The sequence below is a fragment of the Pseudarthrobacter sp. rb genome (assembly GCF_056389225.1).
In genome coordinates, this window is sequence record NZ_JBWJAR010000019.1 from 31713 (window position 1) to 88849 (window position 57137).

Annotated in this window: 54 protein-coding genes (1 of these 54 only partly in view); 27 read left to right on the forward strand and 27 right to left on the reverse strand. The window is 61.8% G+C overall.

Features of this window, described 5'->3' with window-relative positions; translation table 11 throughout:
• Positions 1-37 precede the first annotated feature (37 nt).
• The 5 genes from eat to exaC all read right to left on the reverse strand — a co-directional run bounded on the left by eat (position 38) and on the right by exaC (position 6032).
• Positions 38-1522, reverse strand: a complete 1485-nt coding sequence (gene eat, locus ACWRN3_RS19350) for an ethanolamine permease (protein WP_420831530.1) — start codon at positions 1520-1522, stop codon at positions 38-40.
• Between the two features lie 41 nt (positions 1523-1563).
• A complete protein-coding gene (locus ACWRN3_RS19355; protein ID WP_207597759.1) occupies positions 1564-1719 on the reverse strand; it encodes a hypothetical protein in 156 nt (51 codons plus the stop codon).
• Between the two features lie 97 nt (positions 1720-1816).
• Positions 1817-3751 (reverse strand): primary-amine oxidase, encoded by a 1935-nt coding sequence (locus ACWRN3_RS19360; RefSeq protein WP_207597760.1) that lies wholly within the window; start codon positions 3749-3751, stop codon positions 1817-1819.
• A gap of 85 nt (positions 3752-3836) precedes the next feature.
• Positions 3837-4262, reverse strand: coding sequence for a DUF779 domain-containing protein (locus tag ACWRN3_RS19365; RefSeq protein ID WP_207597761.1), 426 nt, complete (start codon positions 4260-4262; stop codon positions 3837-3839).
• A 246-nt stretch (positions 4263-4508) separates the two neighbouring features.
• The gene (gene exaC, locus ACWRN3_RS19370) at positions 4509-6032 is read right to left on the reverse strand and encodes an acetaldehyde dehydrogenase ExaC (RefSeq protein WP_207605975.1); all 1524 of its coding nucleotides are present in this window, start codon (positions 6030-6032) and stop codon (positions 4509-4511) included.
• A 576-nt stretch (positions 6033-6608) separates the two neighbouring features.
• On the opposite strand from exaC, the gene ACWRN3_RS19375 reads away from it, so the two are divergent.
• From ACWRN3_RS19375 to ACWRN3_RS19405, 7 genes are all read left to right on the forward strand, one after another.
• Positions 6609-7937 (forward strand): APC family permease, encoded by a 1329-nt coding sequence (locus tag ACWRN3_RS19375; RefSeq protein WP_476741647.1) that lies wholly within the window; start codon positions 6609-6611, stop codon positions 7935-7937.
• Entirely contained in the window at positions 7934-8680 is a 747-nt protein-coding gene (locus ACWRN3_RS19380) for an IclR family transcriptional regulator (RefSeq protein ID WP_207605977.1), read from the forward strand. The genes ACWRN3_RS19375 and ACWRN3_RS19380 overlap by 4 nt, the downstream gene beginning before the upstream one ends.
• Before the next feature lie 629 nt (positions 8681-9309).
• A complete protein-coding gene (locus tag ACWRN3_RS19385) occupies positions 9310-10329 on the forward strand; it encodes an asparaginase (protein WP_207605978.1) in 1020 nt (339 codons plus the stop codon).
• Positions 10326-11774, forward strand: a complete 1449-nt coding sequence (locus ACWRN3_RS19390) for an aspartate ammonia-lyase (protein ID WP_207605979.1) — start codon at positions 10326-10328, stop codon at positions 11772-11774. The genes ACWRN3_RS19385 and ACWRN3_RS19390 overlap by 4 nt, the downstream gene beginning before the upstream one ends.
• Positions 11771-13282 carry an amino acid permease gene (locus ACWRN3_RS19395; RefSeq protein WP_207605980.1) on the forward strand — a complete coding sequence of 504 codons (1512 nt, stop codon included), beginning with the start codon at positions 11771-11773 and terminating at the stop codon, positions 13280-13282. The genes ACWRN3_RS19390 and ACWRN3_RS19395 overlap by 4 nt, the downstream gene beginning before the upstream one ends.
• A 191-nt stretch (positions 13283-13473) precedes the next feature.
• On the forward strand, positions 13474-13731 hold the full coding sequence (locus tag ACWRN3_RS19400; protein ID WP_476741648.1) for a hypothetical protein: 258 nt from the start codon (positions 13474-13476) through the stop codon (positions 13729-13731).
• 215 nt (positions 13732-13946) lie between these two features.
• On the forward strand, positions 13947-14678 hold the full coding sequence (locus ACWRN3_RS19405; protein ID WP_207605981.1) for a FadR/GntR family transcriptional regulator: 732 nt from the start codon (positions 13947-13949) through the stop codon (positions 14676-14678).
• A 355-nt stretch (positions 14679-15033) separates the two neighbouring features.
• Here ACWRN3_RS19405 and ACWRN3_RS19410 read toward each other — a convergent pair whose 3' ends face one another.
• The 10 genes from ACWRN3_RS19410 to ACWRN3_RS19455 all read right to left on the reverse strand — a co-directional run bounded on the left by ACWRN3_RS19410 (position 15034) and on the right by ACWRN3_RS19455 (position 25919).
• On the reverse strand, positions 15034-16014 hold the full coding sequence (locus tag ACWRN3_RS19410; RefSeq protein WP_207605982.1) for a hypothetical protein: 981 nt from the start codon (positions 16012-16014) through the stop codon (positions 15034-15036).
• A 599-nt stretch (positions 16015-16613) separates the two neighbouring features.
• The gene (locus tag ACWRN3_RS19415; RefSeq protein WP_207605984.1) at positions 16614-17405 is read right to left on the reverse strand and encodes a TIGR04255 family protein; all 792 of its coding nucleotides are present in this window, start codon (positions 17403-17405) and stop codon (positions 16614-16616) included.
• 256 nt (positions 17406-17661) lie between these two features.
• A complete protein-coding gene (locus ACWRN3_RS19420; RefSeq protein ID WP_207605985.1) occupies positions 17662-18087 on the reverse strand; it encodes a DUF4913 domain-containing protein in 426 nt (141 codons plus the stop codon).
• Positions 18080-19849 carry a type IV secretory system conjugative DNA transfer family protein gene (locus ACWRN3_RS19425; RefSeq protein ID WP_207605986.1) on the reverse strand — a complete coding sequence of 590 codons (1770 nt, stop codon included), beginning with the start codon at positions 19847-19849 and terminating at the stop codon, positions 18080-18082. The genes ACWRN3_RS19420 and ACWRN3_RS19425 overlap by 8 nt, the downstream gene beginning before the upstream one ends.
• Complete coding sequence (locus ACWRN3_RS19430) at positions 19849-21468, reverse strand: ATP/GTP-binding protein (protein WP_207605987.1); 1620 nt, start codon at positions 21466-21468, stop codon at positions 19849-19851. Before ACWRN3_RS19430 ends, ACWRN3_RS19425 begins: the two co-directional genes overlap by 1 nt.
• Positions 21468-22979, reverse strand: a complete 1512-nt coding sequence (locus ACWRN3_RS19435) for an SCO6880 family protein (RefSeq protein WP_207606037.1) — start codon at positions 22977-22979, stop codon at positions 21468-21470. The genes ACWRN3_RS19430 and ACWRN3_RS19435 overlap by 1 nt, the downstream gene beginning before the upstream one ends.
• A 1-nt stretch (position 22980) precedes the next feature.
• Positions 22981-24288, reverse strand: coding sequence for a TrbL/VirB6 family protein (locus ACWRN3_RS19440; protein WP_207605988.1), 1308 nt, complete (start codon positions 24286-24288; stop codon positions 22981-22983).
• Entirely contained in the window at positions 24288-25013 is a 726-nt protein-coding gene (locus ACWRN3_RS19445) for a DUF8175 domain-containg protein (protein WP_207605989.1), read from the reverse strand. The genes ACWRN3_RS19440 and ACWRN3_RS19445 overlap by 1 nt, the downstream gene beginning before the upstream one ends.
• Positions 25014-25024: 11 nt before the next feature.
• Entirely contained in the window at positions 25025-25312 is a 288-nt protein-coding gene (locus ACWRN3_RS19450; protein ID WP_009358107.1) for a hypothetical protein, read from the reverse strand.
• A gap of 13 nt (positions 25313-25325) precedes the next feature.
• Positions 25326-25919 (reverse strand): DUF6668 family protein, encoded by a 594-nt coding sequence (locus ACWRN3_RS19455; RefSeq protein ID WP_242703286.1) that lies wholly within the window; start codon positions 25917-25919, stop codon positions 25326-25328.
• Positions 25920-26107: 188 nt separating this feature from the next.
• Between ACWRN3_RS19455 and ACWRN3_RS19460 the strand changes: the two genes are divergently transcribed.
• The 9 genes from ACWRN3_RS19460 (at position 26108) to ACWRN3_RS19500 (ending at position 34147) form a co-directional block, all read left to right on the forward strand.
• Positions 26108-26359: a helix-turn-helix domain-containing protein gene (locus ACWRN3_RS19460; RefSeq protein WP_476741649.1), complete on the forward strand. Its 252-nt coding sequence runs from the start codon at positions 26108-26110 to the stop codon at positions 26357-26359.
• Positions 26360-26395: 36 nt separating this feature from the next.
• Positions 26396-27478, forward strand: coding sequence for a CHAP domain-containing protein (locus tag ACWRN3_RS19465; RefSeq protein ID WP_207605992.1), 1083 nt, complete (start codon positions 26396-26398; stop codon positions 27476-27478).
• On the forward strand, positions 27475-27990 hold the full coding sequence (locus ACWRN3_RS19470; protein WP_207605993.1) for a hypothetical protein: 516 nt from the start codon (positions 27475-27477) through the stop codon (positions 27988-27990). Before ACWRN3_RS19465 ends, ACWRN3_RS19470 begins: the two co-directional genes overlap by 4 nt.
• A gap of 6 nt (positions 27991-27996) precedes the next feature.
• The gene (locus ACWRN3_RS19475; RefSeq protein WP_207605994.1) at positions 27997-29460 is read left to right on the forward strand and encodes a MinD/ParA family ATP-binding protein; all 1464 of its coding nucleotides are present in this window, start codon (positions 27997-27999) and stop codon (positions 29458-29460) included.
• Positions 29461-29528: 68 nt separating this feature from the next.
• Complete coding sequence (locus tag ACWRN3_RS19480) at positions 29529-29759, forward strand: hypothetical protein (RefSeq protein WP_015062388.1); 231 nt, start codon at positions 29529-29531, stop codon at positions 29757-29759.
• Between the two features lie 139 nt (positions 29760-29898).
• Positions 29899-31743: a helix-turn-helix domain-containing protein gene (locus ACWRN3_RS19485; RefSeq protein ID WP_207605995.1), complete on the forward strand. Its 1845-nt coding sequence runs from the start codon at positions 29899-29901 to the stop codon at positions 31741-31743.
• An 873-nt stretch (positions 31744-32616) separates the two neighbouring features.
• Entirely contained in the window at positions 32617-33387 is a 771-nt protein-coding gene (locus ACWRN3_RS19490; RefSeq protein WP_056332006.1) for a ParA family protein, read from the forward strand.
• 197 nt (positions 33388-33584) lie between these two features.
• The gene (locus tag ACWRN3_RS19495; RefSeq protein ID WP_009358100.1) at positions 33585-33710 is read left to right on the forward strand and encodes a hypothetical protein; all 126 of its coding nucleotides are present in this window, start codon (positions 33585-33587) and stop codon (positions 33708-33710) included.
• 23 nt (positions 33711-33733) lie between these two features.
• Positions 33734-34147, forward strand: coding sequence for a recombinase family protein (locus ACWRN3_RS19500; RefSeq protein WP_242703287.1), 414 nt, complete (start codon positions 33734-33736; stop codon positions 34145-34147).
• A gap of 108 nt (positions 34148-34255) precedes the next feature.
• Here the strand turns inward: ACWRN3_RS19500 and ACWRN3_RS19505 are convergent, their stop codons facing one another.
• The 5 genes from ACWRN3_RS19505 to ACWRN3_RS19525 all read right to left on the reverse strand — a co-directional run bounded on the left by ACWRN3_RS19505 (position 34256) and on the right by ACWRN3_RS19525 (position 43045).
• Complete coding sequence (locus ACWRN3_RS19505) at positions 34256-34774, reverse strand: hypothetical protein (RefSeq protein ID WP_207605997.1); 519 nt, start codon at positions 34772-34774, stop codon at positions 34256-34258.
• Positions 34771-37995, reverse strand: coding sequence for a type I restriction endonuclease subunit R (locus ACWRN3_RS19510; RefSeq protein WP_207605998.1), 3225 nt, complete (start codon positions 37993-37995; stop codon positions 34771-34773). Before ACWRN3_RS19510 ends, ACWRN3_RS19505 begins: the two co-directional genes overlap by 4 nt.
• A 187-nt stretch (positions 37996-38182) precedes the next feature.
• On the reverse strand, positions 38183-39358 hold the full coding sequence (locus ACWRN3_RS19515; protein ID WP_207605999.1) for a restriction endonuclease subunit S: 1176 nt from the start codon (positions 39356-39358) through the stop codon (positions 38183-38185).
• Complete coding sequence (locus ACWRN3_RS19520) at positions 39355-40983, reverse strand: class I SAM-dependent DNA methyltransferase (RefSeq protein ID WP_207606000.1); 1629 nt, start codon at positions 40981-40983, stop codon at positions 39355-39357. The genes ACWRN3_RS19515 and ACWRN3_RS19520 overlap by 4 nt, the downstream gene beginning before the upstream one ends.
• A gap of 4 nt (positions 40984-40987) precedes the next feature.
• Complete coding sequence (locus tag ACWRN3_RS19525) at positions 40988-43045, reverse strand: hypothetical protein (protein ID WP_207606001.1); 2058 nt, start codon at positions 43043-43045, stop codon at positions 40988-40990.
• Between the two features lie 244 nt (positions 43046-43289).
• Between ACWRN3_RS19525 and ACWRN3_RS19530 the strand changes: the two genes are divergently transcribed.
• From ACWRN3_RS19530 to ACWRN3_RS19540, 3 genes are all read left to right on the forward strand, one after another.
• Complete coding sequence (locus ACWRN3_RS19530) at positions 43290-43967, forward strand: hypothetical protein (protein ID WP_207606002.1); 678 nt, start codon at positions 43290-43292, stop codon at positions 43965-43967.
• 52 nt (positions 43968-44019) lie between these two features.
• The gene (locus ACWRN3_RS19535) at positions 44020-44679 is read left to right on the forward strand and encodes a DUF4352 domain-containing protein (protein WP_207606003.1); all 660 of its coding nucleotides are present in this window, start codon (positions 44020-44022) and stop codon (positions 44677-44679) included.
• Between the two features lie 299 nt (positions 44680-44978).
• On the forward strand, positions 44979-45707 hold the full coding sequence (locus tag ACWRN3_RS19540; protein WP_207606004.1) for a hypothetical protein: 729 nt from the start codon (positions 44979-44981) through the stop codon (positions 45705-45707).
• A 142-nt stretch (positions 45708-45849) separates the two neighbouring features.
• Here the strand turns inward: ACWRN3_RS19540 and ACWRN3_RS19545 are convergent, their stop codons facing one another.
• Positions 45850-46188 carry a hypothetical protein gene (locus ACWRN3_RS19545; RefSeq protein WP_207606005.1) on the reverse strand — a complete coding sequence of 113 codons (339 nt, stop codon included), beginning with the start codon at positions 46186-46188 and terminating at the stop codon, positions 45850-45852.
• Positions 46189-46391: 203 nt separating this feature from the next.
• Here ACWRN3_RS19545 and ACWRN3_RS19550 point away from each other — a divergent pair, with 203 nt between their 5' ends.
• Positions 46392-47102: a restriction endonuclease gene (locus tag ACWRN3_RS19550; RefSeq protein WP_207606006.1), complete on the forward strand. Its 711-nt coding sequence runs from the start codon at positions 46392-46394 to the stop codon at positions 47100-47102.
• A gap of 131 nt (positions 47103-47233) precedes the next feature.
• Here the strand turns inward: ACWRN3_RS19550 and ACWRN3_RS19555 are convergent, their stop codons facing one another.
• A complete protein-coding gene (locus tag ACWRN3_RS19555) occupies positions 47234-47920 on the reverse strand; it encodes a DUF6308 family protein (protein WP_207606007.1) in 687 nt (228 codons plus the stop codon).
• A gap of 182 nt (positions 47921-48102) precedes the next feature.
• On the opposite strand from ACWRN3_RS19555, the gene ACWRN3_RS19560 reads away from it, so the two are divergent.
• Both ACWRN3_RS19560 and ACWRN3_RS19565 read left to right on the forward strand, forming a co-directional pair.
• Positions 48103-49590, forward strand: a complete 1488-nt coding sequence (locus tag ACWRN3_RS19560; RefSeq protein ID WP_207606008.1) for a PIN domain-containing protein — start codon at positions 48103-48105, stop codon at positions 49588-49590.
• Complete coding sequence (locus ACWRN3_RS19565; protein WP_242703288.1) at positions 49563-49994, forward strand: ASCH domain-containing protein; 432 nt, start codon at positions 49563-49565, stop codon at positions 49992-49994. Before ACWRN3_RS19560 ends, ACWRN3_RS19565 begins: the two co-directional genes overlap by 28 nt.
• Before the next feature lie 129 nt (positions 49995-50123).
• Here the strand turns inward: ACWRN3_RS19565 and ACWRN3_RS19570 are convergent, their stop codons facing one another.
• From ACWRN3_RS19570 to ACWRN3_RS19590, 5 genes are all read right to left on the reverse strand, one after another.
• Positions 50124-50522 carry a hypothetical protein gene (locus ACWRN3_RS19570; protein ID WP_207606009.1) on the reverse strand — a complete coding sequence of 133 codons (399 nt, stop codon included), beginning with the start codon at positions 50520-50522 and terminating at the stop codon, positions 50124-50126.
• Positions 50512-50826 carry a hypothetical protein gene (locus tag ACWRN3_RS19575; RefSeq protein ID WP_242703289.1) on the reverse strand — a complete coding sequence of 105 codons (315 nt, stop codon included), beginning with the start codon at positions 50824-50826 and terminating at the stop codon, positions 50512-50514. The genes ACWRN3_RS19570 and ACWRN3_RS19575 overlap by 11 nt, the downstream gene beginning before the upstream one ends.
• Positions 50807-51139, reverse strand: coding sequence for a hypothetical protein (locus ACWRN3_RS19580; RefSeq protein ID WP_207606043.1), 333 nt, complete (start codon positions 51137-51139; stop codon positions 50807-50809). Before ACWRN3_RS19580 ends, ACWRN3_RS19575 begins: the two co-directional genes overlap by 20 nt.
• Before the next feature lie 210 nt (positions 51140-51349).
• Positions 51350-52366 carry an ATP-dependent DNA ligase gene (locus ACWRN3_RS19585; RefSeq protein WP_207606010.1) on the reverse strand — a complete coding sequence of 339 codons (1017 nt, stop codon included), beginning with the start codon at positions 52364-52366 and terminating at the stop codon, positions 51350-51352.
• Positions 52367-52412: 46 nt separating this feature from the next.
• Positions 52413-52718 (reverse strand): hypothetical protein, encoded by a 306-nt coding sequence (locus ACWRN3_RS19590; protein ID WP_207606011.1) that lies wholly within the window; start codon positions 52716-52718, stop codon positions 52413-52415.
• 532 nt (positions 52719-53250) lie between these two features.
• Here ACWRN3_RS19590 and ACWRN3_RS19595 point away from each other — a divergent pair.
• The 5 genes from ACWRN3_RS19595 to ACWRN3_RS19615 all read left to right on the forward strand — a co-directional run.
• Positions 53251-53682, forward strand: coding sequence for a hypothetical protein (locus tag ACWRN3_RS19595; protein WP_207606012.1), 432 nt, complete (start codon positions 53251-53253; stop codon positions 53680-53682).
• Positions 53683-53761: 79 nt separating this feature from the next.
• Positions 53762-54112, forward strand: coding sequence for a hypothetical protein (locus ACWRN3_RS19600; RefSeq protein WP_207606013.1), 351 nt, complete (start codon positions 53762-53764; stop codon positions 54110-54112).
• A 595-nt stretch (positions 54113-54707) separates the two neighbouring features.
• Positions 54708-55721, forward strand: coding sequence for a DUF4192 domain-containing protein (locus tag ACWRN3_RS19605; protein WP_207606014.1), 1014 nt, complete (start codon positions 54708-54710; stop codon positions 55719-55721).
• A 203-nt stretch (positions 55722-55924) separates the two neighbouring features.
• Complete coding sequence (locus tag ACWRN3_RS19610; RefSeq protein WP_015061970.1) at positions 55925-56077, forward strand: hypothetical protein; 153 nt, start codon at positions 55925-55927, stop codon at positions 56075-56077.
• A gap of 516 nt (positions 56078-56593) precedes the next feature.
• Positions 56594-57137, forward strand: partial view of a DNA-processing protein DprA gene (locus tag ACWRN3_RS19615; RefSeq protein ID WP_207606015.1) — the 5' portion only. The gene runs 305 nt beyond the window's last position; 544 of the gene's 849 nt are visible here — the first part of the coding sequence; its start codon is at positions 56594-56596; the stop codon falls past the right edge of the window.

Genomic DNA, 57137 nt, shown 5'->3' on the forward strand with positions numbered 1-57137 from the left:
CCGGCCGCCGGTGAAACCGGCGGCCGGCCACGTGCCCTCAGGCTCTGGAGTCGAGTTCCGCCTCGGCCTGCTCGATTGCGGCGAATTCTTCCTCCGGCGCCTGTGCAACCAGCCGGTGGCGGCTGTAGAAGGCGAAGTAGGCGATCATGACCGCGTAGGCGGCCACAGCGTAGAGAACCACTGACGGGTCGACGACGAATCCTGCGGTCAGGGCAGCAATGGCGAGGACGAGCGCGGTGCCGGACGTGAAGATTCCTCCAGGGGTACGGTACGGCCGGTCCAGCTTGGGTTCCCGGACCCGAAGGATGATGTGCGAGAGCATCATCAGGATGTAGGAAATCGTGGCTCCGAAGACGGAGATCAGGATCAGCAGGTCGCCGGATCCGGTCATGGAGAGCACGAAGCCGATGATTCCGGGGACGATCAGTGCCAGAAAGGGAACCTTCCGGCCATTCGTCAGCGACAGTACCCGCGGGAGGTAGCCTGCCCGGGATAGGGCGAACGTCTGCCGGGAGTAGGCGAAGGTGATGGCAAAGAAGCTCGATACCAGCCCGACAAGCCCGATGACGTTGACGAACCAGCTCAGGGCCGTGGCTCCAGTACCAATCAGGGGCGATTCCAGAGCGTCGATGAGCGGGTTTCCGGATTCCTGGAGGGCAGCTGAGCCGGCGCCGCCGGGTCCCAGCATCAGGAGTGCTGCAGCCAGGACGGTCAGGATTACCACTCCCCCGATGAGCCCCTTCGGAACATCGCGTACCGGGTTCCGGGCCTCCTCTGCTGCCAAAGGTACTCCCTCCACTGCAAGGAAAAACCACATCGCATAAGGCAGGGCTGCCCAGATCCCTACGATGCCGAACGGCAGGAAGGCGCTGGCACCAAAAGCATCTGTCGGCTCAATGTTGAGGAGGTTGCTTGCGTCGAAATACGGGAGCATTCCGACAGTCCATGCGACCAGGCCGATTACCGCGACTACCGCGATGCCAAACATGAGCTTCAGGACTTGCTTGACGCCGTACAGGTGGAGTCCGATAAAGGCGGCGTAGAAGACAAAGTAGACGAGCGGACCGCTGATGCCGAGCAGCGACTCCAGGTAGGCGCCGATGAACGTGACGACTGCAGCGGGGGCAAGAACAAATTCCAGCAGGATGGCCGTACCGGTGAGGAATCCTCCCCATGGACCCATGGCGCGGCGGGCAAAGCCGTAGCCGCCGCCGGCTGTCGGGATGATGGAGGACATTTCTGCCAGAGCGAAACACATGGTGGTATACATGATTGCCATCAGTGCAGTGGCGATCACGAGGCCACCCCAGCCTGCCTGGGCCAAGCCGAAGTTCCATCCTGCGTACTGGCCGGCAATGACATAACCGACACCGAGTCCGACCAGCAGCACGGGGCCGGCGGTGCCCCGGCGCAACTGCCGGTGTTTCATATAGTCTTCGCTGACGTTCTGGTACTCAACTCCGCGCGTTGCATGTCGGGTCGCGGGCTGCATTGGGGGTGCTGCCTGGTTTTCTTTTGACATCGTTGTTCTCCTGGGTCATCGGCCCAGCATGGCTCGATGGTTCAGATCACGTCATCGTGAAGTGAGGGGGCGGAGCTTGTTGCCTGGGCCTGGGTGTGGTGCGAAAGGGTGCCAGCGGGCCGGACGTCATCGGGGGCCTGGGAGAGTGGGGACGCCCTCCCCAGTCCGGTCAGGACGGCGAGCATGGGGGTAGACACCTGGAAAGTGTGAACTGGAGGATTTGCTCTTTGGAATGAGGCCGGAAGCGCCGTCGCAGGTAGGCGTTCGGCGCTCCCGGGCCTCAATTAACGACTGTCAGTCTGTGGAGCAGCAGTGCGAGGAATTGTGTGCTGGTGCGGCGGGACGTGGCAGGTCCAGGGTCGGGTTCTGATCGAAGAAGCCGTGTGGCTGAAGGATGAACCCGACGTGCTGGCGCGGCATGACTGGCCAGTCCTCCAGTCGGACCACGTGGTGCATGCCGAACGTGTACCAGACCACCAGATCCTGGTCAGCGATATTGCGGTTGGCCGCTGTCCAGGCCGGCAGGCCATCCCCGCCCATGCTTTGGTTGGGGTATTCGCCTGCGGGGAAACGCTCTGTCCGATCGTACGCGGTGACCCAGAGGTTGTTGCGGGCGAACTGTGCACGCTGGCTCACGAAGGAGTCCTCATGGGCGGCCAGGGTGATAGCGTCCGTGGGCATGAGCCGGTACGCCACCGGTTCATCGACGAGGTTCCGGCTGTCGTGGTTGACGACCTTCCAGAAACGGTGCTTGGAACTATCGGCCTTGCGGATGGCTTCCTGTTCTGTCCCCAGAAGCCGGTCCACGGTGTAGAAGCCGCTGAGGGTGGGGTTGTCGGCGGGGATCTCGGTGTCCACTTCGTAGACGGCGTTCTGCGGGCCGTCGAGTTCAAAGTCCATGCGGACGTTGAAAATGTGCTGGTGGATCGGGGCGTAGAGGCCGTCATTGTTCAGTGTCTGGCCGTACTTGTTCTTTTGCCCTGCCTTTTGGCCGGCCGTTGAGAGAATGCCGGTGGCCTTGACCAAAAACTCGATGGTGCCATCGAGGTACAGGTGCCAGTAGAAGCCGTACTCGTAGTTGGCCACCGTGGCGATAAATGAGATGACCAGCTTGCGGGAGCGGCGGACCTCGGCGGAGTTATTCCGGAAGTCGAAGTGCTTCCACATGATGCTGTCGTCTTCTTCGTGCATGCAGACAGCGTTCTTGATGGTCATGGGGTTTCCGTGGCTGTCGGAAACAATGCCGTCGAAGTACTGGATTTCTCCCAGGCAGTCGCAGCCAAGTTTCAGCGAGTTCGCCATAACGCCGATGTTGTACTCGCCGGCGTCGAAGGCGTTCTTCTTGGACTGCACCGGCGAGGGGTCACCGTAGGGAACCACCATTTCAACGAGGGATGCCCTGTTGATGACAGAGCGGTCCCCGCCCTTGTCCCGGAACTTCATCTGGTGAAGAACGAGGCCTTCCCTTGGGGTGAAGCCCACCCGGAACGACCAGTTGGCCCACTGGACGTGGTTTCCGGTGACTTTGAATGAAGGGCCCTCCGGCTGGGAGATCTCTATGGGCTTGATGTCGGTGCGGGCTGGCCCGACGTGCTGGGGAAGATAGTTGCCGGTGGCTTTGGGGACTTCGACGAAGCCGTTGTCCTCGATCTCCACAACATCTCCTGAGTTGAGGTCGTAGATGATCACGAGGTTCTCTGCGGGGTGGGCATAGGGGTTGTCATCACGGTCGAGCCTGGTGAAGACGAGGCAGCGCATCAGCCGCCGGCCCTCGGCATCAGTGCCGAAGTACCCTGCAGACCACGGCTCAATACAGACCAGGTCAAGGTCGGTCATGCCGCGGGCGGCGAGGACCTCAACGACGCGGGGGTCCTTCTTGCAGTTGACTTCGCACTCTTCGAACTCGTCCAGCATGATCGGCGGCTGCATGCCGCGGTCGAGTTCGGTCCACTGGGCAACGATGTTTGACTCAAGGTCGACCACGGCTTCATAGGCCAGTCCGGTTGCCCGGTTGATGAGCACTGAATCTGCTTCCCGGCCGGGGATAACACCGCTTCGCAGTGTTTCTTTGGCCGGTTCGCGAAGTTCAACGCTGACGAAGCGGAATGTGTCGGCAGCAGCGGGGCCTTCCTTCAGAGTGGACACCGCTTGGGAGATTTCATCCCGGGAAAGCGGATCCAACGGATGGGCTGCCCCGACGACGGTCTGGGTTTCACTGTTCAGGGTCATGTCATTCTCCTTGCTAAATTCCGGACCGATGGTCCGCGGGGTTGGGGGCCGCACGTGTCGTGTCATCCGCTTTCTGTCAGCGGTGTCAAACGGGCCAGTCCATGAGGGTTGAGCGGATGAGGAAACGTACTCCGTCGGGTGATTCCAGGGAAAACCCGCTCCCTCTGCCCTGCACTACGTCAACTGTCAGATGCGTGTGGCTCCAGTAGGCGAACTGCTCGCGGGACATCCAAAAGTCCACTGGCTGGGATACTCTGTCACGGTCGCTTTCATCGTCGGCGCCAATGTCGAACTGTCCGAGCAGAACGTCGGCAGCTCCGGTCCGAAAGTCCCCTGCGGGGTAGCACATGGGTGCCGATCCATCGCAGCAGCCGCCGGATTGGTGGAACATCAGCGGACCATGCCTGGACCAAAGATCCCTGAGTAGGACGACGGCAGCGGGAGTCAAAGCCACTCTTGAAAAATTCTCGCCGGGCAGCGTAACTGCGGCGTCGAGTCTTGAAATGATCATGGGAGTCCTTTCGGGCTGCCATAGCGGGTCCTTCGGGGTTTGAGTTCGCCAGGAAGGGCCTGGATACTCACTTCGCCGCCCTCGGGGAAGTGAACTCCTTGGGCAGCGGATGTGTGCGTTCCCACTGCATCCGGCGATCGTGGATGAGCTTGACGTTCTTCACTTGAACTCACCTCCCTTGGGGAGGGGCTCGAGTGGGATCCGATGATTTTGTTGTCAGACCCCACTCATGTCCCTGGATGCGGCTTAGAAGAAGCCGAGTTTGTTTTCGTTGTAGCTGACCAGGAGGTTTTTGGTCTGCTGGTAGTGGTCCAGCATCATGGCGTGGTTTTCGCGTCCGATGCCGGAGGACTTGTAGCCGCCGAACGCAGCCCCGGCGGGGTAGGCGTGGTAGTTGTTGACCCAGACGCGGCCGGCCTGGATTTCGCGTCCTGCGCGGTAGGCGATGTTGCCGTTGCGGGACCAGACGCCAGCGCCCAGGCCGTAGAGGGTGTCGTTGGCGATGCCCATGGCGTCGTTGTAGTCGCTGAAGCGGGCAACGGAGACTACGGGGCCGAAGATTTCTTCCTGGAAGATCCGCATTTTGTTGTGGCCTTCGAAGACGGTGGGCTGGACGTAGTAGCCGCCAGCGAGATCACCGGGCAGTTCGGCCCGGCCGCCGCCGGTTAGGACCTTGGCGCCTTCCTGCTTTCCGATGTCGATGTAGGAGAGGATCTTTTCCAGCTGGTCGTTGGAGGCCTGGGCGCCGACCTGGGTTGCGGTGTCCAGCGGGTTGCCTTGGATGATCGCATTGGTGCGGGCCAGGGCATCGGCGATGAAGGATTCGTAGATGTCCTCCTGGACCAAGGCGCGGGACGGGCAGGTGCAGACCTCACCCTGGTTGAAGGCGAAGAGTGTGAAGCCTTCCAGTGCTTTGTCATAGAACGCGTCGTTGCTTTCGGCCACGTCGTTGAAGAAGATGTTGGGGCTCTTGCCACCGAGTTCCAGGGTTACCGGGATGAGGTTCTCGCTGGCGTACTGGCTGATCAGCCGACCCGTGGTGGTCTCGCCGGTGAAGGCAATCTTCCGGACGCGGGGGCTCGATGCCAGCGGCTTGCCGGCCTCGACGCCGAACCCGTTGACCACGTTCAGTACGCCGGCGGGCAGCAGGTCGCCGATGAGTTCCATCAGGACCAGGATGGACGTCGGCGTCTGCTCGGCAGGCTTGAGGACGACGGCGTTGCCGGCGGCGAGGGCCGGTGCGAGCTTCCAGACGGCCATCAGGATGGGGAAGTTCCAGGGGATGATCTGGCCGACGACGCCGAGGGGTTCGTGGTAGTGGTAGGCGGTGGTGTCGTCGTCGAGCTGGGAGAGCCGGCCTTCCTGGGCGCGGATGGCGGAGGCGAAGTAGCGGAAGTGGTCCGCGGCGAGCGGGAGGTCTGCGTTGAGGGTTTCGCGGACGGGCTTGCCGTTGTCCCACGTCTCGGCGACGGCGAGCATTTCCAGGTTCTCGTCGATGCGGTCCGCGATTTTGTTCAGGATGGCGGCGCGTTCAGCAACCGACGTCTTGCCCCAGGACGGTGCAACCTTGTGCGCAGCGTCAAGGGCCAGCTCGATGTCCTCGGCCGTGCCGCGGGCCACCTCGCAGAAGGCCTTGCCCGTGACCGGAGTGATGTTCTCGAAGTACTGGCCCTTCACGGGGGCCACCCACTCGCCGCCGATCCAGTTCTCGTAACGGTCCTTGAACGTGACCTTCGAGCCGTCGGTACCGGGCTGTGCATAAACAGTCATTCTTATTCTCCTGAATTTCTGGAATTCCTCATCCTCGAGGAACGTGGGCGGCTATTCGGGCAGACAAATATATTCCAAGACAATTAGGAATAGGGACAGGTACTTCCCTGACGGTCTTCCGAATAACACGTATTCGGGCGGTTCTAGCTGCACATCGTAGGAATGTGATCTGCGTCTCCGGATGGCGGCTACAAACAAAGGTACCCGCCTGCAAGTCGCAAGACGAGCGGTTTTACGAAAATTCATATGGGAAATTCGCCTGCAAATTCTCCCACTGCAGTTAACATGCCTGAAACATGCCGGAAACATACTCGAAATCTTGGTGAGCGCTCTGGATGGTGTGCTGCCAGGTGCTATGGTCGATCAACCTCGGGCTTATGCCTTACCGCCGCAGTGACGGGATGGATAGCCCCTCGTATTGAGAGTCAGAATGCCGTGTCTGTTCGCCGAAACCGCCTGATATCCGCTCAGTCACCCGTTGCCGGACTCAGCCGCAGGAACCTGCCGTTTATACCCGTCTTCGCCCAGGCAATAGCGGCGGTTGCTCCAGCCGGCGCGGTATCAGTCATACCTGCCTTGGTATTCGGCGCCTCAGGCGCCAGCCTGGTCATGTCATTCCTGATCGCTATGGCGGTGATGCTGCTGGTCTCATCCTGCCTGCGCCCGATGGCGCAGAGAATGGCCGCAGTCAGTGGCCTGTACAGCTATACAGCGAAGGGGCTTGGCCCCCGGGCGGCTATTACTGCAGGATGGTCCGCGATCTTCGGTTATGGACTCGTGGCCATGGCCAGTCTGCTGTCCGTCGGGACATACGGGGCGAACATATTGCGGAGCCTTTGGGGTTCGTCTGGTGACGCGACGCTGCTCATCACTCTGATCATCTTCGCGGCTGCTGCCTGTGCGGGCTTCTTCATGGTCCGCGGCATCCAGCTATCAGCGAAGGTGACCCTTCTGGTGGAGTGTGTGTCCATCCTGTTGCTGATCTCGTTGCTCACCGCATATTTTGTGCTGGCCCGGCCGCATGTGGACCTTGGTTCGCTCCTTACAGTGAATGGAACTCCCCTTTCGCTCTCCCTCGGGGTAGTCGTGGCGGTCAGCGCTTTTGTCGGTTTCGAAAGCTCCACCACCTTGGGGGGAGAAGCGCAGCGGCCCTTTATTAACATCCCGAGAACTATCCGGTGGACTCCGATAGTCACCGGCGCCTTGTACCTTCTTGCGGTAACGGGACAAGATATCGCCCTGAAGGATGCGCCAGATTTTATTGCCTCAAGCCCGACACCGCTTTCTGACATGTTCTACTTCAAAACTTCTGCCCTAATGGCGGTCATGCTCGATGTCGGAATAGCCGGATCCTTTTTTGCATGTACGGTTGCCTCCGTCAACGCGTTGGCGCGAACTCTTTTCTGCATGGGGCGGGAACGAGTTGCGCCTGCAATAGTCGGTCATACTCATCCGACGTTCAGAACGCCGTGGGGTGCGATTTTGGCGGCAATGCCCGTCATCACCGGTGTTCCCATCCTCATGGTTCTGTACGGCGTATCCCCCGAAAAAGGGCTCACGGACCTCTTCACCCTGGGCGCCTACGGTTATCTGGGCGCCTACGTTCTGGCCAGCGCCTCCCTGCCCCTTTTCCTTAGGCGGATTGGGGAAGGGACCTGGACATCCTGGGCTCTCGGAGGGGTAACGGTTGGCGCCGTAGCTTTCGTGGTCTGGAATGCAGTCGCAATGTCAGCTCAGGAGGGCAACGTCCAGGCTGTCGTTTACGGCTCCCTTGTCGCGCTCAGCGCCCTCTATGCCCAGTTTCTCCGATGGCGGTCCCCTGAAAGACTGGATGGGGTTGGAATCTACGATGAAACAAGGGAATCCGATCTTCACCATCTGGCTAACCCGCGACGGAAACCGTGAATCTCGGCCGATCCGAGCGCTTGCAATCAAGCGCAACAGTAAACTCGCTCCGGATACTGGAGACCATAGCCCGGCTAGGCCCCGGCACCACTGCAAAAACAATTACAGATGCATTATCAATGCCGCCCGCAACCGCTTATCGTCTGCTTAATGCACTCGTCGGCGACGAATATTTGGTGAGAACTGCCGACTTGCGCGGTTTTGCTTTGGGGCATGCAATTACCGGCTTCATTTCGGCAAGTGCGGTGCCAACAGTTCCGACATCTGCCCGGCTCCTCCTGGAGGAGTTCCGGAGCCAAACACGATTTGCCGTCCACCTTGTCCTGTTTCAAATGGCTTCCATAAAAATTGCAGATTCGGATCCTGACCATCCACTGCGTTCTGAAGCTGAGATGATGCGGTATCTTCACGCATCCGCGGCAGGCAAGCTGTTTCTTTCCCAGCTTGAAGATCTCTCCCATGTTCTTCCTGAAGGCCTGATCAAGAAACTGACGCCCAAAACGATCACGGACATCGACTTGTTGCAACGAGACCTCATACAGATTAGCGAGAGGGGATATGCGATTCAGATTGAAGAACTCGAAGAGGGACGCTGTTGTCTCGCAGTACCCATCGCCATAGTAGGTTCACCAGCAGGAGGCGCATTATGTCTTGGCGGTACCTCGGAACGACTGGATGCAATCCGGGACCACGTACCATCCGCCCAACAGGCCGCGACGCGGCTTGCTCCTCTCCTATTCTGACTCTGCCAGCGCTCCACCGGCCGTAACGGTTCACTCTCTACTGGAGTCTTCTGGACCCCTTGCTTCAGCGGCGGCGACAGGCTGCCCTGGTGAATCTCATGTCCCACAAACTACGGCCCGGCCGGATTGAATTAGCCGAGTTCATTGCCCTCGCGGGCAACACTGAGGGATTGCCCTGGAAGAGCTTCATGGGGCTCGGTGCGAGGAAGGTAGACGCTGGCAACGGGGGCCTGGCGGCAGCTGGGGAGAATACGCTCCTGAAATCCCCCGGACACACCGCTCGGGAGAATATCCAGCTTGAAGTGAGAGAAAGCGGTAGCAGGGGCGGCACTTTCCCGCCCTGCTGGGGACAGCCGGTAATGCCCTGTTCCTCTGCTTCGCGCTGCCCCTCTTCCCGCCGGCTGGAAGTCCTCCGGGAAACTAACAGCCGCGGTCCTGGATTCACACGGAAAGCCCGTCGCAACAACTATTTCTATTGACGCCAAGGTGAGACATGTGCCACTATCGAACCTGTAAGGCAGCTTTACAGCATTACATCCCGATTTCGCTCCCGGACGCATCCCTCTCTTGCGCACAACTAGGGCAGCTGCCTTGTTATCCCCCAAGCAACAGAAGAAAGTTACCCAACCATGAACACTAGCCCCGCCGCAGAATCCGACTCTGACAGTCCCGTCGCACTGGTCGAGAGTACCCGCGGAAACCTGGTTGAAAGCGTCCACTTCGGGTCCTACTCCGTCGTCGACAGTACGGGCAAGCCGCTGCTGGCAGGCGGGACGCCCGCCAAGCCGATGTACGCACGGTCCTCTCTTAAGCCTTTGCAGTCGGTGGCAATGGTAAGGGCCGGGCTAGACCTACCGGACGATCTGCTGGCACTAAGTGCTGCCAGCCATTCCGGTGCAGGAAAGCATCAGGAAGGTGCGCAGCGCATTTTGGCGTTGCATGGCTTGGACCAGGCGGCATTGCGCAATGTTGTGGATCTTCCTTACGGTGTCGCTGAACGCGAAGCATGGCTTCGCGGAGGTGGTGTCGCCACACAGCTCGCACAAAACTGCTCCGGAAAACACGCGGCAATGCTCGCAACCTGCGTCATCAACGGATGGACTCTCGATGACTACCTGGCTCCCGAGCATCCGCTGCAAAAACATGTCGAAGCGACTCTCAACGAACTCACAGGGGAAAGTGCGGCCGCATCAACTGTTGACGGCTGTGGTACTCCATTGTTTGCCTACTCACTCAACGGCCTGGCCCGCTCATACGCGATGCTGGCTGCTGCTGCCACCGGCACGCCGGAATGGCGGGTGGTCACAGCGATGCGGAGCCATCCCGACATGGTCGCAGGCGAAGGCCGTGATGTAACACTCCTAACGCGTCTGGTCCCGGACTTGTTCGCCAAGGACGGGGCAGAAGCAGTCCAGCTGGTGGGACTGCGCCCGGGGGTCGGCATCGCAGTGAAGATCTCCGATGGCTACGACCGCGCGCGCCTCCCCATCACCCTTCGGCTTCTTGAAGCCATGGGCATCCCTTCAGAGCTCCTGCAGGAACTGCCGAACCCCGCAATCCTCGGCGGCGGCCGTGCCGTCGGTGAACTCCGGGCAACGGAATCCGTCATCAAGCAACTCCGCCCGATGGCAGCTGGATCCGCAAAATGATAACGACCCAAACTTCAGCGGCGCCCGTCCGGTCGGAACACGATCTGCTCGGGGACCGAGACGTCCCCGCCGCCGCCTACTGGGGCGTCCACACCCTCCGGGCCGTCGAAAACTTCCCCATCACCGGCCAGAAGCTCTCCTCCAACATGCACCTGGTCCGTGGCCTCGCAGCAGTGAAACTCGCCGCTGCCCGGACCAACCGCGAGCTAGGCCTGCTGGACGCGGAACGATCCGACGCCATCGAGCAGGCCTGCCAGGACATCCTGGACGGCCGGCTTGCCGACCAGTTCGTGGTCGACGTCATCCAGGGCGGTGCCGGGACGTCGTCGAACATGAACGCCAACGAGGTCATCGCCAACCGTGCCCTCGAAATTTTGGGCCACCCCAAAGGCGACTACGCCCGCCTGCACCCCAATGACCACGTCAACCTCAGCCAGTCCACCAACGACGTCTACCCCACAGCAGTAAAGCTGGGCACCATCTTTGCTGCACGGGAACTGCTTGACGCCCTGGCTGAACTTGAAGAAGCGTGCGCATCCAAGGCGCTCGAGTTCCGCACGGTGGTGAAAATGGGCCGCACCCAGCTCCAGGACGCCGTACCGATGACGCTCGGCCAGGAGTTCGGCAGCTACGCCATCACCATCGGCGAAGACCGGCTCCGCCTCGCCGAAGCCAATCTCCTCATCCACGAGATCAACCTCGGCGCCACAGCCATCGGCACGGGCCTGAATGCACCCGCGGGCTACGCAGAAGCGGCCTGCCGGCACCTCGCCGAAGTGACCGGCCTGCCGCTGGTGACCGCCCCGGACCTGATCGAAGCCACGCAGGACGTAGGCGCCTTCGTGCACCTGTCCGGGGTGCTGAAACGGGTTGCCGTGAAGCTCTCGAAGATCTGCAACGACCTCCGCCTGCTCTCGTCCGGCCCGCGCGCCGGTTTCGGCGAGATCAACCTGCCGGCCGTCCAGTCCGGCTCGTCCATCATGCCCGGCAAGATCAACCCGGTGATCCCGGAAGTGGTCAGCCAGGTGGCCTACGAAGTGATCGGCAATGACGTCACCATCACCATGGCGGCTGAAGCTGGACAGCTCCAGCTCAACGCCTTTGAACCGGTGATTGTCCACAGCCTTCACAAGAGCATCTCTCACCTGGAAGCAGCCTGCCGCACCCTCACCGCACGCTGCATCCGTGGCATCACCGCGAACACCGAGCACCTCCGCCTCACCGTGGAGCAGTCCATCGGCCTGGTCACCGCCCTGAATCCTCAGCTGGGCTACGCCACCGCAACCGCCATCGCCCAGGAAGCACTTGCCACCGGCAAGGGCGTGGCCGAGCTCGTCCTCGAACACGGGCTCCTCACCAGCACCCAACTGCAGGAACTCCTCAGCCCCGAACGCCTCGCCAACCTCAACAAACAGTCCCCAACTTCCATTTTGGAGCAACCATGACGCAAATCCCTTCTTCCCCCCGCAATGAGGCGGGAACGGAACCAGCAACGGAGAGTAGTCTCCACAAGGAGGACAAGGGTTACCACAAGAACCTAAAACCGCGGCAGATCCAGATGATCGCGATCGGCGGTGCGATCGGCACCGGCCTGTTCCTCGGCGCCGGCGGCCGGCTGAACGCCGCGGGCCCGTCCCTGGTCATCGCGTACGCGGTGTGCGGGTTCTTCGCGTTCCTGATCCTCCGCGCGCTGGGCGAACTCATCCTTCACCGCCCGTCCACGGGCTCATTCGTCTCCTACGCCCGCGAATTTTTTGGCGAAAAAGCCGCGTTCGTCACGGGCTGGTTTTACTGGATCAGCTGGGTCACCACCACCATCGTGGACATCACCGCCGCAGCCCTGTACATGAACTTCTTCGGCAACTACATCCCCTGGATGGCAGCAGTTCCGCAATGGGCCTGGGCACTGATCGCCCTCGTCGTGGTCCTGGCCCTGAACCTGATCTCGGTCAAGGTCTTCGGCGAACTCGAGTTCTGGTTCGCCCTGATCAAAGTCGCAGCCCTGGTCATCTTCCTGCTCGTGGGCACCTACTTCGTCATCTTCGGCACCCCCGTCGACGGCCAACAAGTCGGCCTCAGCCTCATCTCGGATAACGGCGGGATCTTCCCCAACGGCCTGCTGCCCATGATCATCCTCATGCAAGGCGTCATCTTCGCCTACGCCTCCATCGAACTCGTCGGCACCGCCGCCGGCGAAACCGAAAACCCCGAAAAAATCATGCCCAAAGCCATCAACGCCGTGGTCTTCCGCATCGCCGTGTTCTACGTCGGCTCAGTCATCCTGCTGGCCCTGCTGCTGCCCTACACCGCCTACGAGTCGGGTGTGAGCCCCTTCGTAACGTTCTTCGGCTCCATCGGCATCCAGGGCGTGGACGTCATCATGAACCTCGTCGTCCTCACCGCCGCCCTGTCCTCCCTAAACGCCGGCCTCTACTCCACCGGCCGGATCCTGCGCTCGATGTCCGTCAACGGCTCCGCCCCCAAGTTCGCGTCCCGCATGAACAAAGCAGGCGTCCCCTACGGCGGAATCCTCATAACGGCATCCATCGCGCTACTCGGCGTCCCGCTGAACTACCTCGTTCCCGCCCAGGCCTTTGAAATGGTGCTCAGCATTGCGGCTATCGGTACCATCGTGACCTGGTCCACTATCGTGATTTGCCAACTGAAGCTAAAACGGATGGCGGACCGGGGTCTGCTTACCCGGCCAGCCTTCCGAATGATCGGGGCACCCTACACGGGGTACCTGACGTTGCTTTTCCTAGCAGCAGTTCTGGTCATGGTCTTCACTGATTCCCCGGCAACTCTGGTGATCACAGTTCTTGCCAGCACCCTGATCACGGCCGGATGGTTCGCCTGCCGGTCCCGCATTCATGCGATTGCCCATGAAAGCCATCACAACCAGCTCGTGGAAACAGCGGCCGCAACCCCAGCAGGAAAAGACTCAAAGCAGTAGCAAGGTACTAATTCTGATCCAGCTTATTTGTTCATGGCAGCTGCCCGCAGGCCGAATAGCAGCGGGCAGCTGCCGAAAGCCGCCGTGCTCAAAAAACCAGTCGACATACAAAAAGCACGCAGCGCACGCATCCCGTCCCCAGAAGAAAAGCCTCCTCTCGAGGAGACCATCTACCTAGGAGCAAAACGCCGTTGATCACAACACTCGATAGCGGTCGCTACTTTCACGTCTCCGGAGAGACCAGCGATGAAATTCAACAGGATCTGGACAAGGCCGTCCAACGGGCCGAAGGCTACGCCCAGCGGGAAGGATGGCAAGGAGTCCTCGTCAGCCGCCACCAACCGAACCTCTACACCGTTGCCGTAAGCGCGGAGGTGCCTTACGGCCTGACAAGAGAACGAAACGCTGAAATATCCCCTGGCACCTCAGGATCCCGTTCGGCGGTGTAGTTGTCAGGGGGTCCGGCATCCGGCTGGCAGCGTTTGTGGCGGCGGACCAAAGTCAAGTACCTGTGTGCGCTTCGATGGTGACCAGGATGCATGGCAGTCAGGCTCTTTGTCTGGCTCCGAGCGTGCCCCTGGTAGAGGTTCGCGTGAGTGAGGTCCTGTAAGGCTGCCCGACAGCTAAGCTGGTACGACAAAAGCCAAAGGGAAAGGCAGGAACCATGGGCGGGGAACCCGACCGTCAGGCTGCAGATTATCGTCCCGTGGTACGGGTATCAGCGGCTGAAGCTGTCTTGCGTGTCATTCGGAAGGACATTGAGTCAGGCCTTTACGAGGTTGGCGGGCGCTTGCCCTCTGAAGCGAGGTTGGCTGAGCGTTACGGTGTGAGCCGACCGGTCGTGCGCGAGGCCCTGCTCGCATGCGCAACATTGGGACTGACCGAAACTAAAACCGGTCGCGGCACTTTTGTCATTGCCGCTCAGCCGGACACGGCCCTTCGTCTCGGGCAGTACTCGACCCAAGAACTGTTTGAAGCACGACCTCACATCGAAGTCCCTGCTGCCGCCCTGGCAGCCGAACGCCGCACCGATGACGATCTTCTAATCCTTCGAAACACTCTAGCGGCTATGACAGCCCTAACCCGGACCCCGGGCGGAGGTGACAGCAAAGAGTGGGTGGCCTTGGATGCTGCTTTCCACACCGCAATCGCGAGAGCCGGACGGAACAAGGTATTTGAGAAGATGCTAGGAGAGATCAGGGACGCCATGGCACAACAGTCGGAGATCCTTTTCATCCTTAGCCCCCGCCAGCACGTGTCCGATCAGGAACATGCTCTGATCTTCGACGCAATCGCGAACCGCGACCCCGCGGCAGCACGGGAATACATGACCAAACATCTCGATGCCGTAGCCGAAGCTGTCACTACTGTCACCGACCAAGTAACCAAGACATAAAACCTGGTTCTCCTGCCCATGCCGAAACTCTCGGCAACAGTTTTGCAGGACATTCGGACCAGGTCCGCCTGCTCGTCCCCCGCCGGCGCGAGAATTTTCCCTATCGTCGACAGACTCGTCATGTCAGCGGAAACTACACCCCAACCTGACGTCAGGCTGCTGCGGCAAAAGCCGTCAGAATAGGGCCCAATTTTTCCTTTGCTGACAAGGACTCGGGGAAGTCATGGACCCCAACGTGACATCGTTGAACCCGGCAAGCACCCCCAGCAGTACTGTTGTCTGCTCTGGCAATAGCGGCCTGCCTGTTCGTAAGGAGTCAGCGCCCCTGTTTCCGGATACGCCAGGTCCCTGCCCCTTACTCATCGAGGGAAAGGTGGCCAAGATCAAGTTCGTCCGAATCCGAATAGGCTTGTGGCAAAAGGTGGGTCGCGACCGTCAGAGAGACGCGTCCTACCCGCAAGTCTGGTTGAAGTCGATCATTGATACGCGACTCAATCCGGGTGAGCATTTCGTTCCACAGGCGTCGCAGAAGTGCATCTCGATCTTGCGCGTCCGAGTCGAAGGTCTCGACAAGAAAGTCGGCAACGCGATCCGGGTCCCTCCCAAGAGTCTGTCCCAGATCTCCTGGTGGTACGTCCGGCAACCAGTCCGGATCGACCAGGAAGATCACGGTGACGGAGGCGTCGTGCTCGGCGGAATACTCCTCGTCGGGCAAGACCCTGATCATGTTGACGGCATCATCGAAGATTCGGCGGAGGGACTGGTGCCTTCCATTTGCAATTTTTTGGAGCGGCCTCAGGGCGGTGACCAGATCATCGGGAAGCGCTGGCCGAGAGAAGGGGCGTCCCAGTAGGTAGGCTAGCCTACGTCGCTCAGACTCCTGCGGCATGCTCACCACCTCGGCATTGGCAGCTACGCTGCGGTCCACCGACGTCGCTTGACCAACGTCCGCAAAGGCCCATTCAGCCACCCATGGCACCGGCACGTACTTGGGTTGAGCAAGACTACTCGCAGTTCTTTGCTGGTTCCCTTCAATCCGCACAATCGGCGCTACCAGAACAAGGGCATCCCCACCTATCGTGCGACGCTCTTGAAGGTCACACGTTTGCGTCAAGAGCATGACCAATCCTGTTGCCGTACGAGCAGGTATGACTGCTGATTTGGAAGGTCCGACGCTCTTTGCGGGCAGCGCATCAACAACTTCCCTCGCAACCGGGTGAACTGCATGCATCGTCGATGCAAGGAACGGAAGAGTGGGGACGCGAAGCACAGCACCCTGCAATAACTTAGCAACGGCGGAAGCGACCGCGCCAAGATCAGCGTCAATATCAGCCAATTGCTAGCTCTCGTCACCTTCGTCAACGATGAGGACAGCAACAGACTCGTCAAGGCCTCCTGTTTGAGTAGGCACGTCAACGGCAGGACTGTAAGCGAGTAGTTCCCGAGGGGTTACCACGGGCCGCGACCTCTTGTACTGCTGTCGAATGTGAGAGCTAATGGTGCTCAGGCGGGTCGTGCCGTCGGCAGCCGGACTAAGAAGATACGAGCGCGCATCTGCTGGTCCAATCCCCCGAAGTTCTTGAATGAGGGCGTTGTAAAGAGCCGTGATTCTCTTTGCGTTATCTCCGTTGACGATCGCACCGCTAATCCAGTTATGGATGGTTCGGCGGCTTACTCCGAGGACCTGGGCGATCTGGCCCCAGTCCAAGCCGGACCGCTGCTGAATGCTGCGGAGCGATTCCGAGAAATTTCGATGCCGTGTGTCTGTCGCCAGTCGGTAGCCAGTCCCTGGCGAGACTAGGCTTTCGACAGACATTTCCCTAATGTCACTAACGGGAATAGAAGTCACTTCGAAATTGTCGAAAGGCGCCGGTAGCTGAGGGAGGCTGTACCCCGTAACCGGAGTTGCGTTTACTCTCTCATCTAGCTGCATGGTCATGACTCGACTCCCGCCTCAACGCCATAAGTGGTTCTGAATTCATCGGTTACAGCCCAATAGAACACTTGATAGGCACGCTTGGCCAAAAGGCGCGCCCTCTCGATCACCTCGTCAACAACGAATCGAAGACTTTCTTGGTTAGAGGAGTCAATGTCCAGGATCCAGGACGGGCCATCCACGGGGGAAATGTTGGGGTCAAATTTGGCATTGGCAGGCAACAGAAGGCTGCGCACCAGAACCTGTGAGTTGGTCGAAACATCATTCAGGCCGACTTGGGTGGATTGGTGATCCACGAGGATGTCATCTTCTACTTCCGACAACATTCCCAAGAGGGATGGGTGAACTAATTTTCGTAGACCTTGGGGGTTGAGAATGCGGTCGGTGTACCGGACACCGACCCTCGTCACTTTCGGCGGCTTGCGGACTTGGGCGACAGCTTCCAACACCGCTGAAGTCCTCTCTAAGAGGTCGTCACGATCGAAATAGGCCCTTGTTTCGAGTGTGACTGCGTCTTGTGCCACGGTGACTTTCCAGTAGCCATCCACATCTTCAAAGGTTCGGAAAGTTTCAACCGGTAGATTCGCGGGGCCACCGAATACCGATAGCTGCGCCCCTTGAACGGTTCCCCGAATCGGGTAATTCGGATCGAGAAGGGCCGCCAACTTTCGCTCGTTGTCGTCGTCGACAAGCTCTGGGACTTGAGCGAAACGTATTTGGCACATCGCTTGGACCAAGGGGGCTTTCAAGAGCATCAGTTGGGGCGCTTCGCTTGTGAACGAAAATGTCACGTGTTCTCCTGTTTGCGGTAGGTTCACACTGTACTTCACACCATGCCGGTGTTCAATCCCCAAGCAGGGTTCCCACCCCAAGGCCAACCGTCAATGTCCGCTGCCCACAGCCGGGGACAATCCTGATGGGTTATCCACCGCTACTGCTGCTGAGGGAGCTTTCCCGGTGGCTCCCGAGTTCCAGCCGTGGATAACCCGGATTGACCCCAACTGTGGACAGTCCGCGTGGTCACCTAGGGTGTTGCAACGGGCCGGTTTAGAACAGCCCGGGGGGTGGTTCTTCGCAGGGTAGTGGGGAGAGTTTGGCGCGGTGGCCGTCGTCCGGGGTGCAGCCTTTGAAGGGCCCGTCGGTTGAGAGCAGGACGGACATGTGGTGGTCTGCGTGGTCGCGCCACCACACGCTCATTCCTGTGGTGCCGTCCAGGCGCAGAAACTCCCAGGCGCGCCAGAGCGCTTCGAGACGGCTGATCGCTTCGGCGTGTTTCCACCATTGCGGGCACCAGGTCACGCCGCCCTGCACGTTGAGTTGCCGGCGGTAGCTGGTGGCCAGCTTGCCGCTGACGAATTCTGCCACGTTTGGGTAGAACAGCTCAGGCTCGTCCTCGTCGTTTCCGCCCTGATCTGTGGTTTCAGCTGGGGTGTCTTCCAGTTCGTCGTCCCACTCCCCCAGTCCTTCACTCATGAGGGGCACCTGCGGCGATCCACCGGTTCCCGGCCGCGGCTGCTGGCCTGTTGGCCGGGTCGTGTGCGGCGATGGAGGCGCGCACCGCGTCGGCCTGTGGTCCGCTCATCCAGGGCACCGTTTCGAGCAGTGCGGCGGGGGCGCCGGAGGCGAACATGATGGCGCGGCCACGGGGAAACGCGGCCAGGTCGGAGACGTCGAGGGTGCGTTCTTTGCGGTCGTCGTCGTGGCTGTAGGAGGTGCCTTGTTTGGAGCGGCTTCTGGTCATGTTGGAGTAGCGGTATTCGCCCACGAGCTGGGCGAGTTCGTTGAGGAATTCGGCTTCTGCGACGCCGCCGCCGTAGACCTTGATGTTGGAGGCGCTCCAGAGCTTGCGCATCCCGTCGCGGCCCCATACTTCAACGCCTTGGGACCAGGACTGGAGGATGGTCATCAGGACGATGCCGCGGGAACCGTAGTGGCTGTAGAGGTTCGGCAGTTCGCGCCAGCGGCAGACGTTGGCCGCTTCATCCAGAACACCGACCATGGGCGTGGCCAACCGGCCGCCGGGCGAATGTACGGCGAGTTCTTCGGCGGCTTCGACCGTAGCCACGGTCAGGGCCGTGACCAGCGGGCCGGCGGTACCTTTGCCTTCCTTGGACAGGCTGTACAGCGTGCCCTTGGAGCGGACGAATTCTGCCGGATCGAACTGGGGCCGCTCGTCCTTTTCACCCTGGGGCGTCACCCACCTCGCCACTTGGCGGTTGGTGAGGCAGGATGCCATCTGCAGTGCCGTGCCGTACACGCCGCCGCGTTGCTTCTCGGGGGCGTTGATGACGCCGCCGACGGCGTTGGAGGTCTGGGTGAAGCCGTGGGCTTTGAGGATGTCCACCGCTTCGTCGTCGGCGGGACGGGTCAACCAGGTGTGCACCTGCGTGATCGGCCGGCCGTCGAGGGCTGCGGCGAGCAGGAGCCCGGCAAGGAGATCCTGGCCGGCGGGATCGAAGTAGGCGTCCGTTTTGGCGTCCGGGCCGCGGGAGCCGGCTGCGAAGTGGTCGGCCAGGCGTGCCGCTTTCACTTCGTCCGTGACGTAGGACAGGGGGTTCCACCACCAAGAAGGTTCCTCGAGGGCGACGGACTGCGGGTCGAAGACCCAGACAGGGCCCTCGGCAGCGCGGACATCGCGGGTTCCGTCGACGATGTCCCGCTTGTTCGAGGTCACCAGCGCCGCTCCCGGGGCGGCAAGGATCGCCGGGATAGCCCGGGACGTCGTCTTGCCCGTCCTGGGTCCCCAGATGTCGATGTGCATGTCTTCCCAGGAGCCGTAGACCATCTGCCCGCCCACGACCGTCTTACCGACCGGGACACCGGGTGCGCCTTTCACTCCGAGACGTTCGGCGGTGGCCGTGGCCCCGCGCAGGCTCAGGGCGCGCAGGTCCTTAGCCTTTGCCATGTGCTGGGCTGCGGCGTCCACACGGGAACGCTTGGACCGCTTGCGCAGCACCGCACGGACCACCAGAACGGCCAAAAGGATGATGAGGACGCCGAAGCCGATCAGTACCCAGGTGGCGGCCGCGGGCCACGTGACCTTCTGCGAGAGCAGGCCGAAGACCAGTTCAAACGGGTTCGCCGGCAGTGTCTGGCTGTCATTGGACAGCAGCGAGCCCAGGTGCACGGCTCCGGCCACCGAGCCGACACCGAGCACCACGGCGGTGATGAAGACCCAGAGCAGGATGGTTTCGCCATCCATTCGCGAGCGTTTGCCGCTGTTTGGCGCACCCATCAGTTGTCCCCTTCGCCGTTCCGGCTGATCGTCCAGCGCTTGTTCGTATCGTGCAGTTTTTCTTCGACGCTGGTCAGCTTAAGCGCGACCGGGATCCCTGGGCGGCCGCCGACTTTGAAGAGGAACTTGCCCAGGCCCGGGCGTACCCGTTTGCGGGATCCACCGACGTCGGTCCATGACCCCGGGTCAGCCCACGAGATGAGGCGGGCTTGCTCGGCCCGGGAGAGGGTGACGGCTTTGTTGAGTTTTTCCATTTCGGCTCCGGGGAGCGCGCCGCAAACGACCATGCCGGAGCGTTCGACGAATCCGCGGGCTTTCATCCGTTCGGATTCGGTTGGCAGGGCTTCCAGGTCGCTCATGGTGTGCGTGATCATGGCCTGACCGACGCCCTCGGTCCGGTTCAGGCGGGTCAGCGAGTCAACCCGGTCTACCATGCCTTCACCGGAGCGCAGGGCCCGCCACAGTTCGTCCATGACGACGAAGTAGTTCCGGCGCGGTTCCAGGCCGGCGTCAGCCAGGGTGTGGGCCACCTGGACGGTGGCGAACCCGGTTGACCAGCAGGCCAGCAGGCAGGCCGCTTGGATGTCCCTCTGCGTGTCCGAGATCCCTGACAGGTCGAAGACCACGGGTTTGGTCAGGTCCATCGGCTGATCGGTGGGCTGGGAGAACATGTCCGAGAACCGGCCCGAGCCGTCGAGGGAGTACAGCGACTGGCGCAGTTGGTCGGTCGCGTCGAGGTAACGGCTCATATCGCCGCGGTCCAGGGCGATCGCCCGCAGCTCGTCGGGTGCGTCTTTGATGACCTCGATCAGATCCCCGATCAGGGGAACGCGGTCCAGGCGCTCGTCCAGGATGTGCAGTGCCCGGTCAATCAGGGATTCCTCGTGCGCGCTGGGCTTGGCGTTCCGCACGATGGTGATCAGCGCCGTGATCATGTTCAGGCGCCGGTTGTGCGAGTCGGCCATCAGCTGTTCGGCCAGCTTCTCCGCCTTCACCGCTGCAGCGAGCAGCGGCGCGGCCGCGGACGGGTCGCCATCTGGATCATTCAGGGTCCGGTTCGCTTTGGCCCGGTGTTCCTCGGCCGAGGCGAGCAGCCTGACGGCGGCTCCCGTGGCTTCCCCCGGGTCCAGGACGTTCAAGTGGCCGCGTCCGGGACCCAGGCTGATGACCTGCCCGCCAAGGGCTTCGATCAGGTCAACGTAATCCGGCTTCAGGTCACCAAGGATCAACGGGTTGATGCCACGGCCTGCCAAGCCCAGGACGATGTGCCGGACCAGGGTGGACTTGCCGTAGTGCGGCAGGCCGAGGACAAACATGGAGGGGTTGTTGATCATTCCGTGCATAAACCAGCTGATCGGATCGGCGCCGAAGGGCGCTCCGGTGTCGGTGTGAACGCCGATCGGGACACCCAGGATCGGGGTGCCGGAGCCGCCCACGAACGGCCAGAGACCGCAGACCTGGACCGAGGTTCCGCGCCATTCGTCGGCTGCCGTGACGTAGACAGCTTCGCCCTGTCCGCGGCCGCGCCAGCCCCGCAGGCCCGGGCGGCGGGCGATCGCGGCCGCGAGCTTCGTGGCCGGGGCATGTGTGCGCTGGTGCTTGGTCTTGCTGCCGAACATCACATGGCCTCGCGGATCTCTTCGGGAACCTTCAAGTGCTTGGGCAGGACCAGCCCCAGCGGCAGGGACGCGGCAAAGGCAGAATCCTGTGAACCGTAAGCGCGCCGCAACAGCAGACGTGCCGACGGGCCGAGGTTTCCCTCCACGACGGCCACGGCGTCCTCAAGGTCACGGGCGGACAGCACCGTGGCCGTGACCACCATGCCGAAGTTGACCAGCCCGGCACCCTTGGCTTCCTCCGCTGCGGTGGCCTGCGCAGCGCGCGCATCGACCAGGGCGCGGGCGGTGGGCCGGTTGGTCGAGGAGGCCCGGGTCAGGGCGCTGGTCTGGTCCGACTCCACGATGGCGGCCGCGCGGCCGGCTTCGATCGGCCGGTACAGCAAGGTGACCCGTTTCCGGGCAATCTCCCCGTGCGGTGCCACCAGGCGGGCCAGCGCTGATGCCAGAATGTGGCCGCGGGGTGCGCCCGTCATTGACCAGGACACAGAGTGCCCCGAATCGTGGCGGTAGCCGTCCCAGTCGGCTTGATGGGCGGACGGTCCGACGTCGCCCCAGTCCAAATCAACGGGTGTGCCCTGATAGTGGGCTTCGTCGATTAGCCGGGCCGCTGCAGGGTCGTACGCGACCCGGACGACCTCACACAGTTCCTGAGCGTTCAACGGCGCGCACGCGCCGGCGCCGGTGGATTCCAGACGCTCGGTCAGGCTGGGAAGCCGTGACGCGAGATCCCTAGCGATCTCTTCTGCCGTGCGTCGCTTGCCGCCGGCCCGGGCAGCGGCGCTGAACGTCAGCGCGACCCAGGCACGGATCGTGGCCGATCCCTGCGGATAGGTCTCCAAGGCCTCCCGGAGCATGGCCTTGGCAATGGCCGGGGCATCGTCATGGATGTTCGATTCAACTTCCCGGCGCAGCCGCGCCCCGGAATCGGGTGCGGTTTCGACCGTGACGGATGCAGCCACGACAGCTGGCTCATTCGACAACGAGGCCAGCCAGCCGCCCCAGTTAGCCACCCAGGCATCAATCTGTTCAGGATCGACCAAGGACGCCCCGTCGGGCTGGGTGCCGAAGACAACGGTGTAGTGCGCGGTGGAAGGAAGGTGGAGCAGTGCGAACGGGCGGCCGTAGGAGTCCGTGAACTCGTACAGCTTGGAGCCGGCAGAGATTCCCGGCAGCTGGAACTCGCCCCAAGGCGTCAGTCCCAACGGACCGGAGCGGTAGATGTTGGCCTTCTTGCGCCGTGCTGAGCGGAACGCCATCCGGGCGAAGACCCGCTCCCCTAGAGACTTGTTGTGCTTGTCGGTCACCGAGACGGCGGCCAGCGCCAGCCCAAGAATGAACAGAGCAACGAGCCCGGCGAACCAGCCGCCGACAAAGAGACAGATCACCGTGATGATGAGGCCAACAAACAAACCGGCTGTTGCCAGTCCACCAAGGGTGCCGATGCCCGCTTTGCGCGGACGCCGCCAGTTGCCGTAGGTCGGTTCCCTGTATGTGTTCTCGATCGCTGCCATCTCAGGCACCCCCCGTGGATTCTTCGCTCATGTCTTTGATGGCACCGGAAGCGGCTTGGCCTGCTTCAACGCCCTTTTGTGCTGCCAGTACGGCGACACCGCCCGCGCCCGCGGCCACAGCGCCACCGCTGGCCGCTGCTCCGCTGCCTGCAGCAGCATTGCCGGTGCCGGTAGATGCTGCCGCGCCAGTGGCTCCGGCGCTCCGGGTACCTGTCTTCCCCGCTGTCCCGGACGTTCCTGCCGCTCCCTGGCTGCCAGTGCCCGAGGGGCCCTGCGATCCAGGGCTTTGACTCGAGGTGCTGCTGGTTGTCGTCGAGCTGGTGGGTGATCCGCCGCCGCGTCCGGCGCTGCCCATGCTGATCGCGCCCGAAGCCAGTGCCCCGACCGTCCCTGCTGCCAGACCGCCACCGCCGCCAGCGACAGCACCAACCATCGGGGTGACGAACCGCATGAGGGCCGGCATGGCGAACAAAGCAATGATCATCAGAGCCAGCCCGGTGACCGTTGCCAGGAGCGCGGAGCCGAAGTCCTTGCCGTCACCGGCGTTCCCGAAGATCTTGCTGCCGCTGAGCTGGAAGGCCGTCGCGTAGACAATGGCAGCCGCCGGCTTGTAGAGAATGAAAGCGATCAGCCAAGCTGTGCACTTCTGGAACCAACCCCTGCCGGCCTCCGTGTTGCTGAAAGCTGCAGCCGTAGGGAAGATCCCCGTCAGGATGACGAGCAGGCCGCCACGAACGATCATGAGCACGATCTGCATCACGGAGGCCAGAATCGCAATCAGCCCCAGGAGAATGATCATGATCGACCCGATCGGGCTGGTCGCCGAAAGCGCCAACAGTGCCGTGATGTTCTCGTTGAACGAGGTCCCGTTCGTGGAATTAGTGATGATCCAGGCTGAGAACTGATCCGCCGCGACCGTCAGCAGTCCCACTGCTGCCACACCGGCACCGGAGACGACTATCAAAGTCGCCAGCGAACGCACCAGATCCCGCAAGGGCGCACCCCTGCGCTCAATCGTCATCTTGGCTGCACCCACGAGGACAGACATCACAGCCAGGGAAGCCGTCCAGAAGTAGAGACTGTTCTGCAGGAACAACACCGGGTCACTCCCGGTAGACCCTCCCGGGGCTGCGGTTAGAGCGGGAGTTCCCACGTTCACCCAAAATGTCCCGAGTGTTTGGACTGTTTGTCCAACGGCATCGGCAATAGCTTTCGCCATGTTCTTGACGGCATCATTGGCGACATCTTCGATGGCCGCCCCTGCCTGGCAAAAGGGATTTATTGCATTCAAGCCGGAGCAGTCAGCCATTAGACACCGGCCCACTCAACGTAACCACTGAGGTCACTGAGCTGTCGCGCCCCAGTATCCCCTGTAGCCGGCACAACGAACTTCCAGTCGCCCTCGTACCACTGGAGCGGAACCGGAATGGAGACGAAAGTTCCGTTTGCACCCTTGAATGCGAGATCAATGACGGCTCGGTCAGCCTCATAAGAACGGAATGTGAAGCCGGCCAATTGGGCGGTCACGGAGTTTGGGGCGGCTGTGGGGGATGACTTCAGCACCGCATCTCGCTCCGGGCTTGGTACAGCCAACTGCTGATAAACGAGGTCCGCTTTTCCAGCTGCGGACAACGCAGTCATGTTTGCCGCTGCATACAATGCACCGGTTGGTGAGTGTGCGAAGCAGGAGCGGAGGCCGTTGGCTTCGGTCTTGCCGGGGCCGAACTGCGTGGGCGATGTTGGTGCGGCGATCTTGCCGACCAATTCCCATTTGGTGTCGGCGGGTGTAGTGGCCGGCTTGGCCTGGTCACCGGATGGCAGGCCGCACACGCTGGCCGCCGACGTCGCCGTAGGTTGGCCGCTGCTGGTGCTCGTGCTGGTGGTGCTCGGTTCAGGGGACGCCGTTCCGCCGCCTCTGGGAACCAGGGCCAGGATTACCCCGAGCGCGACAATGATCGCCACGACAACGGCCGAGATGATGAACTTAGGTTTGGTCAGCGGATTCTGGTCTTCGTTCACTGTCGGTTCAGTCATGGCTCGGCTCCTTAGACCAGGGCGCCTACGACGCCGCCTGCGGAGGCTGCCAGGATGCACCCGCCGAGGACCCATGCCAGACGGCCGGCATGCTCGCCGCCCTCGCCGCGTCGGTTGTTGATCATCATCGTTCCGGCTGTGATCAGGATGCCCGCCACGGCCAGGCCGAAGACGATCCATGCGACCCATTTGAGGATTGTCAGTAAGCCTTCAGAACCGGGAGGTGCCTCACCTGTGCCCGGGTTCGGTATCTCGGTGATGGCAAAGCTTGACCATTCCATGGCCTTGGAGAACAACATGAGTTTCTTCTTTCTACGTGGCCGGGAGTCCGGCGGTGGCCGTTGTTGCGATGTGCACCTGTTCAAGGGTGGTGCGGGCTTCTTTGGGAAGTTCCTCGATGGCGATCTCGTGGCCGTAGCGCCATCCGTCTACCCACGGGAAATGCCACATGTGGGGCACTCCCCCGCCGACGACGCGGGCGAAGTCGCGGATCTCTTTGGGGAGCCGTCCGGGAGCGTCAGCCATAACCATGAGGCCTGCGACGTGGATCCCGGGAAGAGATCCCGAGGCCCATTCCGTTGCTGCCAACCGTGCTGCGCGAAGGCCTGGGATATTGGACCGGGCAACTAGGACGATCACGGATCCGGCTGCCGTCAAAGGCCAGTGATGTTCGGCGGCCTTGGAGCTCTTGTCGAGGCGTGCAAGCGAGGTTTCGCCGGCGCCGCCGTGGACGCCGAGCCACCAAAAGCTCGGTTCCCTCCCCGCAACGTTCCTTCGGGGAAGCCGGTCCGCCTGGTCCGGCTGCGGCACACTCAGCTGTGGCCTCGTCGCCCCCGTAGGGATGAAAGGCGGCTCTTCCGGGATAGCTGGAACGGGTTCGTCGATAGTTTCTGCGCCGAGCGTCACCCAGCGATTCTTTGAGACCGGCATTTCACATCCCCTACTAATGTCCGCAAAGATCGTATCGGTACCATCCGACACGAAAGGCCAAAAGTGACCGCAAACAACAGCTTTAGTACCTTTCAGTCACTTCTAGTACATCACAGTACCAATTTGTGGTCTACGATGGCTCTATGCGGTGGGACGGACTGAGCGTGGACCCCAAGTACCTGGAAGCACTCTTCGCCAAGTACCCGGAGCGTCTTACGCCTCAGGACCTCGAAGAGATCTTCGGGTTGTCCCGAAACACCGTCTACCGCTGGCTCCAAACCGGAGTGATTCCTGCTTACCAAGTCGAGAAGACATGGTTGATCGCCAGAGATCAAGTCAAGGACTGGGTCTGGGAGAACCGGAACACGCTCAGGAAGGGCCAGACACCAGAAGTGAACGACGAGGACCAGACCTAGGGCGAAGCAGCTGACGAGCAGATGTGAGGGGGACACATGCAATCACGAACGAGCGCGCCTGCGCTGGTCGCCGGTGCCGTCCTTGCACCCGTCGGCTTGGTACTGTCCATCATCCTGTTCGGCGGGGGCTCCCAGGCCGCGGCCGACGTCTGCTCACCGACCGGATCCAGCGTCAGCGTTGACGCAACCCAACTGCCCAAAGTGGCTGTCGCCGGCTACGAGGGCGAACAGCTGAAGAACGCGGCCCTGATCATCAATGCAGGCAAAGCCCTTGGCCTGTCGGCCCGGGGGCAGACGATCGGCGTCATGACGGCCATGGGCGAATCCGGGCTCCGTGTCCTGGACTACGGAGACGGCCCGGGACCTGACTCCCGGGGACTGTTCCAGCAGCGCGACAACGGCGCGTGGGGAACCTACCCGGACCGCATGAACCCAACGGCATCAGCGACCAACTTCTTCACCGCCCTGCAGGAGATCAGCGGGTGGGAACAGCTCGAACCCACCACGGCCGCGCACCGGGTCCAGCGCAACGCCGACCCGTTCCACTACCAGCCCTACTGGGCGGCCGCCGTCGAGGTCGTCGCCGCCCTGGCCGACGTTCAGATCACCGATGCCGGGGGGGAAAGCTCCTGCGGGATCCCCGGCCAATCCGGCAAAGACGATGACCTGCCCTGGCGCACAGCCAAGATCTACGAGCCATCCCCGCTGGGAATGTACAACCGCGAATGCGTCGACTTCGCCCTCTGGCGTGTGAACCAGCAGCTGGGCAGCACCACCACCCCCTACAAGGTCCTGAACGGCACCTTCCGGCCTGACGGTGCCGTGCTGGGGTCTGCCCTTACCTGGAAAGACGGCTGGGACGCCAAGGGCTGGCCCACCGGTGGAACGCCACGTGTTGGCGCTGTCGTCTGGTACTCCCCCGGCACCGGGGGCGCCGACGGCACCTACGGCCACGTCGCCGTCGTCAAAGCCGTTAACGGTGACGGCAGCTTCCTGGAAGAGGGCTACAACGGCAACCCCGCCCCGAATGACCACACCTACTACACCCGAACCGTAGAGAACGGCACTCCCAGCGCCTTTCTCTACCTGCCCGGCAGCGACTCACCGGAGGAACCATGAAACGCGCCCTGACAGCCCTCGCGGCCCTGCTCGTGTGCACGGCCTGCGCGCCGGTATCCACCTCAACACCCGCAGAACCGTCACCCACCACTTCCACCACCAGCCCAGCCACGCTCAGCGCTGGCGGTAAGCCCCAAGCTCCCGGCGGCACAGCACCGGCCACCCTGGGCATTGCCTGGGACGAGGCAAGCAAAACAGCCGCGCTGGAAACGGCGACCAAGGCCATGACGCTGTATGCCCGTCCCACGGTCACGGACAAGCAATGGATCCAGGAGCTCGGGCAGCTGCTGACCGCCCAAGCAACCGCTGATTACCAATACGTTGACCCGGCCAACATCCCGGTCAGCAGGATCACCGGAACGGGCCAGCTCATGATCGATGAGAACAACGGTTTCGGCTGCCATGTCGTCTTTCCCACCGATGCCGGCGACTACGACGTGCAGCTGCTCCGCAGCGCAGCCGACAAGCCCTGGCAGGTCAACCGTTTCACACCCCCGAACGGCACAAAGTAAGGACAGATGATGGAAACTCAAGCGCTCGACTTCCCCAAGATCAACGCCGTTCTACGCACCAACGGAACCGGCGAAGTCACCATCAACGGAACCTCCCACGCTATCGAGGCCGCCGACGAAGCCGCCGTCCTTAGCGATGCATTACGAATCATCACCGAAACCGCGGCTCAGCTCGGCCGACCCGTCCGCGTCAGCACCACTGACCCGGACGGGCAGGGCCTCATCATCGTCTCCCCCGAAGGCGTCGTCAGCGAGGCCGCACCGATCAAGCCCACCCCGAAGCGGGAGCAGGACACCCTGCCCGTTACGGCAGCCCCTTCACTGGAAACGGCCAAGGCCACGACCACGGCCGCGCCTGCACCCACGCCTGTTTCGGTCCCCGATGCCTCTGCGGCCGAAGAAGTGCCGGCACAAGCTGCCGACGCCGCACCGTTGACCTTCAGCGCAGCCGTTACGGCCGCGCCCGCCGGGGCGCCCGCACGGGCTGCCACAGCAGCCGCTGTGGAGCCTGCCACCCGGCGCAGTCTCAAAGACACTTCGTTCCTCATTAGCGCGCCCGTGCTCCAGCCGGCCACGCGCGGCTGGCGGGGCGTTCTCAGCCGCTTGGGCTTCCGCATGGACCCCTCGGCCGAGGAGCTGGCCGAACGGGAAGACATCCGCACAGTGAGCCAGCACTGGCCCGGCCCCCGCACCGTAGCCGTCGTCAACCGCAAGGGCGGAGCGAACAAGACTCCCACCGTCGTGATGCTCAGTGCGATCCTGGCCCGCTACAGCGGCGCAGCGACCGTCGCCTGGGACAACAACGAATCACAGGGCACGCTCGGCTGGCGCACCGAAAAGGGCGGCCATGACAACAGCGTCCTGGATCTCATCGACTCATCAAAGGCGCTGCTCTCCCCCAGCGCCCAAGCAGCCGAGATCGCCCGGTTCGTCCACCACCAGACCTCGGACAAGTTCGACGTCCTGCGCTCAGACGAGAACGAGGAGGGCGACCACGAAGTGACCGCAGAGGAGGTGGACATCGCCCACCAGGTACTCACCCGCTACTACCGTCTGATCGTCATGGACTCCGGAAACACGGCCCGCGCCGCAAATTGGCGGCGAATGATCCACCACACTAACCAGCTCGTGGTCCCCGTGACAGCCATCGAAGACCGCGCCGAGGCCGCGCGCCTGACCCTCCAAACCCTGGAATCCCGCGGCGGCCACGACGCCGAGCTGGCCCGCAACGCCGTCGTCATCGTGTCCGAATCCACCGACGCCAAGCGCAGCATGAGCGGCGACGCCCTCAAACGCGCCAAGGACGAGGCCCGACGGATCGCTGACGGCTTCGCCCCCCATGTACGAGCCGTGGTCCGCATCCCCTACGACCCCGCACTGGTCAATGGCCCCATCCGCTACGACGCCCTCCAACCAGCTACCCAGCGCGCGTGGCTTGCCGCAACCGCCGCCGTCGCAAAAGGTTTCTAAGAGCGATGAAACCGACACGCCGTACTTTATGTCCAGTCCCCAGCGTTTCAGAAACTAACGTGAGGGGCATGGCAATTCAGAAACGCGCACGCGGAGGACGCCCTTCTAAAGGGGACCGTCATGTTCTGACTACCCGGCTCCCCGTTGCAGACGCAGAAAAGTTATTCGCTGTAGCAGATCACCAAGGGCAGTCGGCTAGTGAGTTCATCGCACATGCCGTTGCTGAAAAGCTCGCCGCCATCGACATGACATTCGTTGCCGGCCAGGGGGAACTGCCTATCGGCCGTATCGCCTCTTAAAAGAGGAAGGCCCGCACTAGGCGGGCCTTCTCGAAGCATTAAGTCCAGATCCAGTTCTTGGCGGGACACGATCTGAACTTTTACAACACCCACGCTGTGGGTGCCATTTGTGTTACCTCGAAAGGAACTACTGCACACCATGGTACCGGAACCGGTATCGGCGTCAACGCATGCCCTTATGGGTGTCGCGCCGTACGTGAAGCCAGAAGATGCATGGAGCCTTGCTCCGATGATTGCTGGCGCCCCTTCTTACCGATTTGGTCGTTGGATTGGCTCGCGGTTTCAGTACCCCCGGCCGAGCAACGCACCGAAAATCACTCGGGTACTGCCGGAACGTCCTGCGGCGGTAATGGTGCATGGCCCGGATGGCAGTGTTGCCACGCTGTGCCTGGACTTTGACACGTCCAAGGCCCTCAAGGGTGTGGTTGACGCGGACGCTGCCCGGGTGGGGCGGTTGTTGTCGGCGTGCGGGATGGTTTTTGTTGAGGACTTTTCCCCTAGTGGCGGCCGCCACCTGTACATCCCACTGCGGGACCGTATCGGCGCAGCTGAAGCCAGGGAACTGGTCGAAGCACTCGCACTGACGGCCAGGAGTCTGGACCCGAGTCCGCACCAAAACATCACGGATGGATGTATCCGCGTCCCTGGATCGGTGCACAAGGCTGGCGGGCACCAAACCCTAATCACTCCACTCTTCCAGGCCTACGACATCCTGCGGCGACGCAACCCAGCCTCTGCGCTGATGGAGCTTCGGTCCGCGCTGGCTCCGGAGCTAACCCGGAAGCGCGCACTCAAAGCCCGTGCAGCCAAGACTGTTGCCGGACAGCGAACCGGGATTCTGCCGGCACTACCGCTAAATGCTGGTAGTGAAGCGCCGCTGCGCAAGGTCGCCCGAACCGGTCTGTACGACACGGCCAGGTACAAGGGCCCATCCGAGGCTCGCATGGCTGTACTGAACCACTTCAGCGCCTGCGGCTGGTCCCTGCAAGACGTCGAGAACGAACTCACCGGCCAGTTCCCGGGGCTGGCCGCCCTATACGGAACCCCCCAACGCCAGGGGCGACTCCTGCCCTACGAGTGGACCAAAGCCCAGTCCCTCACTTCCAACCAAACCCTTCAGAAACGACACCCCCGTAAACACAGGAAAAAGAGTGCCCCTATTAACAACACAAGCCAAACTTTAACCACCGGGGGGGCAGCAAACCTTAGCAGCGCCGGTGTGCAGCAGCTCGTAAACGATCTGGAAAATGTCCTTTACGCAGTCCTCGATCACAGACTGCAAGCCAGAGGCCGGCAAGGCCTAAGCCTCCGCCTGCTCATTCGTGGGCTACTGGGCTACATGAGAGCCAAGGAAACTGATGTTCTTGATGTTGGATGTCGAACTCTTGCCGTGGCGATGGGAAAACACCACGTCACCATTGCGCGGCTTTTGCCCGTCCTGGTTGCTGCCTCCGATGGAATCCTGACTAAAGTCATGGACGCACGTCACAAAGCCGCCGACGTGTACCTCATCCAGCTCCCCGAGCAGTATCAACAACTAGCCCGCGAACTAGCTTGGCGAAAAGGAAAAATTCATGCCATTCGGCCTGTTTTTCGGGCACTCGGGGACGCTACAGCGCTGGTGTACGAAGCCATCGAACGCGGCCGCCACTCCCCCACAACTGCGGATCTCGTGCGGGCCACCGGTGTCAGCCGGAATGCATGCTCGGCCGCGTTGGCCGAGATGGAAGCGTTGGGTATGGTCCAACGCCAGGGATACGCGTGGAAGACCACCACAGTCAACTTACGCATGCTCGCGGCACGACTCGGCGTCATGGATGACTACCTTGATCAAATCAGCCGTAACCGGAATGAACGCGCTGCTTGGCACGCCTACCTAGACCGGTTTCGTACCCCCAAGGTCGAAGAGACTGACCTGTTTGATTTAGAACGGGACGAGTACTGGATACCACCCGACGATGCGGCAATTTGGCATGCAGCTTGAGGCCGGAATGACAGGAAAGACTTAGGACTGCATTACGGTGAAGGCCTGCAAGCAAGTCGAGGAGGATCTTCACGATCTCGAGCGTGAATCTCATTGGCTGGCACCCCCCAGGTCTATGCCTTATGGAAAGCGGCCTAAGACTCTTAGTTCTTGCCGCCTGTTGTGAACCCCGCCGTCGGACAAAGGAGCATGCGGAGAGAATCAATCTTGACGTATTTATTATTGTGGCGTTCTACTGTTGCTGGTGGGGCGGCTCTTCTGCGGAACTCTGTGCACTCTCAGACTTTGGGCCTTGGAAGTGTCTTCGGGTAGAAGGGCTGGCAACTCCCGAGTGTCCCCGGCTCAAACGAGTTGGCCCCAATGTTGGCGCTATGAAGATGTCATCGTCACGCAATAGCCCTTGAGTCTTGCGCCCCGGAGTACGGGCGTGTGCCCTCAGCCCTCTTGGGATTAGAGACATATGAAATAAATCCAGACGTATTTATCGCGTTCTCATGCGGTGGCCGCTAAAGGCGCGACCATGCAGTGCCGGTGGAAGTCCTTGAGGGCACTCTCCGGGCTCTTCTCTGGCGAGCAGCTGGTGCCCATGTGCCGCCAGGGATAGTTCTCCGTCGCCTCCCGGAGCCAGGCGTTGGATCTTGGGAACCGCCCCTCTTCCCCTATAGCTTTGCTTTTATGTAGCGACGCGCCGAGATAAATACGTCATGACGTAAAGATAGACGGATAGATTGATAGCCAGATGTCCAGTTTGAGATTGGGGCGGACGTGTAACGCTTCGGCACTAATAAATACGTCATGACATAAAGATAGATTGATTGACGGATTGATAGATGGGCAGACAGCCAGATTTATTAATTGCAATTGAGGTGACATGTGAAAGTAACTGCGATAGGGAATCGAAAGGGCGGAGTCGGTAAGACCTCTGTGACATTGGGTCTTGCCACCGGTCTGAAATTGATTGGCAAAAAAGTGCTGGTGATCGACCTGGATCCTCAGGCAAACGTCACCGAAGCACTTGAAGGTTCCGGTGAGTTCGACGTTTTCGACGTGTTGTATGGGGGAGATGCCGGCACTTTGGGTCAGGCCATCACCAAGACCTCTTGGCCTGGCATTGATCTCATCCCGAGCTCCGAATCGCTTGCGCGGCTGGAATCGGAAAGCATCATGACACCAGAGTTGCGGTTGAAGACCGCCGCCTGGGGCGCTGAGGAATTGATGGCATACGATCACATTCTTCTGGATCTTCCTCCCGCGTTGGGTCGTCTTACGCTCAATGGCCTTATTTGGGCTGATCGAGTCCTTGCCATAACGGAGCCTGCGGCCTTCTCGGTGAAAGGCGTCACCGAATTCCTGGAGACAGTGAAGAAAGTGCAGTCGTTACCGCACCTGAATCCGGCACTTGAGTTCCTAGGAATCATCATCAACAAGACCAGTTCGCCCCTGACAGGGGAGCATGCCTTCCAAATCGGCGAACTGGAGGCTGCCTATGGGCAAGACGTAAGGAGTCCTCACCTTCCGCTCAGGACCGCCATGCAGGACTCTGTCAGTTCGAGAGCCCCTCTTACAAAGCTCAACAGCAGGGGAGCTGTAATCATGACCGAAAAGTTCATCGAGCATGCTCGCTTTATCGATGGAGTCAACTGATGCCAGTAGAGAGAAAATCAGCGATCCGCAAGGCACCCGCTGCGGACGTAGTCGATGTTCTGACCTCCCGAAGCGACAGTAGGCAAGAGCTGCCTACGGAACCTTCGCGTGCGCAGTCACCTGACCCGCTAGAGGTTGCTCCTCGAGCATCGACAAACAGGCGGCCGGGACCGGGCCGTCCCCGAAGCAAACGTCGGATGGAACCCTTCTCCTCAAAGATCGAAATCGAACTCAGAGACGAGATGGATGACTATGTGGCCGAGCACGGACTTTCCATCATCGACTTCCTGGATGAGGCGGTCAGGGACCGCCTCAAAAAATAATTACGTCTTGACGTAATTACTGCTTGGATTATCTGCAGCCGGGCAACGTGCTGTTGGTCGCGGACCTGACCAGGCTAGGCCGTAGCACCGTTGACCTCGCGGACATCGTGACTCTGTTGGGCCAGCGGGGGATAGGGTTCCGATCCCTGGCTGAACCTTGGCTGGATACGACCAGTGCCCACGGCAAGCTCATCTTTGACATGTTCGCTTCCCTTGCGGAATACGAACGATCACGGCTATCGGAAAGAACGAAGGCTGGGCTGGCCGCGGCAAAAGCGCGAGGCCGGCTCGGCGGCCGCCCGCGGTCGATGACGCCAGGGAAACTGGAAACGGCCCGGCAACTGCGCAACGAAGGAAAGACTCTGAAGGAAACGGCTGAGCGGCTTAGCGTCAGCGTTTCATCATTGACGCGCGCTCTGCTGCGCCAGGACATTTAGGCCTGGTGTCAGCGACACCTGGCGTCTCCGCTGAGATGCCGCTCGTCCGTGGGCTGACATCCAGCGCTCCGGTTGTCTCTGGTTAATGCTCACGGCGGGAACCGGCGGTTATCGTCGTTTGCCCTGCCCCGGCAGTCCGCCACTGAGAACCTGCATCCGCCTGACCGGGTGATCAGTCTCTGGAGGGGCTTCCCGGATTTCGACGGCAGAGATCAGATCCCGGTACTTCTCCATTGCCCTGGTTTCCGGGAAGGCGTCGATCGCGGGCTTGAGGAACCCGATCACCTTGTCCAGTTGCTTGAGTAGCCCATCCTTACCAGCCTGGTCGCGTGCATGGCTGCGAGTCAGGTATTCCTCGGCCCGCTTACGCACAGACGCCAGGGTTGTTGCCTGCTCCCGGCTAAGTTCAGGTGGCACTCTGCGAAGTATTCGTCGGGCGTCCGAAGAGAACTGGGGGTTGACATGTTTGAGCTCTTGCCGGTGACGGTGCAGTTCCGACACCAGGTGGGCCCGCTGCCGAAGAAATTGAGTTTGAGTCAGCCCACCCATCTCGCTGAGCACTCGAAGCACTTCCACCGCATCCGCTAGCGACTCGATCTCGCTCCGGCGGTTGGAAAGGCCCGTCATCTACGCGCCTCCGCAAATCTGGGCGCCATGAACTCCATCTGCTCCATGACCAGCTTGATCGCCTCAGGTTGCTTGTCCGGCGGATACCCGAACCGGACCAGGAGGCGCTTGATTGAGGAGCGGAGCTTGGCCCTGACATCATCGCGCACCGTCCAGTCAGTGCGAACATCCCGGCGCATGACGGACACCAGCTCGCGGGCGATGTCTGCAAGTATGCCTTCCCCTTGAACCTCCACAGCCGACTCATTGGAGGCCACGGCGTCGTAGAAAGCCAGCTCGTCAGAGTTAAGCGGGGGAGCGAAGTGCGCCCCGCGGTTCCCTTCGGCGGCCACCTCACGGGCCAGCTTCACCAGCTCGGCAATAACCTCAGCCGACGTCAGCTGCTGGTTGGTGTACTTCCTCATCAACTCGGTGATGCGCTCCGAGAACGCCCGCTGGCGGATCACGTTGTTCCGCGTCGAAGCAGCAGACTCATCAGCGATGAGCTTCCGCAGTGCCTCGATCGCCAGCTGCGGATTGCTGGCCTTCTGGGTCTTGGCGATGAACTCCGGCGTCAGGTCATCCAGCGAAGGCTTCGGCATGCCGGCTGCCTCGTAGATGTCCAGTACTTCGCCGGAAGATGTTGCTGATGCGATCAGGTTACCGAGCAGCCGCTGAATCTCCTCTGGCACCGGCTCGCCGCTTGCCTGGCGGTCTGCGGCGTCGAACTTGGCCATGTACACCCGGGTCTCCTCGTAGACCTGAATCTCCGGCCGCAGTTCCGCCAGGGTCTCAGAGCCGGAACACAGCGCCCACGCCCGCGCCAGCTGGCCCGAGTGGCGGCGGTATTTGGAGGCCAGCGTCTCCTCGCCCTCAGCCGGACGGTTACCGGGTGTTTCAGGGCTCCGCAGATAGTTGGCTGCGCCGGTGGCAGCGCTGACGAAGGCCTTGGGGCCGCCCCGCATAAGTACAGATTTCCAGTCGTACCCGGCGAGCAGCCCGCGGAGCGTTTCCACCAGCGACACGGTCAGCCCGATGGCCTCATCGACGTTCCGGCCGACGGGCTTGTTGGCCTGGTCGTCCTTCGTGTACTCGCCCAAGGCCTTGGCCAGGTTCTCCGCCAGCGGGGCATAAGCCACGAGCAGACCGTCCTTCTTGCCGCGGAAGGTGCGGTTCACCCTTGCCAGCGTCTGCATCAGCAGCGCGCCCTTCAGCGGCCGGTCCAGGTACAGCGTGTGCAACGGGGGCGAGTCGTAGCCGGTGAGCATCATGTCCTTGACGATCACGATCTCCAGCTCATCGTCGACATCCTTGAGCCGTTCCTTCACCGTCGCATTGGCCGAGTCGCGGCGCACATGGTCGGACACCGGGGGAACATCGGTGGCGTCCCCGGAGTAGACGACTTTGATTTTGCCCTTCGAGAGATCGTCCGAGTGCCAGTGGGGCCGCAGTTCCACGATCGCCGTGTACAGCTTCGCGCAGATCTCCCGCGTCCCGCCGACGATCATGGCCTTGCCCGGCGCCTCGATGAACTTGCCCATTTGGGCGCGCCGGTTCTCCCAGTGCTCCACCAAGTCCTCGGCCAGCGCCGCTATGCGCTGCGGGGCACCATAAACAGCATTGACGACGGCGACGCTCGCCTCGAGGCGTGCCCGCTCCGTGTCGTCCAGTCCCAGGGTGGCCTCGTCGGCCGCCTGGTCCAGGATCTCCTCGGTGACCTCGGACGCCAGGCCCACCTTGATCAGCCGCGGCTCGAAGTACACCGGCACCGTGGCGCCGTCCTCCACTGCGCGGGATAGGTCGTAGATGTCGATGTACTCGCCGAACACCTCCCGGGTGTTCCGGTCATCAAAGGAAATGGGCGTGCCGGTAAACGCGATGAGAGTTGCGTGCGGCAGGGCGTCCCGCAGGTGCCGGGCGTACCCGTCGAGGTCGTCGTAGTGGGACCTGTGGGCCTCGTCCACGACGATAATGATGTTGCGGCGGTCGGACAGCAGCGGGTGCTCGGAGCCCGCGTCTTTCTCGGCCTTGCTGCGGCCGAACTTCTGCAGCGTGGTGAAGTAGATGCCGCCGGTCGTCCGGTTGCTAAGTTCCTCCCGCAGCTCGGAGCGCTTCCGGATCTGCCTGGGTGACTCCGCCAGGAGGAGACTCCGGTCGAAGCTTTCGAAAAGCTGGCCGTCGAGTTCGTTGCGGTCGGTGATCACGACGACCGTCGGGTTCTTCAGTTTGCGGTGCCGGGCGACCAGGTTGGCGTAGAGCTCCATCTCCATGGATTTGCCCGAGCCCTGGGTGTGCCAGACGACGCCGGCCTTGCCGTTACTTTCCACTGCCTGGACGGTGCTGCCCACGGCCTTGGTCACGGCAAAGTACTGGTGCGGCTTGGCGACGCGCTTCATGAGCCCGTCTGAGCATCCGTCAAAGGCGGTGAAATTGCGGGTCAGCTGAAGGAACCGCTCCTGGTTGTAGAGGCCGTTGAGAGCAGTCTCCAGTGCGGTGACAGCCACGCCGTTCTCCATGAAACCGGGAGCTACCGGCAGACCATCGTCGTCCACGTTCCAGGGCGAGAAGTGGTTCAGGGGAGTGAACGGAGTGCCGTACTTAGCCTGGATTCCGTCGGAGGCGAGCGTAAAGATACAGAATCTGAACGCCACGGGGAACTCGCGCAGGTACGTCTGCAGCTGGGCGTGCGCCGAGGCCACGTCGGCGGTGGCGCTGCCGGCTTTCTTCAGCTCGATGACGCTCACCGGCATGCCGTTGCAGTACAGCACGACGTCAAAGCGGCGCTTGTAGTCGCCCTGCACCAGGGTCACCTGGTTGACGGCGAGCCAGTCGTTCTGGTCGGGGTCCTGGCTCAGCAGGTGGATCGTTGGGTTGGCTTCGTTGCCATCCGAGTCGATGTAACTGAGGCGGTAGCCGTCTACGAGGTAGTTGTGGATGCGGTGGTTCTCGGCAATGGCGTCGTTGGATTTGGGCGAGGCAATCTCGGCGAGGGCCTGCTGCAGGTACTCGGCGGGAACGTTCGGGTTGAATTTCTGCAGCGCCGTGAACAGACGGGGACGGATCAGCAGTTCATCCCAGGTGTCCCGCTCGCCCGTGCCGGGGGCGATGTCCTGCCCGGACTTCGGCTGCCAGCCGAGCGGCTCGGCCAGGAGCTCAAGGGCGATGCCTTCCCACTCGGCTTCGGAAAAGGCTACGGCTGGTGCTGTTGTCACGGTGGTTCCCCCTGATGGAGCGGATGTCATTGTGATGTCCTGCGAACCCGGTTCGCAGCACTGATGGCCTTCGCTGGCCGGTACTGACCTGCCGGGGTGACGGAGGCAAGCAGCTCGGGGTACCACTCAGGCATGGAACTGACCGCCGGTGCGGCCGGAAACGATGCCTCAGTGGAGTACTTCCTTGCTCCCGGCTGGATCTCACCTCCGCCCCTGCTCATACGCCTGCGGCCTCCAGAACCTTCTCGGCGTCCTTGACCCGCAGTTTCCCGGACATGAGCTGGGGAAGAAGGGCGTCGCGGGTGGCTGACAGGTTGTCATTTTCGCCCAGCACAGACGCAATAGTCTGTTCGATGGGCCTAAGCGCGTCTTCGAGCGTTCCCTCAAACTCCGGCCGAAGGCCCGGAACCCGCAGGGAAGCCAGTTGTCCCTTGTTGATGGATCCGAAGACAGTACCTTCCGCCTCGAAAGGCGCCCACGCCTCATCTGAGTCTTTGAGCAGATGGAATAGTGTGAATGGCCGCTCATCGGATGATCGGATCGAGGCCAGGCCGCGCCCTATACACGTTTTCTCGGTTGCGAGGTTAACGCGACCAACTGGTGCCCGAACGCTCAGGAGAGTGTCCCCGGCTGCCGCGAGTCGCACAGGCGCTGTCGTCCAAATTCTGTTGCTCGGAAAACGAACCCCGAAGTCTCTTATACCTTGGTAAAAGACGGTGCCCTCGCCTTTCTCGTTGAAGCTCGTGCCCGAAGGCGACGATCCCATGACGATGTCGGCAATGGTGGATAGCGCCACGCGAGAGGACACGTCCAACGCTTGGCGGGTCAGCGAGGCCGCTAAGTCATCAGCCACCTCGATGAGGCTCGTGTTGGCGGCGATCTTGTCGTCGAGCGCTCCCAGCACATCGGCGACGGCATGCTGTTCGGGTAGGCCAGGAAGGGGAACCTTTAGCTTCTTAAGGTCCGAACCGCGAATGCCAGCGGCAGCAACCTGTTCGACGATGGTCTCAATGTTGCGACGGCCTTGGGGCGACGCGAAGTAGTAATAGTAATAGGGGGCGTGAGCGATGGCCGGATCCAAACGGGCTCTTAGAATGGAGCCCTCCCAAGTCGTCGGCTCATCTACCTCATCAACAATGCTGCATTTTCCTGCGCCCTCCAGTGTCAGAGAACGGCGTGCGAACAAGAGATCGTGACGTCGTAAAAGCGTTCTTTCGGAGTCATACTCCGAGATTTCGACCCTGGCCATCTCAATCGCTGGCACACGTGGATACCGAAAGAGCTCCCCCATATTGAGCATCTTTATTCCGCTGCCGCGATTGCTTGCGGGAATAGTTAGACCGCTTCGTAGCGGATAGGCGAGAAGATCACCGAAGGACTCATTGACGTTCACGAAACCCTCCCCAGCTGCTCGCGCACAACCGCGGCCAGTCGCTCAGACTGGTCAAACTGCTCGAGCAATTCCTTGGAAAGACGCGCGATCTTTTCCTCGATTGGCTCGCCGTCGTCCTCCACGTCGGCAGCCCCAACGTACCGTCCGGGAGTCAACGCGTAGTCTGCTGCTTTGATTTCCGCCAGGCTCGCCGAATAGCAGAAGCCCGCCTCGTCGTCGTAAGTCAGTCCCGCCTCGGCCGCAGAAGCAGTGCCGCGCCATGCGTGGTAAGTGTTGGCGATCTTGGCGATGTCGTCGTCGGACAGCGCGCGCTCGGCGCGGTCCACCATGTGGCCGAGGTTCCGGGCGTCGATGAAGAGCACCTGCCCGGTCCGGTCAACGGAGCCGCGAGGACCTGCTGTCTTGTCCTTGGCGAAGAACCAGGTGCACACGGGGATGCCCGTGCTGCGGAATAGCTGCGTGGGCAGTGCCACCATGCAGGAGACCAGGTCCGCTTCGATGAGCTGGGCACGGATGTCTCCCTCGCCGCCGGAGTTGGAGGACATGGACCCGTTGGCCATGACCACACCGGCGCTGCCGCCGGGCGCGAGCTTGGAGATGATGTGCTGGATCCAGGCGTAGTTGGCGTTGCCGGCTGGGGGTACGCCGTACTTCCAGCGGGGGTCGGACTCGGAGCGGGACCAGTCCTTGATGTTGAAGGGCGGGTTGGCCATGATGAAGTCCGCGCCGTTGTTCCCGGTCAGTTCGGGGTGCTGGTCGCGGGCGAAGGTGTCACCCCAGCGGGAGGCGAGATTAGCGTTGAGGCCGTGGATGGCGAGGTTCATCTTGGCCATCCGCCAGGTGCGCTCGTTGAGCTCCTGGCCGTAGACGGAAATGTCCGAGCCCTCCATGTTGTGGGCCTCGAGGAACTTCTCGGCCTGGACGAACATGCCTCCTGATCCGCAGCAGGGGTCGTAGACGCGGCCGCTGTGCGGTTCCAGCACCTCCACCAGGACGCGGACCACGCCGGCGGGGGTGTAGAACTCGCCGCCGCGCTTGCCCTCGGCCTTGGCGAACTTCTCCAGGAAGTATTCGTAGACCTCGCCGAGCAGGTCGCGGGCCTTGCTGGCGCCCTGCCCGGTGAAGCGGGCGGAGTTGAACAGGTCGAGCAGTTCGCCGAGGCGGCGCTGGTCAACGTTGTCACGGTTGTAGATGCGGGGGAGCGTTGCGGCCAGTGCCTTGTTGTCGGTCATGATGAGTTCCATGGCCTCGTCAATGAGCAGCCCGATCGACTTGGGGGCGGCGCCGTCCATCGCAGGTAGGCCCTTGGCGTTCTCCGCCAGGTAACTCCAGCGCGCGCGTTCGGAGACCCAGAACACGCCGCGGCCGGTGTACTCGTCCACGTCGTCGATCAGCTGGGCGACCTGCTCCTCGTTGAGCCCGTCAGCCTCCAGCTCGGCCTGGATCTGCTCACGGCGTTCATCAAATGCGTCCGAGACGTACTTCAGGAACACCAGGCCGAGGATCACGTCCTTGTACTGTGAGGCATCCATGGAGCCACGCAGCTTGTCCGCGGCCTTCCAGAGCGTGTCCTTGAGTTCCTTCATGGTGGACGGGGCGAGGCCCACCTTTGATTTCGGAGGCATTTATTCAGTTCCTTCTATTGGTGCGGCGTTTGGAGATGGGGTGTGTCAGGGTGAGGCTTCCGCCCGCTGCGCCGTCCGTAAACAGGGTAGCGAGTTCTTCCAGCCGTTCGAGGCGCTGGCGGGCCTCGTGCTGTTCGTGTTGCAGCACGGCAAGAACCTGCACGAGCGGCTGCCGTTGGGCGTCCGGCGTTCGGCGCAGCCGCCAGCTGCGCCAGGTTTTATCGGCCCGGGGGAGACTGTTAATGTCCGCAGCCACGACGTCGGGCACCAGCCCACGGGGATCGCCATCGTCAATCCTAAGAATGCGGGCAGGAAACACGACGACGGCACCGCCCTCATGATCGACCATAGCGGCGGGTCGCGGGCTGGTGCAGAAGACGACGTCACCGGACTCGGTCAGTCGTCCGGTGGGACATGCGGCGGCGAAGTCGAGGAGGCTGATGAACCGGGGCTCCAGGCTGTGCGGATCGCGGAGCTCCTGGCGGCCGAGGACCCTGCTGCCTTCCCTGGGGTTGAAACTGCTGTCGTCAAGCCGGTTACCGTTGACGTACCGGAGATTTCCGGCAGCGATCAGTTCCTGGACGGAAGCCGTGCCTGCCCGGTTGTCGTGCGGGACAGCTTGAACCGCGAGAATCGCCGGCAGCTCGGACGGATCCTGCCACAGGAGCCGGACGAGTTCCTCAATGCGGAGCGCTGCCTCGGCTCCGCCGGCCGCCCTCGGACGCTTGTTGGCCCGAGCCTCAACGAGGGAGCCTTTGCCGGCGAGAAGGGCGCGGGTCTGCACAAGCCGGGCAAACCTGAAGGAATGTGCACGGATGGTGGCGCGGGTGCCCATCGAGGCGACGATGTCGCTGATCAGGTCCTGTCTCACATCCGGGGTCAGTGGTGTTGTGCTCAGGTCGGCGACCATGGTCCAGCGTTCGGCGATGAGCACCTCCGGGTAGGACGGTCCCAGTACCCAGAGGGCTTGCGGCTCCCGCGGCTTCGCGGGGAGGAGGCCTGCCTGGAGCCTGATCACGGCACGGATTCTTCCGGAGCGCAGGAGGTCCGAGCGGAGCTGGCCCGCCTCGCCGCTGAGCGGGTCAGACAGCAGCCGGGCCGGGGCGATCACCACGGCGCGCTGGCGGTCATCCATTTGGAGGACGGTGTTCTCGATTGCTCCAAGGATTTCAGTGGTGCCGAGTCCTGGATCGCCGGGGGAGGGATATTGTGCCACATGGACGGCCGGCCCGTTGACCGAGAAGGCTCCCTGGGCGTCGATTTCCACGTGTTCGCTGTCGGCCCCGTGCACCGTAAGGCGTCGTCGGGCAAGGCGTGACGGGCCGCCGTCATGGTCTCCGATTAGCACAGATAGCGGCCGGGTCTCACCGAACTGCTGGACAATGCGGAGCATCACGTCACTGCCGCCCGGCGTCGCATCGACAAACGGTGGCGCATCCAGCGTTTGCGCCAGCTCCATGGCAGCTGATGCCACAAGATCCAGCGCCGGGTCCGTCAGGGCTGTGTCGGATTGTTCCCGCAGGCCCTCCCGGAACCGCCGGGACAGCAGCTTCTCAAAAGCAGCCGGTGCGCTGAATGCGCTGTCGGCAAGCCTGTCGGCAAAGCTGGCCAGCCCGGAAAGCTCAGTGCCAAGAGCCTCAAGCTCGGCATAAAGGAAGACGTCATCCGGATCCGCTTCATCGGCGGCGTCAAGCAGTTCGCCTGTGGTGCGCGGGCTGAGTTCCTGACCGGTGATGACCTTCAGGGCCAGCAGCGAGGTGAGGCCGTTGAACATCCGGCGGCCGTCCTGTGACTCCGCACTGACTGGTGCCATCATTCTGGCGAAGGCCGCGACGTCGTTCCGGGCCTCGGGGTTGTTGCCGCGGCCTGTTGCCTCGAGCCACGCGGTGATGTCGCCGGCGTCAAACAGCTCGACGCCGTTGATCTGGTCCGATGCTTCCGGAAACGGCAACTGGCTGCCGCTGCTCCGCTTGCGCCACATGGAAACCACGGGCCGCTGCACCTTCGCCAGGGCAGCGATGTCGGAGAGCATCATGCGCAAAGATCCGCTGGATGTGTCCATGCCTGCCCCCAATCTGTCGTGGTCGTTCGCCCAGCCTAGTGGAATGTCCGAAGGCGGCTATTTATCGAGTGATAAGGGGACTTATCAGTCCTCACAGGTCTGTGTGTTAGTTCAGCGCCATAAGTTGATTTCTGCAGCCCAGGAAGGAACCTTTTCGGAGCTGTGGCGGCGGCGGGGAACCACGCATTGGGGGATCGGTATCCCGCCGCCAGTCCTTCTTCGATTGAGACCCTGGGGAGAAACCATGAAGACCGAAAACACCATGTCGGCCGTGCCCGGCACCGATCACGCCGGGACAGTCCTGGCTCCGGAGACTGAGCCGGCCGGAGCGAGCAAATCATCGCGCCGTGCAAGTCGTGGGAAGCAGGTTCTCGGTGCGCTCGTGGCCGGTGCCCTGTTGGCTGGCGGAACGGCATTCGGAACAACGCTGCCTGATCCCACGTCCAGCGAAGCGTACCGGAGCGTGGCCGACGCCAAGGCGGGTGCCGAATCAGAGCGGGACACCCTCTGGTCCGATTACGACTCGCTCCAATCCGACTACAAGGCGCTTCAGGGTGGCATCGCTGACAAAGAGGCGAAGGTCCAGGCCCGGGAGACCGAAGTCGGGAAGGCAGAGGCCGCCGTGAAATCCGCCGAGGCAGCAGTCAAGAAACGCGAAGAGGCAGTGACAGCTGCCGAAAAGCAGAAGGCTGCCAACACGATGTCCGACGGTACGTGGACTGTAGGCAGGGACATCGCTGCCGGGATGTACCGTGCCACGGCTGACGTGGGATCCAGTTGCTACTGGGGCATCTACGAGACCGGCAGCAACGGCAGCAACATCATCGAAAACGACCTCCCCGGCGGCGGCCGCCCCTCGGTGACGCTCTCAGCAGGCCAGGACTTCAAGTCCAGCCGCTGCGGCACCTGGACCAGGCAGTAACGCCGGTTGTCTGGCCTCACCCTCACAAATTCATCACACACGAAAGGCACCCATGACGCACCAGAGTTTCGAACCCATCCCGCCGGCTGCGGCAGCAGCACCCACTGCAGCCAAGCGCCCCTTCTACAAGAAGAAGCGCTTCGTGATTCCCACAGGTCTTGTCCTGCTGACCATCGTTCTTGGCTCCTGCGGTGGTGGGAAGTCAGCCACTGACGCTCCGGCGTCGGCCCCCAATGCCATCAGCTCGTCGTCGCCGGCCGCCGCAACCACCGAGGCTCCCGGGGCTCACCCAACACAGGCAGCAGCAGCCAGGCCTGCCTCCGCCGCTCCCACCGTGGGCACACCCTTCACTATGGATCTCGGCAACGGCGACGTCGCCAGGATCACGATCCTCTCGGCCGTCCGCGAGACATCTGTGAGTGCTCAGTTCTCATCGCCCGCGAAGAACGGCACGTACCTCCTTCTGGACGTTCTCTGGGAGACGACGTCGGGGGAAACCAGCTCCAACCCGTTCTACTTCTCCGCCAAGGATGCCAACGGCCGCAAGGCAGACCAGAACCTTTTCGTGGACGACCAACTGGGGTCCGGAAAGATCCTGCCGGGTGACAAGTCCCGCGGCTTCATCGCCTTCGACGTGGCAGCCGGACCTGTCACCGTCATGATCTCCGACCCCCTGATGCAGGAAGCCGCGCGCATCCAGATCCCGGGATAGCAATAGCGTCACAACGGGGACAGTGATTTGCAGCTGTCACGGAAGCTCCAGCTTCATGTTTCCCAGGCGCTGGTTAGGTCAGCCTCCTGCCGACGGGTGCAGGTGAAACGGAAGTTGGGTTTACCTGTCGCTGAGCAAGTCGTAGAGGAAGTTTGAATCTGTAACGCTACAACCGCGAAAATTAAAGGCAAAGGAAGACCCCCGCATGGCAGAGGCCGCGCGGGGGTCTTCCTTGCTTATCGGCCCATTTGCCGACGAGAAGCCAGCATCCACAACCACCATATTTAGAAAGGAAAACCATGAAAGATCAGCTCTCAGAGTCCTACATTCAGTGGGTGCACCACTATTTCCTTTGGAGCTCAAACCTCAACGGAGGTGCATCCGTGGTGGCGACAACGTGGATCAGGTCATTTAGCGCGGTGGCCGGTCAAGTCCAGAACTACCTGGAGTCCGGTCACCTCGCGGCTGATGCCTTTCCGCCTTCCCTGGTTCACGAGATTGAGGAGCTGGCGCGGTGGTCCTGCGCCAGGTTTCCGGTGGAAGATGCCCGCCGCGCCCTCACCGATACATGGAGCGGACTTGCTCGCGTGTACGGCGCAGCGGCTAGTTGCGCCAACCGGGAGATGGACCGGCTGAAGATGCTGACCGACTGGGCTGAAGCCATCGAAGCATTGCGATACAGCGGTTTCCCGGGGCTTCACCAGATGGCTGCTGGTTATCAGTCCGAACGCCGCCGCCTGGACCTCACAAAGCTCCGGCCCGGCCTGCATGATTTCAAGTACGTAGGCATGCTTCTGGATCTGTTGAAGTTGTATGAACCACGTCCCAGGCCAACGCGTACCTCCGAAATGGATAAACGACGTGGAGTGGACAACAAAAAGCTAACCGTCTCCAGGTCAGGACGAAGTGCTGCGACCAGTGATCGCAGGTATGTCCGAATGGCTAAACCTTCAGCGGAGGTGCTGGCGATTGAGCTCCACGGCAATTGGAGGGACCACTGGAGCAATACCCTGCCCGAGGTGGCCTGAGCCTGGCCTTACAGGCATGCGGTCACAGCATGGGAAGTCAGCGGTATGTGGCTGTGTCGGCGAGCTTCGCAATATGCTGATCGACCGCCCAAACGCACAGCTCCGGTGACCGGCGCCACCCGATCACCGCAGAACACGGCGCTTACTCAGGACTTGCAGGCCGCCTGATAACAGCCTTGGCAATAGGTTTCCGAGGACGCCAGTCAACTCCGACACGTCGCCAGTAATGGTCAAAGTCCGCTTCGATCTCTGACTCAAGTTCGACCAGTTCGCTGTACACCGTTTGCTCTGCCTTCGTAAGGCTTGTCCCTGGCGCGTTCATTCGCTCTCTGAAAAGGTCGAGCTTCGCCTGTATTCGACGCAGGCTGATACCAGCAGCGCTGGTAAAGCCTTTCAGCTGCATGTCGTCGTCTCGATCCTCCAACGACTGTTGAACGGCTTCCTTTAGCAACCGGGTCCCTTGCCGGAAATGCTCGTTCATTCCTGGCGCCTCCTCAAGTTCGTTTGGCCAAGTGGGATCCACAATAGCCAAGGTGTGCCGCGAGCACGCGATTCCCACTTTTTAGGGTTCCACCTTCGAACACAAAACACTGCAGAGGGCTTCTGACCTTCGTTACAGGCGACTTCTGAAACTGACACTCACCGTAAGCGTCCGCTGAGGGATCCCGGATAACGTTCATAGTCATGAGGACCAGCAAAGCTTGGCGAGACTACCAAGAAGAGGCCGCCAACTTCTTCAGAGAGCTAGGCCTGGAGGCTGAAACCGATGCGAGGGTTGAAGGAGTCCGCACTGCTCACGATGTCGATGTCCTCGTAACTTTCAACCATGCGGGCCTGCGTCTGAAGTGGCTTGTTGAGTGCAAACATTGGAAGCGGCGCGTAAACAAGCTCCACGTCCTAGGCCTTAGGGAAATAGTGTCGGATGTTGGAGCGGACCGCGGGATCCTCCTGGCTGAGAAAGGGTTCCAGCGAGGAGCCTCAGAAGCCGCCGCGAAGAGTAATGTCTCACTCACGAGCCTGGCCGGTCTTCGCCAGACGGCATCAGATGCTCTTAACCAACAAAGGTTGAATGCCTTCCCGCTCCGGCTGGCCGAGGCGCACATCTCTTATTGGTCTATTTCCAAGACCGATCGAATCAATCTTGGCATCCGCCACGACGCGGGGGACATTGGTTTCCACGGGGGAATCCTTCTCACAGTCGCCCAAGACGTTCTCCTCAGCGCCCTTGCAGGTAAGTTCCCGCCGTACGGCAATTTTGCCTACGCTCTCGGGGCTGACCAAATAACCAATCTGGAAGAGGCGCTGAACTGGATGGAGAGCCGACTATCCGAGCTAGAGAAGAAGCTAGGGACACCTGAGGCTGGGGCTGCTGCCGCGCGAAGACGAGAGGGCTGAGTGTGCCGCATGGGTCCGGGCAAGGACCCCAGCGTGACCATATCGTAGGCTCCGGAATAGCACTAGCCGGCCCGCTGCAGCCGCAATCGTTTGTCTCGACCGTATCGGGTCACACCGAGGCACAACACTGGCTAGACTCCGGAAAGATTGCGACGGGTCCGGTTACGGCGTGGCGTTGCTTCATCGACGAGGCGCCACGCAAGTATGTCCAACGCGCGTAGGGGACTAATCGTAGGCTCCGATGCCATTCCGGCCAGTTCATTCCAATGTTTTGACGCCGCTCGCAAATCAGCTTGTACTTGCGGCAACCAGGCCTGCATGCGCTTCCGGTCGCTGCGACGGTTGACCGGTACCACCCGAACCGGATCCCCGAAATGGCTGTAACACCGCCAGACGTTTTTATCGTAGAGCGGCAACAGTTCCGGTCGCTTCCTGTGCAAAACTTTGCTGAGCTTCACGAGCTGGACTTGATGTTGGGGTTGGTCGTCCAGGATGCCATACAGCTCGGCGATTGCTTCGAGGGTGTCATGTGAAGCGTCTTGGAACGTGCCCGTTAGACGAGGGTCCGCGAGGCGGCGGTTAATTTCAGGCAGGATTTCCAGCAGGCCGTAATAGGTAGGAATGGGTTGCTGGCCTGCATTGAGAAGCGCGGCGGCCAAGAGGTCTTGCTGGCGGACGTCATTCGTTGGAGCTTCCCGCAAATAGCCGTCGTAGGCAGGGTAGGACCATCTGCCGTATTCAGTTAGATACTCCTTTACGAGGCGAATTGCTCTCTCAATGGGAACAGAGAATCCACCAACTGTGATCAGTTGAGTCATTGCCCGAGCCTAGCGCGAGTCGGAAATCGCCTTGCAAACGAGAGGGGGTTTCACCTTTTGTACACGTCTACGGAGCTGAGCCGCCTCTTCCTGTCCCTCGTCTGTAGCCTAGGACTAAGGGGCATTTGCTTTCGGACTAGTGCTAGCTGTGGAGCGCTAATCCTGAGCAGGACGGGGGAAAAGTGAACAAGCCGGCGCGCGACAGGGATCTTCGTGTTCTGATGGACACGAATATCGTTCTCGCTATTGAAGGAGATGAGGACGCCGACCATGCAAACCATGCGTCGGCATCTACGGTTTATCGTCTAATTTTGGACGCCGGCGGGCAAGCTTCCATCATCGATAACCAGCGCGACGATTTTTCTCGTATCCGTGATCGGCGGCAGCACGAACGTCGCCGCCGCCAGCTGGACAAATATCCCCGCCTAGGCCGAGTTGAGCTGACGCGTGAATTCCTTTCCGAAGCAAAGTACCCATTGGACCTACGGGCCCGAACAAATGATGGTGTAGACGCCGCACTCTTGCTCGCTTTGCAAAGGAATGCGGCTTCATGGCTGGTAACTGAAGATCGGAGGCTCCACTCCCACGCCCGTCATGCGGGGCTGCAGGACCGCGTGATGACTTTAGAAGACGCCCAAGGAGCGCTGGCAGCCCTTGCTGGGCAGCTTCCTCCGCATTACTCAGTTGATGAGGTACAGCCGCACACGATCAATCCGAATCAGCCCTTCTTTGACTCATTGCGTGCGGACTACAAAGACTTCCCAGAATGGTGGGCCAAGGTAGTACAACAGCGTCGTACCTGCCTGGTCATCGGCGGGGGGACAGATATTCGCGGCTTGGCGGTCCTGGACCGGCAAGAGCCGGAAGTCCCAGGCCTGAGTCAAACCAGCGTCAAAATCTGCACTTTCAAAATCGGGGAGGCCAACCAAGGAAAAAAGCTGGGGGAGACCCTGCTGGAAGCGGTGATCGGGCACATCAGGGGTCTGGGCGTTGACACGTGCTTCATAGAGGCGTCGCCCGATAAAGAGGGCCTGATTGTGATGCTCAAAGAGTTCGGTTTCTTCGATTGTGGCGAGAAACCCGGAAACAGGGGACAGATCATTCTTGGGAAGATCTTGGAGCCCCGGTTTGACCGGGAGCCGCCAGAACACCCTTTGGAATTCAACCGACGCTACGGCCCCGGCCGACGACTGGTCCAGAGGGCGTTCATAGTGCCGATCCTGCCCGTGTTTCACAGCATGCTATTCCCGGGGTCCGAGGCGCAGCTCTCCTTCTTTGATTCGACCTACGGGAATGCGATCCGTAAGGTGTACATCTGCCACTCGGGCATGAAGACCCTTCAGCCGGGCGACACCTTGTTTTTCCTTCGCACCCATAAGGGGCGTGCCGTGCACGCTGTAGGTGTCGTTGAAGACACGCTGAGGACCTCAGACTTGTCGGAGGTTTTGAGCTTCGCAGGTGCACGTACCGTTTACTCTGTGGAGGAATTGCAGAGGATATGCGCCAAGGAATTGCTCGCAGTTAAATTCAGGCTGGACCAAGTTCTGGAGAAGCCAGTAACACGTGGGGAACTTCAAATGCTGGGTGTCATGGAAGACTCCCCGCAGTCCATCGCGCAGATCAAGTCAGAGGAAGGACGCCAGTGGGCGAAAACGCTCCAGGGAGGGTAGCTCTCATGTCTATCCGACCAGAGTTTGCAGACGCGATTCTCTCCGGGAAAAAAGCAGTTGAGTTTCGAAAACGACCCGTAGCCGACGACGTGACCCATGTTTTGATCTACGCCACCCTTCCTGTGGGATCACTGCTGGGATGGTTCGCCGTGCACAGCCAGTCCACTACGTCTCCCAAGAGACTCTGGGCAGAATTCAGGAAAGTGGCTGGCATCTCAAAAGATAGGTTCTTTGAATACTATGCACAGCGGGATTTGGGGACAGGCATTGTGGTTGAGGGCGCAAACCGGTTCGAAAAACCGCTGCCTCTGACCAACTTGGGCGCAGCTATTCGCCCCCCGCAGAGCTTTCAGTACCTTACTGAGGACCAGACGGAAACCTTCTTTAAAATGGTGTCCCAATAGGCTGTAGCGCGCGGCCGATTTTGGCCCCGGCTTGTACTTTGGCTGTCTGGTACGTTGCGCCTTCGGCTTCAACGTAACTCAGCTGCCCCTCGCCGGCTTCTACGGTCAGGGTTACTTTCACGCCCATTTTTAGGCAACTGCCCGGGCCAGGGTGCTTCCCAGCGCTGCGAGCAGTGTGGGACCGTGTTTTTCTATGCGCCGGTCCACCGGACGCGCCCCGCCCAGGGCAGGACAAGGGGTCACCATCCACAGCGCGAAGTAGTTGTGCGGGACGCGCAGTTCCATCGCGCGCTGGAACAGGGCAACCACAACCCGGTTGAGCGACAGATCCGGCTGGAACTGGAATCCCGGACAGAAGGTGCCCTCGTCGATGAAGACGCGGACGAGCTGGCGCAGCACGGGTTCCGGGTCCGGGGAGCCGACTTCGAGCCGTTCCCTGACCTGGCTCAACGCTGGCAGGCCGAACTCATTGCGGATAGTGTCCCAGAGCTGCGGCGGGATGGGGGAGCGGTATCGGTCAACTGGCATCGGTGATGGCATCCAGAAGCCATTGCGTGGAGGTGGGTTCACGTCGCAGCAGGAAGGTACGCAGCGCGGAGTTAGAGGAGAGCTTGACCTGAACCCGCCAGAATTCAATGTCAACGATGTTCCCGATACCAACGGGTGCGCTGGTGCGGGTTTGCCACCAGGAGTCCCGCTCGAACCAGTGCACTGGGTCTTCGGTGATCACCCATAGGCGCCCGTCATGGCGGACGGCGAGGGGCCGGCCTGTGGGGCTGAAGCGCACATCGACCGGGACCTTCAGGGATGTTTCATTGGCTGTTGTTGTCACGTTTTACGCGCTCTCCTAGGTTCCTGTTGTTTGCACCGGCGCGGCGGGTAACCGCGGACGCCCAGACCCATGTGCGGTAGGTCAGGGGTCCGTCCTTCCACCTGACCTCGACGGCCCTCGCCGTCCAGGCGAACACCTCGCCCTCAACGAGCTCGGCGCAGTTCGGGAACCGCAGCCAGGCCATGACCGGGATTCCCGGATACACGTTGTGGACCGGGAAGTTCTTGAAATCCAGCTCTTCCAAGGTGAGCCCGAACGGCTGCGCACGCTTGGAGTACCGCGCGTGCAGCGCCTTGGCCTGCTCAGGACCCATTACCACGCTTACTAGAATATATGTTCGAACGACACCGCAAAATTTTAGCGGCATCCACTGGGTGCCGCTTCCATCAACTATGGGGCGGGGGTACGACAAAGACGGCCGCGCTCAGTTCCGGAGCGGGTTATGCCCATTGTGGGCAGGTGGAGACCGGAGGATGAATCTCAAAGCTGTCCACACTGGGTATAACCCGCCGCAGCGCTGTCGTCAGCGGTGTCTGTTGTTCAGTTCCGGGGGAACCTTGACCTCTGCAGGGTCCAGCTCCGGCCTGACACGCTTCCAAGTGACGGGGTGCCGAAAGGACGTGCCGGACCAGGCGACGTCGGCCGAGACCTCGACCACGACTGGTTCGACCAGTGTCAGCCGCACGGGGCCTTTGTCCTTGCTGAATCTGTTCAGGGAGGACTCGCTGATCTCTTGAGGCCAGGGATGCCCGGGCCCGGCCGGGTGGAGGTGGCGGCCCAGTTCACGCCCGGCCTTCGTGGACAGGACGGTCGAGCGGCCGACAATCTTCATTTTGCCGCCGATGGGCAGGCCGGCGATGATGGCCTGTGGTCGGGTCACGGACCCGATCACGGCCGCGCACACCACGTCCCAAAGATCCTTGTGCTTGAGCTTCAACCAGATCCTGGCGGCCTCGTAGGGCTGGGAGCCTTTGAATATGAGACCTTCGATTCCTGTCGCGGGAAGATCCCGCAGCCAGGTCTTCGCCAGGTCCATGTCCCTGGTTATGGGGGAGAGGTGCAATGGTGGGGCCCAGTCCCGGGCGAGCTCCTCGAGCAGCTGCCGGCGCCCGGGGAACGGCACACCGCGGGTGTCCTGTCCTGCAACGGCTAGAACATCGAAGGCGACGAATGAAGCGGGCAGTTCTTTGGCCAGGGCGGGAAGCGCGGCCTTGGAGGTGACCATGCGCTGCTGCAGCGCGTCGAAGTCCAGCCGGTCCCGGTTCCAAATGATGGTTTCACCATCCAGGACCACCCCGGGAGGCACTTGCTCTGCGAGGGCGGCAGCTGCGTCCGGCAGGATTCGGGTAAGTTCTTTGCCCTGTCTGGACCACAGTGTCACCTTGCCGGCGTCGTTGAAGGCGGTAGTGCGGAAACCGTCGAATTTGGGTTCGGCGTTCAGGCCGCCGGGCAGTGCGTTGGGGCCGGGGAAGGCCTTGATGGGTTTCGCCAAGGCAACCGCGACCGGTGGGTGCAGTGCCGGTGGAAGGGACTCGGCCATGGGCCAAGCCTAAAGGAGAATCCAGTACGAACGTCCGTGCTGGTTTTTACTTGGCCGTAGGACCTTCCGTAGCAGCGTCCTCCGCGTCGACGCTGCGGAGTAATGCCGCCATGCTCCGCACAGCTGCCGGATCTTCCTGCCAGGGCTTGCTGCCTCGTGAGCAGGCATGAAAACCGGTGGCAGCTGACTCTTTCGCCGCCTCGGCGAGTTCGGCCCACGCGGCTTTCAGATCTGCCACCTGCTCAGGAGTCAACGGCTCCTGTTCCTTCGGCTCAATGGCCGCTGCGAAGGCGGGGCGACCAGTAGCCGTCGCCGGCTTGCGCCGACGGGCGAACCAGCTCCACAGACCCATCGGCTTTCCCTTCGTATCGACACTCCAATGACCGTCCAGGGCAAAGCAGAGGGCCGCAACCGGTGGGAATGGGCCCTCTGCCCTGGGTGTAAACATCCTGCTGCTTACGCCTTCGAGCATGCCATACCGGGTAGTGATGGTGCATGCTCGCAGGGCTCGCACCCGTTTGGGCGTCCGCGGGCGCGGCCGGCTGTTGGGTCCAGTGCCGGCTCCGCAGGGCTCCGCCGTCCCTGGCCCTGTGTTGTCTGCGACGCTTTTTGGCTGCTGTCCTGACGGATTGTACGTGTCCGCTCCGGCCGGTCTAGCCCCTCCTTCGTCGGGGCCTGCGGCCCGCAGAATCAGCTCCGGCGCTCCTTCGTCGCTGATTTCCTCCGCAGATTCCGCAGTCCTTGCCCTGCGGGTAGACAGGCCTCCGTCGGCCACAGCTCCGCAAGCTTCGCCAGCAGCCAAAACAACGGGGGGAGAGGGGACGCTGGCCGGTCACCTGAGCCGCCCCACCCACCAACCCTTTCGGCAAAAAAGGAGCAACACCATGAACGCAGTCACTAAGAGGGCCGTGACCACCGTCGACACCGGCGAAACGGTCCACGATGTGCCCGTGCTCGTCGATTACCACATGAACGACGGCTACGACTGGATGGACGTCATCAGCGAACACGGCTGGGCCGTGATCCCCAGCTGGGGGTGTGACGGGTGGGACCTGGGCCAGTGGCCGTACGTCATGGTCGCCGGGATCCGTACCGCCGACGAGATCGGGAACCTGTTCGGCATGGCCACCTACTGCGAAGGCGACGTACGAACGACCTTCTATCGGACCAAGGCGAGGTTCTGGACCGCGATAAGTGAGCAGGCGTTCTTCCACTGGAAGAACGGGCAGGCCCAAGGACCGGCAGACCTGCCGGAGGCCGCCGCCGAACTGCCCAGCCGCTACCGGATGCCCTGCACCCTCGCGGACGTGGCCTAACCAGCACTGACAACCGCTGTACTGCCCGGCCGCAAGCCGGGCAGTACAGCACATCATACGACTCCGAAGGAGCCAGCACATGAGCAACGACACCACCGCCCCCATGGGCATCACCGCCCTGATCTACCGCGACGCCCTGGGTACGGACTTCTCGAACCGGGGCATCTCCGCCCGCGTCATGGAAGTGACCGTCATTGGCGAGGGCATCGACCCGGTTTTCGAGGCCACCGAGGAACGGCCCGCCGTCCGGCTCGTCAAAAACGAGCACTTCCACCGCGAGACCGTGGTCCATGCCGAGCCGGTCGCCCCGGAAGGTGAACCCGCCCCGTGGTACATGTTCGGCGGCACGTTTATCTTCAGCAGTGACGCGAGGTTCCGCCGCGCAGCCGGACACTATGGAGCCGTTCCGCTGCACGACCGCCGCGAATAGGCCCGGGGGTGGCCGGTCTTTCGGGGCCGGTCACCGCGGGCGGTCCGCCGTCGTGGCCGGCTTGTCTTGGTGGTTGGCCGCGGCGGACCGCCCATCCCGCAATAGCCAGGTGCCGGGCGGCGGCCGCCGGCGGCAAGCCAGGGGCTGGTGTGTTGTGTTTGTCCAATGGCCGGGGTGGAAGGCAGGCTTGCGGGGCTCGCCCTGGTTTCCGCTGCGCTGCAACCAGTTGAAGGGCGTCCGCTGGCGCGGCCGGCTGTTGGGTCCAGTGCCGGCTCCGCAGGGCTCCGCCGTCCCTGGACCTTTTGTGTCTACGACGCTTTTTGGCTGCTGTCCTGACGGATTGTACGTGCCCGTTCCGGCCCCTCTAGCCCCTCCTACGTCGGGGCCTGCGCCCCGAAAAGTCTTCTCCGGCGCTCCTTCGTCGCTTATTTCCTCCGAAGATTTTCCGGGTCTTGCCCTTACGGGTAGACGGGCCTGCACGGGCACAGCTCCGCAAGCTTCGCCAGCAGCCAAAACAACGGGGGGAGAGGGGAAGCTGGCCGGTCACCTGAGCCGCCCCACCCACCAACCCTTTCGGCAAAAAAGGAGCAACACCATGAACGACTTCATCAAATTCACCGGCCCGGCCGACGTCCTTGCCTTCATTCCGCACACGCTGGGACAGATCCCCACGGAGTCCTTTGTCGCACTGACCATGCAGGGCAACAAGATCGGCGCGACCCTGCGCGTGGATGCCCCGTTCGGGCAGGATCCCGTCGGTTACGCCCAAACCATCGTCAGCTACCTGACCGCTGACGAGGCCGCCACCGGCAGCCTGCTGGTCATCTACACCGACGAGAACACCACCAACGGCAGCCGCCCCTACGCCGGGCACGTGCAGGCGCTGCGCACCGAACTGGAAACCGCCGGAATGCCCCTGCAGGACGCATGGCTGGTGAGCTCGAAGCTGTGGCGGAACTACATGTGCACGGACACCAACTGCTGCCCCGATGAGTCGCTGGACACCATCACCACCAGCAACGGCAACGCCGCCCTGATCTACCGGGGCAGCGCCGTGACCGGCTTCATCGCACCGGCACCCTTCACCGGAGACGAGACGGCCCGCGAGGCCATCACCGCGCACAAGCCCGACGGCTGGCCCGAAGACCTCGAAGCCAGCCGTGCTGCCTGGGCCAAGGTGCTGAAGGACCCCAAGAGCCTGACGACCCAGACCGCGCACCAGCTGGCAGGAGCGTTGCAGCACCCCACCATCCGTGACTACATGATGGGCGACATCGTCCCGCACGCGCCCGAGCAGTTCACGTCCGTCATGCTCGGAGTGTTCCTCACCCGCCCGGACTGGGCGCGCGTGGACACGGCACAGGAAGTCGCGTTCGAGCTGATGAAAGCCACACCGGAAGGCCAGCGCGCCCCCATGTTGTGCCTGATCGGCTGGCTCGAATGGCTCAAAGGACAGTCCAGTTTCGCTGCCCGGTACTTCAAGCTCGCGCTGGAGGACACCGCCGGGTATCGGCTGGCGGAACTGCTGGGCGAACTGGTCAACCGCGGCCTGCTGGCAGACTGCAGCCGCGATCCAAAAAAGGCATATGACCGCCGCCTAAAGCGCTAGCTTCGAAAGGGCCGGACTCCACTACCAAAGGGGTCCGGCCCTCCCCTCGCGGGATCTTCCCCAGGTGCGCGGCGGCCTCCCCCGCTTCGCTCCGCCGGCCGCGTAAACGCTGCGCGGGCGCCGCGACTTCCAGCCCACGCGCAGGAACTGCCGATACTGTGAAAAGAACACCGCCGTCCCCGTACAGCCAAGGAGTTCCGAGCGTGGCCGATCAATTCCGCATGACCGAAGACGACACCGTTGCCCCGGACGCGAGCCCCCTTGAAGACATCCTGGAACTGAGCCTGCTCACCGCAGGCCCAGCCACCGGCCCGGTAGACCGGCCCAGGAAAGACCACCGACACTACGAGCTGTAAACCCAAGCAGCACTGACGCTGCACCACCGATTTCCTTATTGCCGAGGGAAATACAGGAAGGCCGGCACGGACAGTGCCGGCCTTCCTTCATGCGCGCAGGCATGTAGCTGTGGACCGGGGGAGTGGGTGTTCGCCAGGGCTCACACCGATAAGGGCGTCCGCTGGCGCGGCCGGCTGTTGGGTCCAGTGCCGGCTCCGCAGGGCTCCGCCGTCCCTGGACCTTTTGTGTCTACGACGCTTTTTGGCTGCTGTCCTGACGGATTGTACGTGCCCGTTCCGGCCCCTCTAGCCCCTCCTACGTCGGGGCCTGCGCCCCGAAAAGTCTTCTCCGGCGCTCCTTCGTCGCTTATTTCCTCCGAAGATTTTCCGGGTCTTGCCCTTACGGGTAGACGGGCCTGCACGGGCACAGCTCCGCAAGCTTCGCCAGCAGCCAAAACAACGGGGGGAGAGGGGAAGCTGGCCGGTCACCTGAGCCGCCCCACCCACCAACCCTTTCGGCAAAAAAGGAGCAACACCATGAACGACCGCATTGCACGCGCAGCCCTGACCCGCCTGTTCGAACCAAACGACACCGTTGGACGGACCCTTGTGGGCAGGCTCGGCGCGTACGCCGCGCTGCGGCTCGCCACCGGCACCCAACCGGCCCACACCCTCTCGGACGTGACCGCCGAGGAACTGGCCGACGCGCTAAAGCGCTGGGCGCCCCGAGTGCCCGACCTGGACCCGGAAAAGGACCTGGCCACCATCGAACGCCTGGGCGGCGGTTTCCTTATCCCCGGCGACGAGCACTGGCCCACAGGCCTGGACGACCTCCCAGACGCGCCGTTTGGCCTCTGGTACCGGGGCAACATCGGAAACGGAATCCCCGCCCCGTCCAACTGCGCGGCACTGGCCGGGTCACGGGACTGCACGAGCTACGGCGCGGCCGTCACCGGAGACATCGCCTACAGCCTGGCCCAGCGCGGAATCTGCGTCATCGCCGGACTCGCCTACGGCATCGACGCCCACGCCCACCGCGCCGCACTGGCCGGAAGCACCGGAGAAGGCCCGGCCACCATCG

Excerpts from the sequence above, each read along its gene's own strand:
- eat (WP_420831530.1), bottom strand. The coding sequence starts at position 1,522 with ATGTCAAAAGAAAACCAGGCAGCACCCCCAATGCAGCCCGCGACCCGA.
- ACWRN3_RS19360 (WP_207597760.1), bottom strand. The coding sequence starts at position 3,751 with ATGACCCTGAACAGTGAAACCCAGACCGTCGTCGGGGCAGCCCATCCG.
- ACWRN3_RS19365 (WP_207597761.1), bottom strand. The coding sequence starts at position 4,262 with ATGATCATTTCAAGACTCGACGCCGCAGTTACGCTGCCCGGCGAGAAT.
- exaC (WP_207605975.1), bottom strand. The coding sequence starts at position 6,032 with ATGACTGTTTATGCACAGCCCGGTACCGACGGCTCGAAGGTCACGTTC.
- ACWRN3_RS19385 (WP_207605978.1), top strand. The coding sequence starts at position 9,310 with ATGAACACTAGCCCCGCCGCAGAATCCGACTCTGACAGTCCCGTCGCA.
- ACWRN3_RS19390 (WP_207605979.1), top strand. The coding sequence starts at position 10,326 with ATGATAACGACCCAAACTTCAGCGGCGCCCGTCCGGTCGGAACACGAT.
- ACWRN3_RS19395 (WP_207605980.1), top strand. The coding sequence starts at position 11,771 with ATGACGCAAATCCCTTCTTCCCCCCGCAATGAGGCGGGAACGGAACCA.
- ACWRN3_RS19405 (WP_207605981.1), top strand. The coding sequence starts at position 13,947 with ATGGGCGGGGAACCCGACCGTCAGGCTGCAGATTATCGTCCCGTGGTA.
- ACWRN3_RS19420 (WP_207605985.1), bottom strand. The coding sequence starts at position 18,087 with ATGAGTGAAGGACTGGGGGAGTGGGACGACGAACTGGAAGACACCCCA.
- ACWRN3_RS19425 (WP_207605986.1), bottom strand. The coding sequence starts at position 19,849 with ATGGGTGCGCCAAACAGCGGCAAACGCTCGCGAATGGATGGCGAAACC.
- ACWRN3_RS19430 (WP_207605987.1), bottom strand. The coding sequence starts at position 21,468 with ATGTTCGGCAGCAAGACCAAGCACCAGCGCACACATGCCCCGGCCACG.
- ACWRN3_RS19435 (WP_207606037.1), bottom strand. The coding sequence starts at position 22,979 with ATGGCAGCGATCGAGAACACATACAGGGAACCGACCTACGGCAACTGG.
- ACWRN3_RS19440 (WP_207605988.1), bottom strand. The coding sequence starts at position 24,288 with ATGGCTGACTGCTCCGGCTTGAATGCAATAAATCCCTTTTGCCAGGCA.
- ACWRN3_RS19445 (WP_207605989.1), bottom strand. The coding sequence starts at position 25,013 with ATGACTGAACCGACAGTGAACGAAGACCAGAATCCGCTGACCAAACCT.
- ACWRN3_RS19450 (WP_009358107.1), bottom strand. The coding sequence starts at position 25,312 with ATGTTGTTCTCCAAGGCCATGGAATGGTCAAGCTTTGCCATCACCGAG.
- ACWRN3_RS19465 (WP_207605992.1), top strand. The coding sequence starts at position 26,396 with ATGCAATCACGAACGAGCGCGCCTGCGCTGGTCGCCGGTGCCGTCCTT.
- ACWRN3_RS19470 (WP_207605993.1), top strand. The coding sequence starts at position 27,475 with ATGAAACGCGCCCTGACAGCCCTCGCGGCCCTGCTCGTGTGCACGGCC.
- ACWRN3_RS19475 (WP_207605994.1), top strand. The coding sequence starts at position 27,997 with ATGATGGAAACTCAAGCGCTCGACTTCCCCAAGATCAACGCCGTTCTA.
- ACWRN3_RS19480 (WP_015062388.1), top strand. The coding sequence starts at position 29,529 with ATGGCAATTCAGAAACGCGCACGCGGAGGACGCCCTTCTAAAGGGGAC.
- ACWRN3_RS19485 (WP_207605995.1), top strand. The coding sequence starts at position 29,899 with ATGGTACCGGAACCGGTATCGGCGTCAACGCATGCCCTTATGGGTGTC.
- ACWRN3_RS19495 (WP_009358100.1), top strand. The coding sequence starts at position 33,585 with ATGGAACCCTTCTCCTCAAAGATCGAAATCGAACTCAGAGACGAGATG.
- ACWRN3_RS19505 (WP_207605997.1), bottom strand. The coding sequence starts at position 34,774 with ATGACGGGCCTTTCCAACCGCCGGAGCGAGATCGAGTCGCTAGCGGAT.
- ACWRN3_RS19510 (WP_207605998.1), bottom strand. The coding sequence starts at position 37,995 with ATGACATCCGCTCCATCAGGGGGAACCACCGTGACAACAGCACCAGCC.
- ACWRN3_RS19520 (WP_207606000.1), bottom strand. The coding sequence starts at position 40,983 with ATGCCTCCGAAATCAAAGGTGGGCCTCGCCCCGTCCACCATGAAGGAA.
- ACWRN3_RS19525 (WP_207606001.1), bottom strand. The coding sequence starts at position 43,045 with ATGGACACATCCAGCGGATCTTTGCGCATGATGCTCTCCGACATCGCT.
- ACWRN3_RS19530 (WP_207606002.1), top strand. The coding sequence starts at position 43,290 with ATGAAGACCGAAAACACCATGTCGGCCGTGCCCGGCACCGATCACGCC.
- ACWRN3_RS19535 (WP_207606003.1), top strand. The coding sequence starts at position 44,020 with ATGACGCACCAGAGTTTCGAACCCATCCCGCCGGCTGCGGCAGCAGCA.
- ACWRN3_RS19540 (WP_207606004.1), top strand. The coding sequence starts at position 44,979 with ATGAAAGATCAGCTCTCAGAGTCCTACATTCAGTGGGTGCACCACTAT.
- ACWRN3_RS19545 (WP_207606005.1), bottom strand. The coding sequence starts at position 46,188 with ATGAACGAGCATTTCCGGCAAGGGACCCGGTTGCTAAAGGAAGCCGTT.
- ACWRN3_RS19550 (WP_207606006.1), top strand. The coding sequence starts at position 46,392 with ATGAGGACCAGCAAAGCTTGGCGAGACTACCAAGAAGAGGCCGCCAAC.
- ACWRN3_RS19555 (WP_207606007.1), bottom strand. The coding sequence starts at position 47,920 with ATGACTCAACTGATCACAGTTGGTGGATTCTCTGTTCCCATTGAGAGA.
- ACWRN3_RS19570 (WP_207606009.1), bottom strand. The coding sequence starts at position 50,522 with ATGCCAGTTGACCGATACCGCTCCCCCATCCCGCCGCAGCTCTGGGAC.
- ACWRN3_RS19580 (WP_207606043.1), bottom strand. The coding sequence starts at position 51,139 with ATGGGTCCTGAGCAGGCCAAGGCGCTGCACGCGCGGTACTCCAAGCGT.
- ACWRN3_RS19585 (WP_207606010.1), bottom strand. The coding sequence starts at position 52,366 with ATGGCCGAGTCCCTTCCACCGGCACTGCACCCACCGGTCGCGGTTGCC.
- ACWRN3_RS19590 (WP_207606011.1), bottom strand. The coding sequence starts at position 52,718 with ATGGGTCTGTGGAGCTGGTTCGCCCGTCGGCGCAAGCCGGCGACGGCT.
- ACWRN3_RS19595 (WP_207606012.1), top strand. The coding sequence starts at position 53,251 with ATGAACGCAGTCACTAAGAGGGCCGTGACCACCGTCGACACCGGCGAA.
- ACWRN3_RS19600 (WP_207606013.1), top strand. The coding sequence starts at position 53,762 with ATGAGCAACGACACCACCGCCCCCATGGGCATCACCGCCCTGATCTAC.
- ACWRN3_RS19605 (WP_207606014.1), top strand. The coding sequence starts at position 54,708 with ATGAACGACTTCATCAAATTCACCGGCCCGGCCGACGTCCTTGCCTTC.